This is a genomic window from Lactiplantibacillus sp. 30.2.29 (genome assembly GCF_018991255.1).
In the GTDB taxonomy this organism is placed as follows: Bacteria; Bacillota; Bacilli; order Lactobacillales; family Lactobacillaceae; genus Lactiplantibacillus; species Lactiplantibacillus pentosus.
In genome coordinates, this window is sequence record NZ_JAGYGU010000007.1 from 1 (window position 1) to 57,671 (window position 57,671).

62 protein-coding genes, 7 tRNA genes and 1 riboswitch (1 of these 70 running past the window's edge) are annotated in these 57,671 nt (G+C 45.7%); of the genes, 8 read left to right on the forward strand and 61 right to left on the reverse strand.

Annotated features, from left to right (window positions below; genetic code table 11):
• Positions 1–1,018, reverse strand: a 1,018-nt coding sequence (locus KGF65_RS05095) for an Ldh family oxidoreductase (RefSeq protein ID WP_216748204.1), incomplete at its 3' end; no start/stop codon positions are given.
• A gap of 262 nt (positions 1,019–1,280) precedes the next feature.
• On the opposite strand from KGF65_RS05095, the gene KGF65_RS05100 reads away from it, so the two are divergent.
• The gene (locus KGF65_RS05100) at positions 1,281–2,387 is read left to right on the forward strand and encodes a hypothetical protein (protein WP_105923998.1); all 1,107 of its coding nucleotides are present in this window, start codon (positions 1,281–1,283) and stop codon (positions 2,385–2,387) included.
• 178 nt (positions 2,388–2,565) lie between these two features.
• The gene (locus KGF65_RS05105) at positions 2,566–3,435 is read left to right on the forward strand and encodes a DegV family protein (RefSeq protein ID WP_101873880.1); all 870 of its coding nucleotides are present in this window, start codon (positions 2,566–2,568) and stop codon (positions 3,433–3,435) included.
• Positions 3,436–3,645: 210 nt separating this feature from the next.
• On the opposite strand, the gene KGF65_RS05110 is transcribed toward KGF65_RS05105, so the two are convergent.
• The 3 genes from KGF65_RS05110 to KGF65_RS05120 form a co-directional block, all read right to left on the reverse strand.
• Complete coding sequence (locus KGF65_RS05110) at positions 3,646–3,804, reverse strand: hypothetical protein (protein WP_181185357.1); 159 nt, start codon at positions 3,802–3,804, stop codon at positions 3,646–3,648.
• Positions 3,797–4,468 (reverse strand): zeta toxin family protein, encoded by a 672-nt coding sequence (locus tag KGF65_RS05115; RefSeq protein ID WP_050338963.1) that lies wholly within the window; start codon positions 4,466–4,468, stop codon positions 3,797–3,799. Before KGF65_RS05115 ends, KGF65_RS05110 begins: the two co-directional genes overlap by 8 nt.
• Before the next feature lie 209 nt (positions 4,469–4,677).
• Positions 4,678–4,914, reverse strand: a complete 237-nt coding sequence (locus KGF65_RS05120) for a type II toxin-antitoxin system Phd/YefM family antitoxin (protein WP_101873881.1) — start codon at positions 4,912–4,914, stop codon at positions 4,678–4,680.
• A gap of 270 nt (positions 4,915–5,184) precedes the next feature.
• Between KGF65_RS05120 and KGF65_RS05125 the strand changes: the two genes are divergently transcribed.
• A complete protein-coding gene (locus KGF65_RS05125; protein ID WP_101873882.1) occupies positions 5,185–5,781 on the forward strand; it encodes a type IV toxin-antitoxin system AbiEi family antitoxin domain-containing protein in 597 nt (198 codons plus the stop codon).
• A gap of 307 nt (positions 5,782–6,088) precedes the next feature.
• On the opposite strand, the gene rpsI is transcribed toward KGF65_RS05125, so the two are convergent.
• The 8 genes from rpsI to pplA all read right to left on the reverse strand — a co-directional run bounded on the left by rpsI (position 6,089) and on the right by pplA (position 12,748).
• Entirely contained in the window at positions 6,089–6,481 is a 393-nt protein-coding gene (gene rpsI, locus KGF65_RS05130; protein ID WP_003638099.1) for a 30S ribosomal protein S9, read from the reverse strand.
• 13 nt (positions 6,482–6,494) lie between these two features.
• A complete protein-coding gene (gene rplM, locus KGF65_RS05135) occupies positions 6,495–6,938 on the reverse strand; it encodes a 50S ribosomal protein L13 (protein WP_003638098.1) in 444 nt (147 codons plus the stop codon).
• Between the two features lie 108 nt (positions 6,939–7,046).
• On the reverse strand, positions 7,047–7,835 hold the full coding sequence (gene truA, locus KGF65_RS05140) for a tRNA pseudouridine(38-40) synthase TruA (protein ID WP_101873884.1): 789 nt from the start codon (positions 7,833–7,835) through the stop codon (positions 7,047–7,049).
• A gap of 66 nt (positions 7,836–7,901) precedes the next feature.
• Positions 7,902–8,702, reverse strand: coding sequence for an energy-coupling factor transporter transmembrane protein EcfT (locus KGF65_RS05145; protein WP_050338967.1), 801 nt, complete (start codon positions 8,700–8,702; stop codon positions 7,902–7,904).
• Positions 8,692–9,582 (reverse strand): energy-coupling factor ABC transporter ATP-binding protein, encoded by an 891-nt coding sequence (locus KGF65_RS05150; protein ID WP_101873885.1) that lies wholly within the window; start codon positions 9,580–9,582, stop codon positions 8,692–8,694. Before KGF65_RS05150 ends, KGF65_RS05145 begins: the two co-directional genes overlap by 11 nt.
• On the reverse strand, positions 9,558–10,400 hold the full coding sequence (locus KGF65_RS05155; RefSeq protein ID WP_162985067.1) for an energy-coupling factor ABC transporter ATP-binding protein: 843 nt from the start codon (positions 10,398–10,400) through the stop codon (positions 9,558–9,560). Before KGF65_RS05155 ends, KGF65_RS05150 begins: the two co-directional genes overlap by 25 nt.
• An 83-nt stretch (positions 10,401–10,483) precedes the next feature.
• Entirely contained in the window at positions 10,484–11,596 is a 1,113-nt protein-coding gene (locus KGF65_RS05160; protein ID WP_216748203.1) for an FAD:protein FMN transferase, read from the reverse strand.
• Between the two features lie 228 nt (positions 11,597–11,824).
• On the reverse strand, positions 11,825–12,748 hold the full coding sequence (gene pplA / locus KGF65_RS05165; protein WP_050338971.1) for an extracellular electron transfer flavoprotein PplA: 924 nt from the start codon (positions 12,746–12,748) through the stop codon (positions 11,825–11,827).
• A 284-nt stretch (positions 12,749–13,032) separates the two neighbouring features.
• Between pplA and KGF65_RS05170 the strand changes: the two genes are divergently transcribed.
• The 4 genes from KGF65_RS05170 (at position 13,033) to KGF65_RS05185 (ending at position 17,103) form a co-directional block, all read left to right on the forward strand.
• Positions 13,033–14,943, forward strand: coding sequence for an FAD-dependent oxidoreductase (locus KGF65_RS05170; RefSeq protein ID WP_050338972.1), 1,911 nt, complete (start codon positions 13,033–13,035; stop codon positions 14,941–14,943).
• Positions 14,944–15,036: 93 nt separating this feature from the next.
• Complete coding sequence (locus tag KGF65_RS05175; protein ID WP_101873887.1) at positions 15,037–15,531, forward strand: NusG domain II-containing protein; 495 nt, start codon at positions 15,037–15,039, stop codon at positions 15,529–15,531.
• 3 nt (positions 15,532–15,534) lie between these two features.
• Entirely contained in the window at positions 15,535–16,104 is a 570-nt protein-coding gene (locus KGF65_RS05180; RefSeq protein WP_216748202.1) for a Gx transporter family protein, read from the forward strand.
• Between the two features lie 6 nt (positions 16,105–16,110).
• Positions 16,111–17,103 (forward strand): polyprenyl synthetase family protein, encoded by a 993-nt coding sequence (locus KGF65_RS05185; protein ID WP_088769880.1) that lies wholly within the window; start codon positions 16,111–16,113, stop codon positions 17,101–17,103.
• 490 nt (positions 17,104–17,593) lie between these two features.
• Here KGF65_RS05185 and rplQ read toward each other — a convergent pair whose 3' ends face one another.
• The 32 genes from rplQ to rpsL form a co-directional block, all read right to left on the reverse strand.
• Positions 17,594–17,977 (reverse strand): 50S ribosomal protein L17, encoded by a 384-nt coding sequence (rplQ, locus tag KGF65_RS05190; protein WP_003638087.1) that lies wholly within the window; start codon positions 17,975–17,977, stop codon positions 17,594–17,596.
• Between the two features lie 21 nt (positions 17,978–17,998).
• Positions 17,999–18,943: a DNA-directed RNA polymerase subunit alpha gene (locus KGF65_RS05195; protein ID WP_216788189.1), complete on the reverse strand. Its 945-nt coding sequence runs from the start codon at positions 18,941–18,943 to the stop codon at positions 17,999–18,001.
• A gap of 86 nt (positions 18,944–19,029) precedes the next feature.
• The gene (gene rpsK / locus KGF65_RS05200; RefSeq protein WP_003638085.1) at positions 19,030–19,419 is read right to left on the reverse strand and encodes a 30S ribosomal protein S11; all 390 of its coding nucleotides are present in this window, start codon (positions 19,417–19,419) and stop codon (positions 19,030–19,032) included.
• 24 nt (positions 19,420–19,443) lie between these two features.
• Positions 19,444–19,809 (reverse strand): 30S ribosomal protein S13, encoded by a 366-nt coding sequence (rpsM, locus tag KGF65_RS05205; protein WP_003638084.1) that lies wholly within the window; start codon positions 19,807–19,809, stop codon positions 19,444–19,446.
• 27 nt (positions 19,810–19,836) lie between these two features.
• A complete protein-coding gene (gene rpmJ, locus KGF65_RS05210) occupies positions 19,837–19,956 on the reverse strand; it encodes a 50S ribosomal protein L36 (RefSeq protein WP_003638083.1) in 120 nt (39 codons plus the stop codon).
• A gap of 35 nt (positions 19,957–19,991) precedes the next feature.
• A complete protein-coding gene (infA, locus tag KGF65_RS05215) occupies positions 19,992–20,210 on the reverse strand; it encodes a translation initiation factor IF-1 (protein ID WP_003638082.1) in 219 nt (72 codons plus the stop codon).
• A gap of 175 nt (positions 20,211–20,385) precedes the next feature.
• Entirely contained in the window at positions 20,386–21,036 is a 651-nt protein-coding gene (locus KGF65_RS05220) for an adenylate kinase (protein WP_278186153.1), read from the reverse strand.
• A gap of 63 nt (positions 21,037–21,099) precedes the next feature.
• Positions 21,100–22,395, reverse strand: coding sequence for a preprotein translocase subunit SecY (gene secY / locus KGF65_RS05225; RefSeq protein WP_021337916.1), 1,296 nt, complete (start codon positions 22,393–22,395; stop codon positions 21,100–21,102).
• 1 nt (position 22,396) lies between these two features.
• Positions 22,397–22,828 carry a 50S ribosomal protein L15 gene (gene rplO / locus KGF65_RS05230; RefSeq protein ID WP_003638079.1) on the reverse strand — a complete coding sequence of 144 codons (432 nt, stop codon included), beginning with the start codon at positions 22,826–22,828 and terminating at the stop codon, positions 22,397–22,399.
• Between the two features lie 31 nt (positions 22,829–22,859).
• Positions 22,860–23,042, reverse strand: a complete 183-nt coding sequence (gene rpmD, locus KGF65_RS05235) for a 50S ribosomal protein L30 (protein WP_003638078.1) — start codon at positions 23,040–23,042, stop codon at positions 22,860–22,862.
• A 14-nt stretch (positions 23,043–23,056) separates the two neighbouring features.
• Positions 23,057–23,557: a 30S ribosomal protein S5 gene (rpsE, locus tag KGF65_RS05240; RefSeq protein WP_003638077.1), complete on the reverse strand. Its 501-nt coding sequence runs from the start codon at positions 23,555–23,557 to the stop codon at positions 23,057–23,059.
• A 20-nt stretch (positions 23,558–23,577) separates the two neighbouring features.
• Positions 23,578–23,943: a 50S ribosomal protein L18 gene (rplR, locus tag KGF65_RS05245; RefSeq protein ID WP_033618852.1), complete on the reverse strand. Its 366-nt coding sequence runs from the start codon at positions 23,941–23,943 to the stop codon at positions 23,578–23,580.
• Between the two features lie 34 nt (positions 23,944–23,977).
• On the reverse strand, positions 23,978–24,514 hold the full coding sequence (gene rplF / locus KGF65_RS05250; protein ID WP_003638075.1) for a 50S ribosomal protein L6: 537 nt from the start codon (positions 24,512–24,514) through the stop codon (positions 23,978–23,980).
• A 29-nt stretch (positions 24,515–24,543) separates the two neighbouring features.
• Positions 24,544–24,939, reverse strand: coding sequence for a 30S ribosomal protein S8 (gene rpsH, locus KGF65_RS05255; RefSeq protein ID WP_003638074.1), 396 nt, complete (start codon positions 24,937–24,939; stop codon positions 24,544–24,546).
• A 33-nt stretch (positions 24,940–24,972) separates the two neighbouring features.
• The gene (locus KGF65_RS05260) at positions 24,973–25,158 is read right to left on the reverse strand and encodes a type Z 30S ribosomal protein S14 (protein ID WP_003638073.1); all 186 of its coding nucleotides are present in this window, start codon (positions 25,156–25,158) and stop codon (positions 24,973–24,975) included.
• Positions 25,159–25,178: 20 nt separating this feature from the next.
• Positions 25,179–25,721, reverse strand: a complete 543-nt coding sequence (gene rplE / locus KGF65_RS05265) for a 50S ribosomal protein L5 (protein ID WP_003638072.1) — start codon at positions 25,719–25,721, stop codon at positions 25,179–25,181.
• A gap of 28 nt (positions 25,722–25,749) precedes the next feature.
• Positions 25,750–26,061 carry a 50S ribosomal protein L24 gene (rplX, locus tag KGF65_RS05270; RefSeq protein ID WP_003638071.1) on the reverse strand — a complete coding sequence of 104 codons (312 nt, stop codon included), beginning with the start codon at positions 26,059–26,061 and terminating at the stop codon, positions 25,750–25,752.
• A gap of 33 nt (positions 26,062–26,094) precedes the next feature.
• Positions 26,095–26,463 carry a 50S ribosomal protein L14 gene (gene rplN, locus KGF65_RS05275; protein ID WP_003638070.1) on the reverse strand — a complete coding sequence of 123 codons (369 nt, stop codon included), beginning with the start codon at positions 26,461–26,463 and terminating at the stop codon, positions 26,095–26,097.
• Positions 26,464–26,505: 42 nt separating this feature from the next.
• Positions 26,506–26,775 (reverse strand): 30S ribosomal protein S17, encoded by a 270-nt coding sequence (gene rpsQ, locus KGF65_RS05280; protein WP_050338976.1) that lies wholly within the window; start codon positions 26,773–26,775, stop codon positions 26,506–26,508.
• Positions 26,776–26,797: 22 nt separating this feature from the next.
• Positions 26,798–26,992, reverse strand: coding sequence for a 50S ribosomal protein L29 (gene rpmC / locus KGF65_RS05285; protein WP_003638068.1), 195 nt, complete (start codon positions 26,990–26,992; stop codon positions 26,798–26,800).
• Entirely contained in the window at positions 26,982–27,416 is a 435-nt protein-coding gene (gene rplP, locus KGF65_RS05290; protein ID WP_003638067.1) for a 50S ribosomal protein L16, read from the reverse strand. Before rplP ends, rpmC begins: the two co-directional genes overlap by 11 nt.
• Before the next feature lie 2 nt (positions 27,417–27,418).
• Complete coding sequence (rpsC, locus tag KGF65_RS05295) at positions 27,419–28,072, reverse strand: 30S ribosomal protein S3 (RefSeq protein WP_003638066.1); 654 nt, start codon at positions 28,070–28,072, stop codon at positions 27,419–27,421.
• Between the two features lie 12 nt (positions 28,073–28,084).
• Positions 28,085–28,432, reverse strand: a complete 348-nt coding sequence (gene rplV / locus KGF65_RS05300) for a 50S ribosomal protein L22 (RefSeq protein ID WP_003638065.1) — start codon at positions 28,430–28,432, stop codon at positions 28,085–28,087.
• Between the two features lie 20 nt (positions 28,433–28,452).
• Complete coding sequence (gene rpsS, locus KGF65_RS05305; protein ID WP_003638064.1) at positions 28,453–28,728, reverse strand: 30S ribosomal protein S19; 276 nt, start codon at positions 28,726–28,728, stop codon at positions 28,453–28,455.
• A 42-nt stretch (positions 28,729–28,770) separates the two neighbouring features.
• Complete coding sequence (rplB, locus tag KGF65_RS05310; protein ID WP_003638063.1) at positions 28,771–29,610, reverse strand: 50S ribosomal protein L2; 840 nt, start codon at positions 29,608–29,610, stop codon at positions 28,771–28,773.
• 23 nt (positions 29,611–29,633) lie between these two features.
• The gene (rplW, locus tag KGF65_RS05315) at positions 29,634–29,927 is read right to left on the reverse strand and encodes a 50S ribosomal protein L23 (RefSeq protein ID WP_003638062.1); all 294 of its coding nucleotides are present in this window, start codon (positions 29,925–29,927) and stop codon (positions 29,634–29,636) included.
• Positions 29,927–30,550 (reverse strand): 50S ribosomal protein L4, encoded by a 624-nt coding sequence (gene rplD, locus KGF65_RS05320; RefSeq protein WP_050338977.1) that lies wholly within the window; start codon positions 30,548–30,550, stop codon positions 29,927–29,929. The genes rplW and rplD overlap by 1 nt, the downstream gene beginning before the upstream one ends.
• Positions 30,551–30,568: 18 nt before the next feature.
• Positions 30,569–31,198, reverse strand: a complete 630-nt coding sequence (gene rplC, locus KGF65_RS05325; RefSeq protein ID WP_003638060.1) for a 50S ribosomal protein L3 — start codon at positions 31,196–31,198, stop codon at positions 30,569–30,571.
• 37 nt (positions 31,199–31,235) lie between these two features.
• Complete coding sequence (gene rpsJ / locus KGF65_RS05330) at positions 31,236–31,544, reverse strand: 30S ribosomal protein S10 (RefSeq protein WP_003638059.1); 309 nt, start codon at positions 31,542–31,544, stop codon at positions 31,236–31,238.
• Positions 31,545–33,193: 1,649 nt separating this feature from the next.
• Positions 33,194–35,290 carry an elongation factor G gene (gene fusA / locus KGF65_RS05335; protein ID WP_003638058.1) on the reverse strand — a complete coding sequence of 699 codons (2,097 nt, stop codon included), beginning with the start codon at positions 35,288–35,290 and terminating at the stop codon, positions 33,194–33,196.
• A gap of 142 nt (positions 35,291–35,432) precedes the next feature.
• Complete coding sequence (rpsG, locus tag KGF65_RS05340; protein WP_003638057.1) at positions 35,433–35,903, reverse strand: 30S ribosomal protein S7; 471 nt, start codon at positions 35,901–35,903, stop codon at positions 35,433–35,435.
• 16 nt (positions 35,904–35,919) lie between these two features.
• On the reverse strand, positions 35,920–36,333 hold the full coding sequence (rpsL, locus tag KGF65_RS05345) for a 30S ribosomal protein S12 (RefSeq protein WP_003638056.1): 414 nt from the start codon (positions 36,331–36,333) through the stop codon (positions 35,920–35,922).
• A gap of 265 nt (positions 36,334–36,598) precedes the next feature.
• Between rpsL and KGF65_RS05350 the strand changes: the two genes are divergently transcribed.
• Positions 36,599–37,279: an A24 family peptidase gene (locus KGF65_RS05350; protein WP_101873892.1), complete on the forward strand. Its 681-nt coding sequence runs from the start codon at positions 36,599–36,601 to the stop codon at positions 37,277–37,279.
• A gap of 324 nt (positions 37,280–37,603) precedes the next feature.
• Here KGF65_RS05350 and rpoC read toward each other — a convergent pair whose 3' ends face one another.
• From rpoC to alsS, 17 genes are all read right to left on the reverse strand, one after another.
• The gene (gene rpoC / locus KGF65_RS05355; RefSeq protein WP_101873893.1) at positions 37,604–41,245 is read right to left on the reverse strand and encodes a DNA-directed RNA polymerase subunit beta'; all 3,642 of its coding nucleotides are present in this window, start codon (positions 41,243–41,245) and stop codon (positions 37,604–37,606) included.
• A 17-nt stretch (positions 41,246–41,262) separates the two neighbouring features.
• Positions 41,263–44,877, reverse strand: a complete 3,615-nt coding sequence (locus tag KGF65_RS05360; RefSeq protein WP_050338980.1) for a DNA-directed RNA polymerase subunit beta — start codon at positions 44,875–44,877, stop codon at positions 41,263–41,265.
• 244 nt (positions 44,878–45,121) lie between these two features.
• Entirely contained in the window at positions 45,122–45,727 is a 606-nt protein-coding gene (locus KGF65_RS05365) for a TetR/AcrR family transcriptional regulator (protein ID WP_088771257.1), read from the reverse strand.
• A 308-nt stretch (positions 45,728–46,035) separates the two neighbouring features.
• Entirely contained in the window at positions 46,036–48,540 is a 2,505-nt protein-coding gene (locus KGF65_RS05370) for an ATP-dependent Clp protease ATP-binding subunit (RefSeq protein WP_216748200.1), read from the reverse strand.
• A gap of 18 nt (positions 48,541–48,558) precedes the next feature.
• Entirely contained in the window at positions 48,559–49,026 is a 468-nt protein-coding gene (locus KGF65_RS05375; RefSeq protein ID WP_003638050.1) for a CtsR family transcriptional regulator, read from the reverse strand.
• A gap of 1,516 nt (positions 49,027–50,542) precedes the next feature.
• Positions 50,543–50,616 (reverse strand) — tRNA-Pro (locus KGF65_RS05380).
• A 49-nt stretch (positions 50,617–50,665) separates the two neighbouring features.
• A tRNA-Pro gene (locus tag KGF65_RS05385) sits at positions 50,666–50,739 on the reverse strand.
• A gap of 7 nt (positions 50,740–50,746) precedes the next feature.
• Positions 50,747–50,820, reverse strand: a tRNA-Arg gene (locus KGF65_RS05390).
• A 10-nt stretch (positions 50,821–50,830) separates the two neighbouring features.
• Positions 50,831–50,916: transfer RNA gene (locus KGF65_RS05395), tRNA-Leu, on the reverse strand.
• 8 nt (positions 50,917–50,924) lie between these two features.
• Positions 50,925–50,996 (reverse strand) — tRNA-Gly (locus KGF65_RS05400).
• A gap of 24 nt (positions 50,997–51,020) precedes the next feature.
• Positions 51,021–51,093 (reverse strand) — tRNA-Thr (locus tag KGF65_RS05405).
• A 3-nt stretch (positions 51,094–51,096) separates the two neighbouring features.
• Positions 51,097–51,178: transfer RNA gene (locus tag KGF65_RS05410), tRNA-Leu, on the reverse strand.
• Positions 51,179–51,600: 422 nt separating this feature from the next.
• Positions 51,601–52,878, reverse strand: coding sequence for a serine--tRNA ligase (serS, locus tag KGF65_RS05415; RefSeq protein ID WP_216748199.1), 1,278 nt, complete (start codon positions 52,876–52,878; stop codon positions 51,601–51,603).
• Positions 52,879–53,162: 284 nt separating this feature from the next.
• Positions 53,163–53,798 carry a deoxynucleoside kinase gene (locus tag KGF65_RS05420; protein WP_050338983.1) on the reverse strand — a complete coding sequence of 212 codons (636 nt, stop codon included), beginning with the start codon at positions 53,796–53,798 and terminating at the stop codon, positions 53,163–53,165.
• A 419-nt stretch (positions 53,799–54,217) separates the two neighbouring features.
• Complete coding sequence (locus KGF65_RS05425; RefSeq protein ID WP_101873894.1) at positions 54,218–54,991, reverse strand: D-alanyl-D-alanine carboxypeptidase family protein; 774 nt, start codon at positions 54,989–54,991, stop codon at positions 54,218–54,220.
• A 210-nt stretch (positions 54,992–55,201) separates the two neighbouring features.
• Complete coding sequence (locus tag KGF65_RS05430; RefSeq protein ID WP_101873895.1) at positions 55,202–56,653, reverse strand: amino acid permease; 1,452 nt, start codon at positions 56,651–56,653, stop codon at positions 55,202–55,204.
• Positions 56,654–56,797: 144 nt separating this feature from the next.
• Positions 56,798–56,979: riboswitch (Lysine riboswitch) on the reverse strand.
• Between the two features lie 58 nt (positions 56,980–57,037).
• Positions 57,038–57,671: the 3' end of an acetolactate synthase AlsS gene (gene alsS / locus KGF65_RS05435; RefSeq protein ID WP_056952228.1), read on the reverse strand. 1,049 nt of this gene lie beyond the right edge of the window; the window shows 634 of its 1,683 coding nt (coding positions 1,050–1,683); the start codon falls outside the window, past its right edge; the stop codon is at positions 57,038–57,040.

The window sequence follows — 57,671 nt, forward strand, 5'->3', positions numbered from 1 at the left end:
GAGGATCGATACTGACTCCTTGAACCAGGTTTTCATCATAATGCCGGTATTCGCGGTCACCTGGAATCATGATTTTCGTTCCTGGCAAGTGTTTCAAATGCCGAATCCGGTCAAACATGGTCGTCACGTTGGCCTTTAACACGTCTGGGTCGCCAAACAGTGCCGGGTCGATCGTCATGAAGAACTGACTGAAATCATGTTTCCCGGTATTGGTGTCCGCTGATAACGACCCCTGCGCCAGGATTCCGGTCAGTAACTCAATGATCAACGAATTACCGAAGCCCTTGTAGTTGGAGTTGACTTCATCTGGACCACCCAGTGTCAGGACGCCCCCACCAGGACGGTCTTCTGAAAAGGCAATCTTGGCTAAATTATCCTCGACCGTCTGTGCGTCGTGTAAGACGTTGCGATGCTCATCAACCGCCCAATCACCGGGAATTTGTGCGCCCTTTTTAGCGAGCACTTGAATCTTCCCACTAGACACGACCGCCGTGGCCCCATCGAAAACGAACGGATGCGGGTCAGCCGGGAAAGTAAACGCTAGGGCGTTTGAGCCTAAAAAGGCTTCTGTCGCGTTCGTCGGTACTACTAATGGACGCGTATTGGTCGTCGAAATCCCAATCAAACCAGCTTTGCATGCCATCCGCGAATAATATCCCGCAGTACCAAAATGGTTAGAATTGCGAATGACGGCTAAGGAGACGCCCAGCTTCTTCGTTTTTTCAATCAATTTGTTCATCGCAAAAGCAGAGGCAATCTGCCCCATGCTCTGATTGGCGTCAATCAGCAGGCTGGTCGGGGTTTCGTTCAAAATTTTCGGTTGGTGTGCCGGTTCCAACGTGTGGTCCTGAATCATCCGCGTATACCAAGCCAAGCGTTGAATCCCATGTGAGGAAATTCCCCGCAAATCCGCGTCCACTAAGGTGTCGGCTAGTAACGCCCCATCCTTAGCACTAAACTGTTGCGCTTTAAACACTGCTTCCAAAAATTGTCGTTCTGCTTCCGCACTAATTCGCATATGATGTCATCCTCCATAATTAAGGCCGCATACCAGATGAGTTGCCGGTCGTTTTTATACCGACTATTATCCGGTTGTTAATTAAGAATTTCAAGAGAATATGTAAATATAATTAAATCAAAATGTGAGTTGGTTTCATTTTAACAACTTTTTGATTTCGCCTCATCACTCATTTTGTTATTTAACTAACCTTCTGCTCGTGAACAATCTCTCCGGGGTCCCATGCTATAGTATGACTAAACAACGCTTGGGGGGCGAGGTTATGCGAAAGAATCACTATTGGGGTTTAGGCTGGTTGACACTAGTTGCAATCATCACGCTAGCAGTCACGTCCGCTGACGCTAGCCGGGTCCGACCTGTTCTACCGACCCCGTTTAATCCGAGTCGCACCACGTCAACGACCGCCGTTTTTTCACCCACGACCTTGAATCAAACGATTCAGCACTATCCGGACTTAGCACGGCTCATTTCATCCGACTCACCGCTGTCCCCGGCTACCGCCACCGTTCAGCCGGGGTTGCAAACTACCCTGTCGCGTAACCTGCACAACGGTGCGTTAGTCACGTCACCCAATATGATTCCACAAGGCATGACACTCGCCGGTCGCTATCGCCTCATCACCGCGTACGATGCCACTGGTCAAACGCAATCAGTGATTTACGTTCAAAATCGTCGCACCAACCGCTTGGAAAACACCGTCCTATTACGCGGTAAACCACACGTTGGTGGTATCGCGTACGACCCGCGTCACCGCCGGATCTGGCTATGCAGTCATCGTCGTAATCACGGTCTCATCGCCAGTCTGCCATTAGCCACCGTCCACCGCTTTAATCCAGTGACGATGCGGGCCGTACATTACCAACAACGCTGGCTACTGCCGAACTTATCCAACGCCTCGATGCTGACATATCATCACCAGGCGCTGTACGTTGGCCAATTCAAATCTGGCCAGCCCACCCTGATGGCCCGTTTTCCATTAAACGCGGCTGGTCACCCGATTGCCGCAGCACCAACCGCAAATTCAAATGCACCGCACACACACCGATTGCAACGCGCTGTCAGCGACTGGCAAGGCAATTTACCTGCCAACCTCCAAGGCATCACGTTTTATCGTCAGTACGCCTTATGCTCACAATCATACGGCCAGCACGCATCAAAATTAGTGATACTCAAAATGGCCGCCGCTTCAGCAGTGCCGGCTCCGACCGTCATGGCCACGTATCGGTTACCACCGCAGCTGGAACAAATCACCGTTCACGGTCATCGGTTGCATTTGCTGTATGAAACCGGGGCCGCAGCCTATCGCCACCAACAACCGGACGCCATCGACCGCGTTTTGACGATCAGTTTGTCGCGACTCCTCGACTAGCTTCAGCCGTCGCATAGCCTGTTTCGGCACGCATTGTCACTTTTCGTTTGCCACAACAGTTCGTGCACATCACCTGTGAGGCTTTCAGAAATAACCGATTCATTTTCATGATAAATCCCACACGCCACCGTAAATAAGCGTACAATATAACGGTAAGTACATTTAAGGGAGAACGCATATGTATCAGTTATTAACAGATTCAACCGTTGATTTACCATATCAACTGCTTCAGGACAATGACGTGCACTTTGTATCCATGAACGTCACCATTAATAACCAGGAATACGTGGATGATCTGGGACACCATTTTAATCTAGCTCAGTTCTATCAACAGATCGGTAACGGCGTCATGCCCTCGACCGCCCAAATCAACATCGGCCAGTTTGTCGAATTCTTCAAACCGTACGTCCAAGCCGGAACGCCAATCCTGTACCTCGGCTTTTCATCCGGCTTGAGTGGTACGTTTAACAACGCTGAGCAAGCCAAAACAATGCTCCTGCAAGACTACCCGGACGCGGAAATCTATCTGGTCGACTCCTTAGCGGCTTGTTGTGGTGAAGGGTTAATGTTACTCGACGCCATCGACAAACGCAACGCTGGGATGCCAATTGACGAACTCGCAACCTGGCTGACGGCCAACCGTCTGTACTACCATCAGTGGTTCACGGTCGATGATTTGAACTACCTGTATCATGGCGGGCGCGTTTCCCGGACATCGGCTACGGTCGGTTCGTTACTGCAAATCAAGCCGGTGATGGATGTCGATCCCCAAGGCCATTTGCGCCCAGTTCAAAAAGTGCGTTCACGGCGTCGTTCATTATCAGCCCTCGTGAAAAACACGCTGGCTGATTGTCGTAATCAGGACGACCCGCGCATTATTGTCGCAACTAGCGATGCCGATGATGCGGCACAAACAGTTCGTGACCAGATCCTAGCCAAACTTCCGAACGCCGAAATCATTCTCGCCAACATCGGACCGACCATTACGAGTCACACTGGCCTGGGTTGTGTCGCCGTCTTCTCATTTGGAAAAACTAAACGTCAATAAATTAAAAATCACGTTCGGCCCGATCCAACAGTTGTGTTGGTGGGTGAACGTGATTTTTTAGTTCGGATGCAAGTGCAATGCCGTGCAGTTAGGCGACTGAGCGACGGGTGATTTCAAATGATGCTGCTAGCGGCGCACTCGTTTGGAATTTTGCAGGGCATAAATTTCAGGACAACATAACGTTGCTTGTAAACCATTCAGCCATAATCGCTATTCTAGTCCGGCGACTTGACGTTGCTTCTTGTTAGCCTGTTGGGCCACGTAATGAAGTACCGTTTTATATTCCTGACGCGTCGCTTGTTGGGAAAATAACGCAAAATCATGATTATATTTTGCCATAATGGTATCGACTTCTTTTTTTTCAATCATTTAAACGGGCCTCCAATTCAGTTTTGCTAAACAAGGTGGGCAGAATCAGGTCAATATTCTCAACATCTTCCACGATATCCTCAATATCATCTTGATAATTTTTCAGGATTAAAGATAATTCAATTTTGTCGCCAAACAAGCGCTTGGCTTCCGCGACATTGGTTTGAGACTTGTCATAAGCATTGATGAACCGTTCTTTAGGGACAACCCGGCCGGCTTTAATCGCGCGAGCTTTAGTGAAATCCCAGGCAACCACTGGATCTTGACTGACAAAATAGATGGTCGTGTCATAATCATGATCTAGCGCGCGCTGAATATTCATGGTGGCACGCGAGAAAGCAAACGTCCCATCAAGGATAAACGAATAGTGTTTTTTAATCAGGCGTGTGAAACACCAGTCCACTAACCAGGCTGATCCTCGCTGAAAATCGGCAGCGTTCTGACCAGTATAACCAGGAAAATATTGCCTGAACCAATCCGCATCCAGTCGCACTAGTCCGGTGCCAAGTTTCGCAAACTCTTCAGCGACTTCCGTCTTCCCCGCTCCAGGTGTTCCCGCCATAAAAATCGCTTTTTGCCGCTGATTGACTGGACTATCTTTAACGAGCATCTCCCAAAATTCCAGTTTGTGTTGTTTGGCATAACTTAGTGATTCATCATCCATCGGTCTATCCCTCCTCCAAAATTAACGTCCTTAATTCATTTCAACAGTCCTATATCCTCAATAATCGCTTATCGTCGTCACTCACTGACAGAACGGCCGTAGAAATTTCATACTGCCACTTTCCAGCGGTACTGGTGCGTTGGGCCCTGCGACCATGTCTGTTCATTGGTCAGAATGATTAATAATGATATTTCAAGGACGAGATTATACTATCCACCACTATGATCATTGAACTGTGCGGCGCCGCGCTTAATCTCAGCGCGCGTTTTTTCACTCGATAACAGATACATCGTTTCTTGCATGGCATCGTAATCGCGTTTTCCGATAACCACTATTGCATTCTCAGGCTGTTTCGTCGTTACCAGCAGCGGATCAGAATCATGATTAACTCGTTTCATGTAGGTACTGAGATTCCGTTGAAACTGGTTGTATGGAATCGCACGCATGGCATTCACCCTTTCTCTAACTTTCATTAGACAATTTTACGGACAAGTATGCAAGCTTTTGCGAGTACAACTTGATTGTTAGTACATAACTATTGATCGCGCAGTTTTAAACATGATGATGTGGAGCATCGCACTAACTGCAGACACTATGTTTTTTGGATAAATAATTAGGTCCATCCTCAGAAAACACATTAAAAGTGGCATGTCTCCCTCCTGCCCTATATACTATAAATATCATGAAACATAGTATATAGGGAGATATTCACAATCATGGATAGTTTAAGGAGACTTGAACGTGATTTTTCAACATTTACTTTTAAAACTGCGCGAGAATACGGACTATCAAAAGAGCAAATTCGGAAGTTATCAACCGATGGGTCTATCGAAAAGGTTGACCGTGGTATTTATGTTTTTCCCGGCTATCTACTTGATGAATTTAGCTTAATCAGTCAAAAATTCTCTCGTGGTATCTTGTCATTAGTTAGTGCCTTGATTATTTATGAGTTAACTGATGAAATACCGCTGCATTATGATGTCACTTTTCCACAAGGCTATCACCCAAGCTCGTCAGCTATCACCAAATACCATCTCAATGCGCGCTACCTTTCAAAGAATCGTTATTTGCTTGGCATCACAACCCGCCAAACCGAAAATGGCGGTACGGTTAATGTCTATTCTAAAGAGCGAACATTACTCGATGTTTGGGAATCAAAGCAACTCCAACCCTACATCAAAAATGATGCCCGACAAAGATATTTGGCCAGTCCACCTGCTGCAGCACAAATCAGAGCATTAACTGAGCTCAAAAACAACTTATATCCTAACAGTACGTTACTAAGTGTAATGGCAATTGTCAGCCAAGAGTGAAGTTGATCAAGTTTTGGCCCATTAACGATAGCGGATAATGGCATTGCTGGAAGTACTCTTTTTTGAAGAGGTTATTTCATACAAAAGGGCAGAATAATTTTTCCGAATTTGGTATTTTTGAGTGATTGAATGGCTGAACACACAGGATTGACTTCAGACACAATCTGTTATTCCGACATCATGTGTGTTTTTTGTGTTTTTTTTGTGTTCACGGATTACGATTTCCGCCAAAAAAAGCACCCGTCCGCAGACAGGTGCTTTCTCATATAGCCAGAAAATGTTGTTATACCAACGTTTTTGGATAATATTAACGTTTTGAGAATTGTGAAGCTTTCCGGGCTTTCTTCAAACCTGGCTTCTTACGTTCCTTCATACGAGCATCACGAGTTAAGAGACCCGCGCGCTTCAAAGGAGTACGGAAATCTGGGTCAACTTCGAGCAAAGCACGAGCGATCCCATGACGAGTTGCGCCGGCTTGACCATGGAAGCCACCACCATTAACGTTAACTAAAACATCATATTGATCAGTTGTTTCAGTTACTTCGAATGGTTGTAACAATTCCTTGCGAATATCTGCAAATGGAATGTAATCTTCAACAGATTTGTCATTCATAACAATTTTACCAGTACCTGGTACTAAGCGTACGCGGGCTACTGAATCTTTACGACGGCCTGTGCCGCGATATTGTACTTGAGCCAATGTAGTTTCCTCCTTAGATTAAGTTAGTGATGTCCAAAACTTCAGGCTTTTGCGCTTGTTGCGTATGTTCTGCACCAGCATAAACATGCAACTTCAAGCCCATCTTGTGGCCTAAAGAGTTGTGAGGAAGCATACCCTTAACTGAAGTTTCAATCAATTTAGTAGGTTCCTTTGCTAAGAAGTCACCGGCAGTCCGTTCCTTTAAACCACCAGCATAAGCAGTATGATGATAATAAATCTTCCGTTCTGCTTTCTTCCCAGTTAAAGCGACCTTGCTTGCATTAATAACGATAACGTTATCACCAGTATCCACGTTAGGGGTAAAGGTAGGTTTGTTCTTACCACGCAAGATTGATGCGACGACAGTTGAAAGACGACCCAAAGGTACATCGGTTGCATCAACTACATACCATTTACGATCAATTTCACCTGGTTTAGCCATATATGTTGTACGCACGTTGTGTTCCTCCATTTTCTGTGTTTGTTTGACACTCAATAAGATTTCCGGGGCTTATCGTGGGGCAAACAATACCAACGATTAGTTTACCTAACTTAGCCATAGAAGTCAATACTTAATCAAATCTGCTTGTAATTCATTTTGTTCATAATACACTTTTTTCATATAAAGTCCAGCCGCTGGTGCCGTTCCGCGGGCCTGTTCACGATCCTTAGTCGCTAGCAAGGCTGGAATACAGTCGACTGCGCGGCGGCCTTGCCCGATTTCCATCAGGACGGCCACCATGATACGCACCTGGTTATATAAAAAGCCGCTGCCACAAAATTCGAATTGAATCTCATCTTCATCCGGTAGCGCCCACGCTTTGGCAGAATAAATCTCCCGTACGTGATCATGCGCTTGCGACCCAGATGCCACGAAGGTCGAAAAATCATGGCGTCCTTCTAGATCGCCAATCGCCTGTTGAATCCGCTCAATGTCGGCATGGAATTTGAAGTGTCCCGTATAGTGGCGTTTAAACGGGTCGACAAATTCATTCTGGTAGGCCCGATACCAGTAGCGCTTGCCAACGGTATCATAGCGGGCATGGAAATCTGGCGCCACGATTGACACGGCTTTGATAATCATGTCCGTGGGCAGCATACTGTTTAATCCCCGTCGGACCCCCTCCGGCTTGATTTCATATGGCAAGTCAAAATGTAACGTTTGGCCAAAGGCGTGGACGCCGGCATCCGTCCGCCCAGCACCATAGATCACAATCGGTTTGGCCGGGTCCTTCGCCATTTTATTGACCGCCTTCGTCAGAACTTGTTCGACCGTCCGTTGGTGTGGTTGGCGTTGAAATCCTGCAAAATTAGTTCCGTCATACGCTAAAACAACTTTATAACGCGTCGTCACAGTATCCCTCCATCATTTAAAAACGTGGGCCGCCATCGTCTGACGCCCACGTTGAACTGACTTATTTTAGGCTCGTAAAAAGACCAATACGACCGTTAATACCGCAAAACTCACGGTCGCCCAAGTGTCACGAGCATGCCACTTGAGAATTCGATACTTGCTGCGGCCTTCGCCACCCTGATAACCACGGGCTTCCATGGCCGTAGCTAAATCTTCAGCCCGGTTGAATGAGCTGACAAATAGTGGAATCAGTAGTGGCACGACGGCACGCATTTGTTGAAAAATATTGCCCTCACCGAAGTCGACACCACGCGCACGTTGGGCATTCATGATTTTCTCGGTTTCATCCATCAATGTCGGGACGAAGCGTAACGCGATTGAGAGCATCAGTGCCACTTCATAGACTGGAAACCGAACTGCCCGCAATGGCATTAATAGATACTCGATGGCATCCGACAATTCCAGCGGTGGTGTCGTCAACGTCAGGAGCGTTGACATGAAGATGATCAGCACGAACCGGAAGAAGATGTAGACCCCATTGACGAGTCCAAACTGGCTAATGGTAATAATGCCCCATTTGAAATAAACGTGGCCGCCACTGGCACTGAATAGGATCTGCAAAATCACCGTGAACAAAATCAGCCAAATCAATGGTTTAACCCCATTGATAAAAAACGACCATTTGACACCTGACAAATAAATCGCAAACAGCGTAAAGGCAAACAACACCGCGTACGTCAGCCAATTATTGGCGATAAAAATGATCCCGATAAAGTAAAAACTCAGTAACAATTTGGCGCGCGGGTCCATGTGGTGGACCACTGACTCGCCGGGAATGTAGCGCCCAAAAATCAATTTATTCATCATGGGTCGCCACCCCCTTCGCTAAGGCAGCCGGTGGTAATTGTTGCATCAAATCGTGCGCCAATTCATCCTCCGTCAGTGGCAGCGTATCAAACTGCCAGCCTTGTGCTTGCAACGTCCGGGCAAAGGCGGTCGTCTTCGGTAATCCTAATTGATGAGCCGTCAGCCATTCGGGGTCTTTAAAAATATCCCGTGGCGTGCCGGTCTTCACGATTTTTCCCTGGTCCATGACGATGACGTTATCCGCGTAATTAGCAACGTCGTCCATCTGATGGGTGACCAATACGACCGTCAAATCCCGCTCATGACGCAGTTTTGCGAACATTTCCATCATATCCAAGCGTCCTTGGGGGTCCAAACCGGCAGTCGGTTCATCGAGCACCAGCACTTGGGGCTGCATTGCTAAAACACCAGCAATCGCGACCCGTCGCATTTGGCCACCTGACAGGTCAAAAGGTGACCGCGACAATAGTGATTCATCTAAGCCAACCAAATCCAGCATTTCAGCGGCGGTTTTCAAGGCATCTGCCTCACTGACGCCAAAGTTCTGGGGGCCAAAGGCAATGTCTTTTTCAACCGTCTCTTCAAACAGCTGACTTTCTGGAAATTGAAAAACGATGCCCACGTGTTGCCGAAGTCGCTTCAAATCCTTGTTGCTGGTAGTTGGTGTAATCACTCGTTCACCAATCGTCACGGTCCCACTAGTGGGTTTCAGTAAGGCATTCAAATGTTGCAGCAAGGTCGACTTGCCGCTACCGGTATGCCCAATCAGCGCCGTATACGAACCGGTGGGAATCGTCACGTTGATGTCACTTAGCGCCTTAGTTTCGAACGGCGTACCCGGTTGGTAAGTAAAATCTACTTGTTTGAACGTAATTGCCATAACCAGTCCGCCATTCCTTTCTCTGTTAAATAATTGGTGGGCACTTGTAAGCCTTGACGTTTCAATGCCGCTTTTAGCCGTTCCGCGTACGGCATATCGAGTCCCATTTTGATCAATGCTTCACCGTGTTGGAAGATTTCAGCGGGCGTGCCTTCTTCCTTCAATTGGCCATCATTGATAACCAGCACGCGGTTGGCACTCGCCGCCTCGTCAATATCATGTGTGATCGATAGCACGGTCAATTCCGAATTGGCCTTCATCTCGCGAATCGTTGCCAGAACTTCTTGCCGTCCGCGGGGATCCAACATCGAAGTGGCTTCGTCCAGAATCAAAATCTGTGGTCGCGCCGCAATCATCCCAGCCAGTGCCACCCGTTGTTTTTGACCACCAGACAGCCGGGCCGGTTCCCGGGTCGCGAAGTCTTGCATGTTGACTTGAGTCAGCGCCGTTTTAACACGGGTCAGCATCTCTGGGCGTGGAATCCCTTGATTTTCCAAGCTAAAGGCAACATCGTCTTCCACCGTCGCCCCCACGAACTGGTTATCCGGGTTTTGGAAGACCATCCCGATTTCTTTACGAATATCCCAGACGGTGTCTTCAGATAACACTTGCCCGTCGATTTTAATCGTACCCGCTGCTGGTGCGAGTAAGCCGTTCAGGTTCTTAGCCAGTGTCGACTTACCTGAACCGTTATGGCCGACAATGGCGACCCACTCACCCGGCATGACTGTAAATGAAATATCATGTAACGTTAACTGGTCCGCTGCCTGTTGCGGGTAGCGATAATCTAAATGTTGAACGTCAATAATCGGATTCACCATTGTCCCTCATTTCCTTAAAATTCATGGTTATTATCATACCATATCTCACGCGCGTTGGTTTAAGCAAACCTCACACAGACCTACTTTAAATCACTCGTCGGGCCAAATTTATAGCCGTCATCGCCAAATAGCGTGAATTCCTTCTTCAGATTATCAGAAACGTAGACCTTCTTGTCCTTGGTAATAAAAATAGCGCCGATTCCTTGGTCTGCTTTACTATTGATGTACTTCATGCCGCTGCGCAAGCCTTTATCAAACGTGGCCGTCGACAGCGCATCGCCATCAACTGACTTTTTCGAAATGATCGAGACACCCATCAAGTTATTCTGATAAGGCGCACCGGTTTGCGGATCCATCAAATGGCTGTAAACTTTACCATTCTTTTTCAGGTAACGCTCGTAAATACCGGAAGTCACGATCGCCATATTCTTAGCCGGTAACGAGCCAATCGCCGTGCCCCGTGATGCTTTCGGGTCTTGAATGCCGACCGTCCAATTGCCAGACTTAGTGCCCTTTGGACTGTCACCTAAGACATAAATATTACCCCCAAGGTCAATAATAGCCGTAGAAACGCCGTGGTCCAGCAAGTAAGTCTTCACTTGATCAGTCATGTAGCCTTTCGCAATGCCGCCCAAGTCAAGCTGCATCCCCTTTTTCTTCAGGTAAACCGTCCGTTTTTTATCGTTCAATTTAACTTGGCGATAGTCGACCAGTTTGACGTTGGTCGCAATTTCTTGTTTCGTCGGCACCTTCGCATCCGAAAAACCGATGTGCCAGAGCGACGTGATTGGTCCAATGGCTAAATCAAAGGATTCATCCGAATTTTCACTGTAGTAATAGGCTGCTTTGATCATCGGATAGATGTCCTTGCTAACGGTGACCGGGTGCTTACCAGCAGCCGCGTTGATTTTGTCGATTTCGGACCCTTTTTGATTGACCGTAATCTTTTTAGCTTCAGATTTCAGCAACTTAAAAGCACCGTCCAAAACCTTGTCTTTCCCTTTATTATAAATCCGGAGCGTCACCACGGTCCCCATCATGAACTGGGTATCCTCGATCGGTGTCTTGATCACCTTGGTTGGCTTCGGCCGACTGCTAGCGTTTTTTTGTTTACTGGAAGTGATTCCACAAGCAGACAGCGGTAAAATCAGTACCGCAATTAACCCAATTTGAATCCATTTTTTTAGCTTCATGCCCAATACTTCCCCTAGTTTATAATTTCAATCGTCATTATACCAAAAATTGTCCTAACATTTATACCAAAATTGACGCCATCCGGTGATGCGGATTGAGTCGCCGCGACCCTTTTTAAGGTCAAATCGAGTTCAGCCTTCACCAGATATGTCGTCTGATTTCGGTTGAGTAAAACAAAAGGCCCTCAGCATGCGCCTCAGGCCTCAAAAATTTAATCGTTAACTTGCTTATTCAGAGAAAATCATGTTGTCAACCGTGATCGTGTTAGTGTCACCCTTTTGTGCGGCATTTTGTAATTGTTCCGCATAAAGAATGAAGGTGTTGGATGATTCAGTCGCACCCGTCACAACGTCAACCTTAGTTGGATCACTGCTCTTGACCAAGGACTTGTTCAAAGCTGGTTGATAAGTCTTAGGATTGGTCTTAGCAACCTTCTTCATCTGCTTGTTGTAAGCAGCATCGTCAACTTTGGACTTGCCGTTCTTATTAACTTGGTTATATTCAGACTTAGTAATCTTGTTGTCCTTGACCGTGATGGCAAAGGTAACTTTATAACCATGTGAGTAGTTCTTTTCGTTCAGCTTGTAAGTGCCATCCTTCATCTTGGCGCCATTGTCGATCTTGATGGTGGACTTGTTACCCGCTTGCGCAGCTTGAACGAGTTGTTGCGTGTAGTTTTGGAACGTCTTGGAAGATTCCGTAGCACCCGTAACAACGTCGATGGAACCAACGTTACCAGTTGCAGCGGAGCCGGTCAACGTCTTGTTCAACTTAGGCATGTAAGTCTTAGGGTTGGTACCGGCGATCTTCTTCATTTGCTTGTTATATGAAGTATCGTCAACCTTGGACTTGCCGTTCTTGTTCACTTGGTCATAACTGGACTTTGTGATTTTCCCCTTATTGTTGACGGTGATGCTCATCTTAGTGCGGTAGCCATGTGAATAGTTTTGTTCTTCGAGCGCGTAAGTACCCGCTTTCATTTTGCTGCCGGCGGTTAATTTAGCAACCTTCGTTGTCTTAGCTGAAGAACTTGAAGAAGATTTCTTCGATGAACTTGAGCTCGAACTAGAAGAGCTGCTACCACAACCTGCTAAAGCTAATGCGGAGATTGCCACAACCGAGGCACCCGTAATAACTGATTTGATTTTCATGATATCCCACTCCTAACCTTTTTTGTATAAAAATTCACATTAATCTTAACGTTTTACCTGCAAATAGTCAATCCTATTTCATTAAATAAATGATATTTAGTCCCAGTATTGACGCATTTGGTAACGTTTTAGGTCGTAACTATCATACCACTTTTTCTGGGTTCCATATAATGTGATTTATTATTCATTCTATCCCATAATCCATAGACAACCGCTTACATTATCGTTATAATTGTTAGTGGAATTATCTTTTTACACTATTTATTCAAGGGAGTTGTTACGCAATGGCAAAGAAAAATATTGTCGTTGTCGGTGCGGGGTTTGCTGGCGTTTACGCAACCAAAAAACTGTCCAAGCATTTTAAGAAAAATCCGGACGTTGAGATTACGTTAATTGACCGACATTCATACTTCACGTATATGACTGAATTACATGAAGTTGCCACGGAACGGGTGGAACCTGAGCATATTCAATATGATTTGCAACGGTTGTTCGCACGACGCAAAAATGTCCGTTTAGTTACGGATACGGTTACCGGCATTGATAAGGATGCCCAGACGGTCACAACTGAGCATGGGAGTTATCAATATGACCAACTGCTCATTAGTCTTGGTGGTGAATCCAATGATTTCGGCACGCCTGGGGTTAAGGAACACGGCTTTGAATTGTGGTCCTTCGAACAAGCGATGGCTTTGCGGTCACATTTATCAGCAATTATTCGGCGGGGCGCGGCAGAGCTCGACCCTGCAAAACGCAAAGCGATGTTGACGTTCACCGTCTGTGGTTCCGGATTCACAGGGTCCGAACTGATTGGTGAACTGATTGAATATCGGGACGTCTTAGCACGGGACAACAAGCTCGACCCGAGCGAGATCACCTTACAATTAGTGGAAGCCGCCCCAACCATCATCAACATGCTCAATCGGACGCAAGCTGGTAAGGCTGAAACCTACATGAAGAAGCATGGTGTGGATATCATGACCAACTCCATGATTACGGAAGTTTTCGAAGACCACGTCAACTTAAAGGGCAAAGATCCGATTCAGACTTATACGTTGATCTGGACAGCCGGTGTGCGGGCCAACAGTATTGTCAAGAAGTTCGGTATCGAAACCAATCCACGGGGTGGTCGGCTGGTCGCCAACGAATTCATGCAAGCTAAGGACAGCGATAACATCTTCTTAGCTGGTGATTCAACGAGTTACCAAGAACCTGACCAACCACGCCCAGTCCCACAAATCGTTCAAGGGGCTGAAGAAACTGCGGCTAAAGCGGTCGAAGGTATCATCAAGAACGTCGACAAGACCGATGTAACGATCAAGCCATTCAAAGGCGCTTATCAAGCATCCGTTGACTCGATTGGTTCTAAGTATGCCGTGGCTCAAGTCCTCGGCAAGTGGAACGTTTCAGGCTTTGTTGCCGTTCTATTGAAGCACGCGATCAACTGGTTGTATTATGTTCAGATTTTCTCTGGCTACTACCTATTCCAGTACTTCATGCACGAATTCTTCCGGACACGCAACAACCGGAACGTCTTCCGCGGCTGGGTCTCACGTGCCGGTAACGTCCTCTGGAGTGTGCCATTACGGTTCTTCTACGGCGCAATGTGGTTGTGGGATTGCTGGACAAAAGTTCAGGGTTCTGAATCGTGGTTCACGGACAAGTTACGTTTACCGTTTGCCTGGCTGCAAGCTGCCGCAACTAGTGGCGCTTCCGAAGCAACTAAGGCGGCTGCAACCAGTGGGGCCTCAGAAGCGGCTTCATCGACTGCCACAGCGGCTAAGGGTGTCTTCAGTCTTTCCTATATGTATGGTAAGGAACCACTGATGGTCTTTGATAAAATGCCACACTGGTTCGAATCAATCACCAAGTTCTTCGTACCAAACATGCAAATGGCGCTCTTCTTCCAGAAGTTTATGACCTGTGTTGAAATCGTCATCGCCCTTTGCATCTTCTTCGGACTATTTACTTGGTTTGCCAATGCAGTCACCATCGGCTTAGTCGTTGTCTTCTGCTTATCTGGCATGTTCTACTGGGTCAACATCTGGATGGTCTTCGTCGCACTCGCTTTGATGAACGGGTCTGGTCGGACATTTGGTTTGGACTACTGGGTCGTTCCGTGGATGCAAAAGCACCTCGGGCACTGGTGGTACGGCAATGTTCGTTCCCATTACGACGGTGTTAAAACCCGCTAGATGCGTTATAATTAATTAAATCCTTTCCCGATGGTTCGAGGGTGATTATTTTCCCTTGAACCATTTTTTACGTGACTGATTGGAGGGTTGACGATGCGTAAATTACGGGCAATGATCCGAACGTTCAAACGCTACGGGGATATGATCAAACCATTTGATATCATTATTATTGTTGCGTTGATTATCCTATCGTTCACCCCACTAGCGATTTTTTCATATCAGCAAAAACAGCAGGCCGACCGCGCAGCTTTAGTCGCCAAAAAGCAAAAAAGGGCCAAGCAGCAAACGACATATACCGCCGTCGTTTCACACGATGGTACGGTCCTCAAGCGCGTCAATATTACGAAGCTGAAACGGACGACGACCTTCACGTATCGTGACAGTCATGGTCATTACAACACCATCACTTTTGCCCCCAAGCGGGTCGCCATCACGAAGGCCAACTGTTCTGATCAAGTTTGTGTGCGCCGGGGCTGGATTCATAAACCTGGCCAGACGATCGTTTGTTTGCCACACAAACTCTTGGTCGAGATCAAGTCCAGCAATGGTCACGTCAAATCAGGTGGCAACGGGCTAGTTACGGAGTAAAGCATGCATAATTCATTTGAACAATCGAATAAAACTCATCGCAATATTTATATTGCACTGCTCGTCGCCCAGGGGGTCATTATTGGGATTCTGGAACGGATGATTCCCTTCCCGTTTGCCTTCGCGCCGGGTGCCAAACTGGGACTGGCTAACCTCATTACGATCGTCGCCATCTACACGCTTTCGTTACGAGATGTCATCACCCTGACTTGGTTACGGCTGATTTTAACGGCCCTGATTGGCGGCACCCTGTCGACCTTCCTGTATAGCTTTGGCGGTGCGTTTCTCAGCTTGTTCGCGATGCTAGCTGTGAAACAATTAGGGCCACGACGCGTGAGCATCATCGGTATTTCAGCGACCGGCGGCGTCATGCATAACGTCGGCCAACTGCTTGTCGCAAGTCTTATCGCCCAGACTTGGACGGTGATGCTATACCTGCCGATACTATCGATTATCGGCTTGGCAGCTGGTATCGCACTGGGTATCACAGCCAATTACTTGTTCACGCACGTGACGACGCTTCGTTATCTCAGATTCAATCGGGAACACCTCTCAGGTCAAAAGAAGGAGTAACATTTTATGCCATCGACAACGCAATTACATCCAATTTGGCGTGATTATCCGGCGCTGCAGCCTGAATTGCAAGACGTCATGCAACTGATGACGACGAACATCAACATCCCGGATAAGGCCATCAATGACGCCATTTTGGCAATGATTCATGGGGGTGGTAAGCTTCTCAGGCCAGCTTACTGTCTCCTATTCTCACAATTCAAGACGACCGACCGTCAACGCATGGTTGCACTCGCCGCCTCACTAGAGACATTGCATACCGCCACACTGATCCATGATGACATTGTGGATGATGCAGCGCTGCGGCGACACCATGTCACGATTCAAAAACAGTTCGGTAAGGATACGGCCGTGTACGCGGGTGATTACCTGTTCGTGGTCGTCTTTAAAATCCTAGCGCACTACTCGAGTAGCTTTAAGAGTATTCAGCTTAACTCAGAGAACATGGAAAAGATTCTGATGGGCGAGGTCCAACAAAAGGATCGCCACTATCACGTTGACATTACTATGGCGGAATACCTGCAACAGATTCAAGGTAAGACGGCGGAACTGTTCGCATTGAGCTGTTTCTTAGGCGCCTATGAATCTGGTCAAAGTCAGCGGTTCGCACAGCGGGCCCGCCAAGCAGGACTTGCAATCGGGATGGCCTTTCAGATCTTAGATGACATTTTGGATTACCAAGAAAGTCCAGCTGAGACGGGTAAGCCAATTCTCGAAGACGTCGCTGAGGGCGTGTATACATCGCCTTTAATCTATGCCCTCCAGACAGACGCCAAGGCCGATTTATTGCCGTTAATGAGCTTACAAGGGGCAATCACGCCTGCTCAACGCCAACGAGTCCAGCAACTGGTCATTGATGCTGGTGGCGTAAAACGTGCACAGGAATTAGCGACTAAGTACACGCAGGAGGCCCTCACCCTACTAGAAAAACTCCCTGATCAGCCAGCCAGAACTGACCTGATCAACTTAACGCGGCAACTGCTGAATCGCCATAATTAGCCCCCAATACGGCTGTCGTAAGCATTCAGCGCTGGCACTGATCTGAGGGCCAATTCAGCTTCAGCACTTCGACTTGCAATGCTAGTAACATAGCGTTACGTCCCAGGGCTAACTAAGCGTGACACGTTGGTAGCAGCACCGTCAATGTATCCTCGATTCATAGGCGGTTCCAATTTCATCACTGAATCGCACTGACAAAGACTGGCTCTTCACATCTTCATCTGTGCAAATCTCAAAATCGCCTTCTCAGGGTCTCATTCGAGACTGGAGAAGGCGATTTTTTTGTCATATCAAAAAGGCCGTTGACCCGGAAAACATCCAGATCAACGGCCTTGTAACTAGCACCAAAAAAAATCACTTAGAACTGCGATATGCCATCTATGTCTAACCATAAACAACTTCCGAACTAGACTTAGTTGCTATTCTGCAAGCAACCACCATCATAGCGTCCGTCAATCATCAGTCCCAGTGATCCGTAAAACAATTTTAACTAGTCAACGAGTTCCAAGACAACCATTTGTGCACCGTCGCCACGACGAGGCATAGTCTTGTAAATTCGAGTGTAACCACCATTGCGGTCAGCGTATTGAGGACCTAAGTCACTAAATAGCTTTTGCAATGCAGTTTGTACAGCCACGTTGTCGCCATCTTCTTTAACATCGGCAACGACGTCACGCATGAACGTAGCGGCCTTACGACGGGCGCTTAAATCACCCTTCTTAGCCAATGAAATCATCTTGTCAGCAGTTGAACGAACTTCCTTGGCACGGGCTTCGGTCGTTTCGATCTTGCCGTTAACGATCAATGACGTGGTCAAATCACGTAATAATGCACGACGTTGTGAACTTGTACGTTGTAATTTACGGTAACTCATGAACGGATATCCTCCCTTGTATTAGTCTTCTTTGCGTAATGATAACCCAAGGTCAGCTAATTTTGCTTTAACTTCCTCGAGTGACTTGCGTCCAAGGTTGCGAACCTTCATCATATCAGCTTCAGTTTTGTTAGTTAATTCTTGGACCGTGTTGATACCAGCACGCTTCAAGCAATTGTATGAACGGACGGAGAGATCTAACTCTTCAATCGTCATTTCTAACATCTTTTCCTTATGCGTTTCTTCCTTCTCGACCATCACATCAGTGTTTTTAGCTTCATCAGTGAGATTTACGAAGATTGAAAGGTGATCAGTCAGGATTTTGGCTGATAGACTAATGGCTTCACTTGGAGTGATTGAACCATTTGTCCAAACGTCTAAGGTTAACTTATCGAAATCATCACGTTGACCAACCCGAGTCGTTTCAACTTGGTAGTTGACACGTTCGATTGGAGAATACAATGAATCAACAGCTAAAACGCCAATTGGCATGTCATCTTCACGATGTTTGTTATCCTCAGCGGAAACATAACCACGACCAGTATTTACGGTCATACGCATATGGAAGTGTGCCCCGTCTGCTACAGTACAAATTGGCAAGTCAGGATTTAAGACTTCTACATCAGCATCGCCAATGATATCACCGGCAGTTACGTTTGCAGGTCCCTTAACGTCGATTTCCAACGTCTTGGTTTCGTCTGATTCTAACTTAAGTGCAATCTTCTTAACGTTCAAGATAATTGCCGTAACGTCTTCCGTTACGCCTTCTACCGTTGAAAATTCATGAAGAACACCATCAATTTGAATACTAGTAACAGCAGCGCCAGGTAAAGAAGAAAGAAGAATCCGACGAAGTGAATTCCCTAAAGTTGTACCATAACCGCGTCCAAGCGGTTCTACAACAAACTTACCATAGTTGTCGTTTTCATCAATTTTATGAATGTTAGGTTTTTCAAATTCAATCATTCTTATCTTTTACCCCTTTCAAAACGCGTGGTGTTTAGTAGTTGTGCGTACAAAATGAAGTTTGCCCTCAAAATGAACGTCACAGATTAAACACGACGACGCTTTGGAGGACGAGAACCATTGTGAGGCACTGGCGTCACATCGCGAATGGCGCTAACTTCCAAACCAGTAGCTTGTAAAGCACGGATAGCGGCTTCACGACCTGAACCAGGGCCCTTAACAGCGACTTCAACAGTCTTCATGCCATGTTCCATTGATGCCTTAGCAGCAGCTTCTGCGGCCATTTGAGCAGCAAAAGGTGTTGACTTACGGCTACCCTTGAAACCTAATGAACCAGCTGATGACCATGCAACGGCGTTCCCTTGCATGTCAGTGATCATAACAAGTGTGTTGTTGAACGTTGAATGGATGTGAGCCACACCAGATTCAATGTTCTTCTTTACCCGACGACGACGGGTTGTCTTTCTAGTTGCCATAAAATTCGAAAACCTCCTTTATTATTATTTTTTACGTCCAGCGATGCTGACCTTTTTACCCTTACGAGTACGAGCGTTGTTCTTCGTGTGTTGACCACGAACTGGTAAACCACGACGATGACGCATACCACGGTATGAACCGATTTCTTGCAATAACTTGATGTTCATACTTACTTCACGGCGTAAGTCACCTTCAGTTTTGTAACCATCGACAACGGCACGGATCTTATCTTCCTGGTCAGGAGTTAAGTCACGTACACGAACGTCTTCTGAAACACCGGCTTCAGCAAGGATCTTCTGTGCAGAAGTGTTACCGATACCGTAGATGTAAGTCAAACCAATGACAATACGCTTGTCACGTGGTAAGTCAATTCCTTCAATACGAGCCATTAATATTTCACCTCCAACTTAATTAAATTATTTACCTTGGCGTTGCTTATGCTTTGGGTTAGCAGAGCAAATAATCATCACGCGGCCTTTACGACGAATAACTTTGCAGTGTTCGCACATTGGCTTTACAGATGGTCTTACTTTCATGAATTTTTACCTCCTATAAGGTACGTAGACCGAGCCTACTTGAAACGGTAGGTAATCCGGCCCTTAGTTAAATCATAAGGTGACATTTCAACTGTAACCTTGTCACCAGGCAAGATCCGAATGTAATGCATCCGAATTTTACCTGAAACGTGTGCCAAGATTTCAGCGCCGTTTTCAAGTTCAACCTTAAACATCGCATTAGGCAATGTTTCTTTAATGGTGCCTTGAATTTCGATGACGTCTTCCTTTGCCAAATACTGTCCCTCCTTATTCTCAGATTCCGTGCTGCCACGTATTTGGTCCTTTTATGAACCAGTCATTGTCTAATCATAACATTAAGAAAATATTAAATCAGTCAACGGCTAAACCTGAATAAGTTTATCACAACGGCCTTTGAAAAGCAAACGCCGAAGCTTAGGAACCCTGGTTTTAGAGGTTATCAAGAATGTGCTTGATATCTTTGTAGACATCATCAATGTCGCGATCACCGTCGACATTGTAGAGTAACTTCTCTTGACCGTAATAATCGATCAATGGCGTGTTCAACTTAACGTTGACATCCAAACGATTCTTAACGGTTGCAGGCTTGTCATCATCCCGTTGATAGAAATCATGACCACCACAGACGTCACAGGTTCCTTCTACCTTAGGCTTGTTGTACAACTTATGATAAGTTGCGCCACAAGTCCGGCAGATAAACCGTCCGGAAAGCCGTTCAACTAACACATCGGGTTCAACATGAATGTTGATGACCCCGTCTAAAGGTTTGTTGAGCTTCTCGCCGATTTCTTTTAAAGCATGAGCTTGATCGATGTTACGTGGGTAACCATCTAATAGGAAACCATTTTTCGTATCCGCTTCGGCCAACCGGTCTGAGACGATGCCGTTAGTGACTTCGTCTGGAACCAGGTTACCAGCATCAATATACTTTTTGGCTTCCAAGCCCATCTTTGTTTCGTTCTTAATGGCTGCCCGGAAAATATCTCCAGTTGAGATATGTGGAATATCAAAATCTTCAAGAATTTTCTGAGCTTGGGTCCCTTTACCGGCACCAGGTAGTCCCATTAAAATCAGGTTCATTGTTGACATGTTTTTCCCTCCAGAATGCACAAATGTGCTGAGTCTCCCCAACACATTCGCTGATTAACGAATGAAACCAACATAGTCTCGTTTCATCATTAATCCTTTAATTTGACGAATTGTTTCAAGGGCAACCCCGACAACGATCAGTAAACTCGTCCCACCTAAACCAATGGATTCATCCAGACCCCAAATATCAGAAGCTAATAATGGAATCAATGAAATCAACCCAAGGTAAAGGGAACCGACCGTACTTAACCGCATTAACAATTTTGAAACCCAGTTTTGAGTATCTTTACCTGGCCAAACACCAGGAATATAGCTGCCTTGCTTTTGTAAGTTCTTAGAGAGCTTTTCAGGATTGACCTGAACAAACGCATAGAAGAACGTGAAGAGCACGATTAGAACGGTATAAAGTATCGCACCAGTCGTTGACTGCATATTGAAGATATTACTCAAAACGGTATACCAAGTTTCGTCACCATGACTGGATTGGAAACCAAGTAAAATCGTTTGGGGCGTTGCAATGAAGGAACTCGCGAAAATGACAGGAATAACCCCGGCAACGTTCACCTTTAATGGTAGGTAACTACTGTCAGGTGCACCAGCTGCACGTCGAGTATATTGAATTGGAATTCGGTCGTTCGCTTGTTCGACCCACGTTACAAACATAACGATAATCAACACAAGCAGCGCTAAACCGACAACAAACAACCCACTCTTCCACCAATCGCTCTGTGAAACGTTAACGAACTGTTCTTGATAAATTTGATAAATCGAAGTTGGCATACGGGCGATGATCCCGGCGAAGATGATAATGGAAACCCCATTACCAATCCCACGATCCGTAATCATATCACCCATCCAAGTGGTCAACATTGCCCCACCAGTGAGGATAACCCCAATGGTCAGGTAAGTTGAAATGCTTGGATTATCAACCAGCTTAAGTTGACTCAATGAGTTAAACCCAGCTGTGATCCCAATCGATTGAACAAAGGCCAAGACGATCGTTAACCAACGCGTCGCTTGATTAAGCTTACGCCGACCAACTTCACCTTGTTTGCCCCATTCAACAAACTTCGGAACAATGTCCATTTGCAACAATTGAACGATGATTTGTGCAGTAATGTAAGGGGATACCCCCATAGCAAGGATGGAATAATTTGTTAAACCGCCACCACTGAATGTATTCAACATACTTATCAGCCCTGAAGATGCCACCGACTGAAGCGCCTGGGCATTGACTCCGGGAACTGTGATATAAGAGCCAAGACGAAATACAATCAAAACGCCCAATGTGAATAGAAGTTTATTCCGAATATCCTTTACTTTGAGAGCGTTCTTCATGGTAGTCAGCAAATTAGATCACCTCAGTTTTACCGCCAGCAGCTTCAATGGCTGCAACCGCCGTTGCAGAGAACTTGCTTGCCTTAACTGTTAACTTTTTGTTGAGTTTACCATTACCAAGAACTTTAACAGCAGAACTCTTCTTAACTAAGCCAGCTTCCTTTAATGATTCTGGTGTAACTTCGGCACCATCATCAAAACGGTTGAGGCCGTCAAGATTAACAACCGCATATTCTTTACGGTTAATGTTAGTAAATCCACGTTTAGGAATCCGACGGTACAATGGCATTTGGCCACCTTCGAAACCTACACGAACCTTACCACGCGCCTTTTGACCTTTTTGGCCACGACCAGAAGTCTTACCTTGGCCACTTGAGTCACCACGACCAATCCGACGACGTGAAAAACGTGAACCTTCACTAGGTGTTAATTCATGTAACTTCATTTAGTAGGCACCTCCTCTTTGAAAATTTGAATTACTTGATGATTTCGACATCGACTAAGTGTGCGATGTGGAAGATTTGACCGCGAGTAGCCGCGTCATCAGGTTTAATAACGGAACTGTTGATCCGGCCTAAACCTAATTCCTTAACGATTTTACGTTGCTTAGGAAGACGATGAGCAGCACTGCGTACTAAAGTGATCTTTAATTGAGCCATGTTGTTTGTCCTCCCTATTCAGCTAAATGTTCGGCTGAAACGCCACGTAAAGCAGCGACTTGTTCAGCAGTCTTTAAGCTCTTCAAGCCTTCGAACGTTGCACGAACAACGTTAACTGGCGTGTTTGAGCCTAATCGTTTACTAGTAACATCATCCACACCGGCTAATTCCATGACGGCACGAACGGCGCCACCAGCGGCAACACCAGAACCTTCAACGGCTGGCTTAAGCATGATGCGGCCACCACCGTAAACACCAAGTGCTTCATGAGGAATGGTGGTACCAACCATTGGTACAGTGATCAAGTTCTTTTTAGCAGCTTCGGAAGCTTTCCGAATTGCTTCTGGAACTTCTTGAGCCTTACCAGTACCGAAACCAACGTGTCCTTTGTGGTCCCCAACGATTACTAATGCAGCAAAACGTAAGCGACGACCACCCTTAACAACTTTGGTAATCCGGTTAATGGCAACAACATTATCGTCAAGATCTAATTTTGATGGATCAATGAAAGTCATATGGTATTATTCCTCCTTTGTTAGAATTTAAGTCCGTTTTCACGAGCGGCTTCAGCCAAAGCTTGAACCCGACCATGATATAAGTAACCGCCACGGTCGAAAACTACATCAGTAATTTTCTTTTCAGCAGCCCGTTTAGCAACAACTTCACCGACAGACGCAGCTTGTTCAGTTTTGTTGTTACCCTTAACTTCGCTATCTAAAGTTGAGGCACTTGCGAGCGTTACACCCTCTACATCATCAATAACTTGAGCGTAGATGTTTTTGTTTGAACGATAAACATTTAAGCGTGGGCGCTCAGCAGTACCAGAAATCTTACCGCGAACACGTGCGTGACGACGTTGACGTGTTTTGTTTTTATCTGGTTTGGAAATCACAATAGTCACCTCTATATATTAGTATGGACAGCTTTAAGCTGCATTATTTACCAGTCTTACCTTCCTTACGACGAACATATTCATCGACGTAACGAATCCCTTTACCTTTGTAAGGTTCAGGTGAACGAACGGCCCGAACTTCGGCAGCAAAGTCACCAACAGCTTGCTTACCAATACCAGAGATATTGATGTGCGTGTTGTCAGGAACTTCAATTGTCAAGTTTTCTGGCGTTTCGAATTCAACAGGATGTGAGTAACCAACGCTTAATACTAACTTCTTGCCTTGCAATTGGGCACGGTAACCAACACCGACCAATTGAAGGTTCTTAGTAAAGCCTTTAGTAACTCCTTCAACCATGTTGTTCACATTAGCACGGGTAGTACCGTGTAATGCCTTCATCTTGTAGTCATCTGATGGACGAGTGAATTTAACTTCGTTGCCTTCAACCGTCATCGTAATATCACTGGCAATGTTGCGCGTCAAAGTACCCTTAGGACCCTTAACCGTAACGACTTCACCAGCTTGTGATACTTCTACCCCAGCAGGTAGTTCAATTACTTTATAACCAATACGACTCACTTACTTGCACCTCCCGTCTTAATTAATGATTACCAAACGTAAGCTAATACTTCGCCACCAAGCTTCTTGGCGCGAGCTTCTTTATCAGTAATAACACCTTCTGAAGTTGAGATGATAGCAATCCCTAAACCGTTTAAAACCTTAGGAACAGCATCAGCCTTGACATATGAACGTAAACCTGGCTTTGAAATACGCTTCAAGCCACTGATTACACGTTCGTTGTCCTTACCATACTTCAAGAAGACACGGATGATGCCCTGTTTGTCATCATCGATATATTCAACGTCGCGAACAAAACCTTCATTCTTTAAAATTTCAGCAATGTTCCGTTTGATTTTTGATGCAGGAACTTCTAATGAATCGTGGCGTACCATGTTAGCGTTACGGATACGAGTCAAGAAATCTGCGATTGGATCAGTCATCATGAAAGTTTAACCTCCTTTAACTTGGGTTTATTTTTACCAGCTGGCCTTTTTCATACCAGGGATTTGACCTTTGTGGGCCAGGTCGCGTAAGCAGATACGGCACAAGTGGAATTTACGGTAAACTGAATGTGGACGACCACAACGTTCACAACGGGTGTAGTTTTGTACGTTAAACTTAGCACCGCGCTTTTGTTTAGCAATTTGTGATTTTTTAGCCAACTTCGATTAACCCCCTTCGGTTATTTAGCAAATGGCATGCCAAATTGAGTTAACAACTCACGTGATTCTTCATCACTATCAGCTGTCGTAACGATTACAATGTCTAAACCGCGAACACGGTTAACATTATCATAGTTGATTTCTGGGAAGATCAATTGTTCACGGACACCCAATGTGTAGTTACCGCGACCATCGAATGAACGAGTACTTACACCATGGAAGTCACGAACACGTGGTAATGAAACATTGATCAACTTGTCCAAGAAGTCATACATACGTTCACCACGTAAGTCAACCTTGGCACCGATTGCCATACCTTCACGAAGACGGAAACCAGCGATAGATTTCTTTGCCCGGGTAACCAATGGCTTTTGACCGGAGATCAAAGTTAATTCTTCAACTGCTTCGTCTAAGTTTTTAGCGTTGGTAACTGCATCACCAACACCCATGTTCAAAACGATTTTAGCCAGCTTTGGCACTTGCATTACTGAAGTGTAGTTGAACTTGTCAACTAATGCTGGGACGATTTCTTTTTCATATTGAGCTTTTAAACGGTTTTCCATGAAACTTGCTTCCTCCTTTCAGTCAGTCTTAGTTTTCTAAGTCTTTACCAGACTTTTTAGCGTAACGGACACGCTTGCCATCTTCACGACGAACACCTAAACGTGTAGGTTCGTTGGTTGATGGGTCAAGGAACATAACGTTTGAAGCATCGATTGGTGCTTCGATGTCCACGATACCGCCTTGTGGGTTAACGTTCGTTGGTTTTTGGTGTTTCTTGATCTTGTTAACACCTTCAACAACGATCCGGTTCTTGGCAGAGATAACCTTTTTAACAGTACCTTCTTGACCACGATCCTTACCGCTGATTACTCGAACTTTATCACCAGTTTTAATCAACATTAGGTTGCGCACCTCCTTATTTACGGTGTGTGATTAGAGTACTTCTGGCGCTAATGAAACGATACGCATGAAGTCTTTATCACGTAATTCACGAGCGACAGGGCCAAAGATACGAGTACCTTGTGGCGTCTTGTCATCACGAATAATAACTGCAGCATTTTCATCAAACTTGATGTATGAACCGTCAGCACGGTGAACACCAGACTTAGTCCGGACGATTACGGCTTTAACGACATCATGAGCTTTGACAACACCACCGGGTGTTGCTTGTTTGACCGTAGCAACAATGATATCACCGATGTTAGCAGTTTTCCGACCAGAGCCACCTAATACCTTAATAGTAAGGATTTCACGGGCACCGGAGTTGTCAGCAACTTTTAAACGACTTTCTTGTTGGATCACAGTAAGTGTCCTCCCTTCATGTAATTTTATTCAGCTAATAATCTAGATAATAACAGCTTTTTGAACAACTTCAATTAAGCGGAAACGCTTAGTAGCTGATAGAGGACGAGTTTCCATGATCTTGACGATATCGCCAATTTTGGCTTCATTCTTTTCATCATGAGCCTTGAATTTCTTTGAATAACGAACACGTTTGCCGTAAACCGGATGGTTCTTGTAAGTTTCGACAATAACAACAATGGTTTTGTCCATCTTGTCAGAAACAACGCGTCCTTGGATCACCTTACGGCTGTTACGAGTATCTTCACTCATTCGTGATTGCCTCCTTTATACTCTACTTGTTTAACTCTTGTTCACGCAACGCAGTTTTAATACGCGCAATGTTCTTACGAACTTGTTTTAAACGAGCGGTGTTTTCAAGCTGACCAGTGGCCAATTGAAAACGCAAGTTGAAAAGTTCGTCTTTGTAAGACTTTTCTTTTTCGAGCATTTCAGTAGTGGACAATGCCTTAATTTCCTTAGCCTTCATCTGATTCGCCACCTACTTCCTCGCGCTTAACAATCTTAGTTTTAACAGGTAACTTAGTTCCAGCCAAGCGTAAAGCTTCGCGTGCAACTTCTTCAGGGACACCGGCAACTTCAAACATAACCTTGTTACGTTTAACTGGTGCTACCCAACCTGCAGGAGTACCTTTCCCATTACCCATCCGGACACCAACACCTTTTTCAGTGTAGGACTTGTGAGGGAAAATCTTAATCCATACTTTACCGCCACGCTTCATGTAACGGTTCATAGCAACACGAGCAGCTTCAATCTGCCGGTTGCTGATCCAGTGTGATTCAAGGGTTTGTAAACCGTAATCACCAAAAGCAACTGTTTTACCGCCTTTAGCTTCACCGCGCATTTTACCACGGTGAACACGACGATACTTAACCCGTTTAGGTACCAGCATGTTTAGTTTCCTCCTTTAGCAGATTTCTTTTCTGGCAAGATTTCGCCACGGTAGATCCAGGTCTTAACACCTAACTTACCGTATGTGGTCCGTGCTTCGACCCATGAATAGTCGATATCGGCACGTAACGTATGCAATGGAACAGTACCATCTGAGTATGCTTCAACACGAGACATGTCGGCACCGTTTAAACGGCCAGCAACTTGTGTCTTAATACCCTTGGCACCGGAACGCATTGTACGTTGCATTGCGCCACGCATAGCACGACGGAAAGCAACCCGGCCTTCCAATTGACGCGCAATACTTTCACCAACTAATTTGGCATCCAAATCAGGCTTCTTGATTTCGATGATGTTGATGTGTACTCGCTTACCAGTTAAATTGTTTAATTCCTTACGAAGTGCTTCAACTTCAGAACCACCCTTACCAATAACCATCCCTGGTTTTGCGGTATGGATTGAAATGTTGACGCGGTTAGCCGCGCGTTCGATTTCAACGGTGGAGACGGAAGCGTCGGCAAGTCGTTGTTCGATATACTTACGGATGCGTAAATCTTCGTTCAAGTAGGCAGCAAAGTCTTTTTCAGCATACCATTTTGCTTCCCAGTCGCGAATGATTCCTACACGTAATCCGGTTGGATTTACTTTTTGACCCACGCGTTATCCCTCCTATTTTTCAGTAACTGTGATCGTAATGTGGCTAGTCCGCTTGTTGATTGGTGAAGCAGAACCCTTTGCCCGTGGACGGAACCGTTTTAAGGTTGGTCCTTCGTTAACAAAAGCTTCGCTTACAACCAAATCTTCACGATCTAAGTCAAAGTTATTTTCAGCGTTAGCAACAGCAGAAAGCAAAACCTTTTCTACTACTGGAGAAGCACCCCGTGGAGTGAACTTCAGGATTGCTAAAGCTTCGGCAACACTTTTACCTCTGATAAGATCGACAACTAGGCGGACCTTACGAGCGGCAATACGAACAGTTTTTGCAGTTGCACGTGCAGATGTTACTTGTTCAGCCATTCTTTATATCCTCCTAACTATTACTTCGTTTTCTTATCGTCAGTTCCATGACCATGGAACGTCCGTGTTGGTACAAATTCACCTAACTTATGACCAACCATGTCATCTTGGATGTAAACTGGGACATGCTTGCGACCATCATAAACAGCGATTGTGTACCCAATGAAACTTGGGAAAATTGTTGAACGACGTGACCACGTCTTGATGACAGATTTCTTGTCAGAATCAGATTGTGCATCGATTTTCTTTAATAAATGCGCATCTGCGAAAGGTCCCTTCTTTAAACTACGACCCATCGTGTGACCTCCTCTCGATAACTACAGTAAATTCAAATTTTATTAATGCTTGCCTGGACGACGACCACGAACGATAAGCTTGTTTGAACGAGCCTTCTTGTTCCGAGTCTTCTTACCAAGGGTCTTCTTACCCCATGGAGACATTGGTGACGGATGACCGATTGGCGCTTTACCTTCACCACCACCATGAGGGTGATCGTTAGGGTTCATTACAGAACCACGAACCGTTGGGCGTTTGCCTTGCCAACGTGAACGACCGGCTTTACCTGAGTTGATCAATTCATGTTGTTCATTACCAACAGTACCAACAGTGGCACGGCTAGTTAAAAGAACTAAACGAACTTCACCAGAAGACAAACGAACGATTGCGTACTTGCCTTCCTTACCAAGTAATTGAGCTGAAGTACCGGCTGAGCGAGCCAATTGGCCACCCTTACCAGGCTTCAATTCGATGTTGTGAATAACAGTACCAACAGGGATGTTAGTTAATGGCAATGCGTTACCAACCTTGATGTCGGCTTCGGCACCTGATTGTACTTGCATACCAACTTCCAAACCTTTTGGTGCTAAGATATATGATTTAACACCGTCAGCGTAAACTAATAATGCGATGTTTGCTGTCCGGTTAGGATCATATTCGATTGCCTTAACGGTTGCTGGAACTTCGTCCTTAATCCGCTTAAAGTCAACCAAACGGTATTGTTGCTTATGACCGCCGCCACGATGACGAACAGTAATGTGACCATAACTGTTACGACCGGCAGTGTGACTTTGTGAGTCTAATAATGACTTTTCTGGCTTCGTCTTAGTGATTTCTGAGAAATCAGAAGCAGTCATATTACGACGGCCGTTAGTGGTTGGTTTATACTTCTTAATACCCACTAGAGTTACCTCCTAAATTAGATTTATTGTTGATCGTCGTTGAACAACTTAATTTCGTTAGAATCAGAACTTAAGGTAACAATCGCCTTACGACGCTTCTTAGTGTAGCCGGCGTAACGACCTTGACGCTTAAGCTTCCCTTTAACGTTCATAACGTTAACTTTAACGACTTTGACATCGAAGATTTCTTCGATTGCTTTTTTAACTTGCGTTTTTGTCGCCTGTACGTTGACATCGAATGTATAGCGCTTGTCGTCCAAGTCAGCCATTGATGCTTCAGTAACGACAGGGCGTAAAATTACATCGCGTGCTTCCATTATGCGAGCGCCTCCTCTAATTGATCGAGGGCTTTTTGGGTAACGACTAATTTGTCACTATTAGCGACATCTAAGACGTTAACACCTTTGGCTTTTAGGATCTTAACATTTGGTAAGTTACGACCCGCCAAAGCAGCCTTTTCATTGTCCTCTTCAACCAAAACAAGAGTCTTGGTATCGACGTTGAGGTTGTTTAACACATTTACAAATTCCTTAGTCTTTGGTGCGTCGAAAGCTAAGCTATCAACTGCAACTAAGCTGTTGTCTAAGACCTTTTGTGAAAGGACAGACTTCAAAGCTAAGCGCATAACCTTCTTAGGTAATCTGTAACTGTATGAACGAGGGGTTGGTCCGAAGACAATCCCACCTTTACGCCATTGTGGTGAACGGATTGAACCTTGACGCGCACGACCAGTACCCTTTTGACGCCATGGTTTACGACCACCACCGCGACGAGCACTACGGTTCTTAACTGCGTGAGTTCCTTGACGCATTGATGCACGTTGCATCAAGATGGCATCAAAAACCACGTTTTCGTTTGGTTCAATACCAAACACAGCGTCGTTCAAAGTAACGTCACCATTTTGCGTACCGTCTTGTTTAAATAATGCTACGCTAGTCATGTATTATGTCCTCCTTCCTTATTTACTCTTAACTGATGTTTTAACTGTAACAAATGACTTGTTAGCGCCAGGGACATTCCCTTTAATTAATAAAACGTTGTTTTCAACGTCGGCACGAACAATTTGTAAGTTTTGCATCGTCCGTTGGCGATTACCCATCCGGCCTGGTAATTTCTTACCTTTGAAGACACGGTTGATAATGGCACCCATTGAACCAGGACGACGATGGTAACGAGAACCGTGAGCCATAGGTCCACGACTTTGGCCATCCTTATGGATATTACCTTGGTAACCATGACCTTTAGTGATACCCGTAACGTCTACGGCGTCGCCAGCTGCGAAAATATCCGCTTTGACTTCGTCACCTACTGTGTAATCTCCAAGCTCAACATTACGAATTTCACGAATGAAGCGCTTAGGAGTCGTTTTTGCTTTTGCTGCATGACCTTGAGCAGGTTTGTTCGTCAAGACTTCGCGTTTGTCGTCAACACCTAATTGGATTGCTTCGTAACCGTCGTTTTCAACAGTCTTAACTTGCAACACAACGTTAGGTTGAACTTCAACAACTGTAACGGGAACTAATTCGCCGCTTTCAGTGAAGACTTGCGTCATTCCTACCTTTTTCCCTAAGATTCCTTTAGTGGTCATGAGTACACCTCCAATTAATTGATTTTAGTTTTGTAAATTAAAGCTTGATTTCAATATCTACACCGCTAGGCAAGTCTAACTTCATTAATGAGTCGACCGTCTTAGGCGTTGGGTTAACGATATCGATTAACCGCTTGTGAGTCCGCATTTCGAATTGTTCACGTGAGTCCTTAAACTTATGTGGTGAACGTAGAACGGTATAAATAGTCCGTTCAGTAGGCAATGGAATTGGACCTGAGATAGTAGCACCAGTTCTCTTTGCCGTTTCGACAATCTTGTCAGCTGACTGATCAAGAATGCGGTGTTCGTATGCCTTTAAGCGAATACGAATTTTTTGCTTTGCCATTGTTGTGACCTCCTTCGTCTATTTTGAAAATAAGACTAGCTCCGTGAAAATTACCGCCACGTCCCATGACAATGTGGCCGGGCGTGTCGCAACCTTTCACATCAAAGCTAACTACGACTACTTGATGATGGGGGTATAGTAATCCCCTTCTAAATACCAAGCACAATCTATAATAAATGAAAAGCTCTGTAATAGCAAGTGTTTTCGCACTTTTTTTATAACCATCGCTGTAAACCGTGTTACCTTTTTTGAACCAGCTCAATTAATGTAACATAAATTGCTGGCAATTAATAGCGTTTGTGCTTATTTTTTTGGTTACTAACGATGCTCACTGATTTTCTGAAGGCCCCGATCCAAATTAACGCCCTTCATGTTAAATACTAAACACGCTCTCAGCTAAACGCGCTGACCATCTTAGTTCTTATCCACTTACTTTTCTGCTGAGCCGTCACAATCTCACGACACAGTGTTATCTATAGAAGCAACTTGACCAATGTGACATTACTCAAGCCTTAATTGCCCCTACTAGCCGCAACTTAGATGGTGCGGGTGACAACGTTAAAGACTCGTCAGTAATACCCGAGTCTTTTGGGACACGCATTGTGCTAGTTAATTCGGTCTGCGTCATGATCAAAGCATGCCGTTTTTATGTTCAAAAGTGCCAGCTGAGACCCGCTGGAAATAGTGCAAGTTCGTGTAAGCATGCAGGTGTAGTGTCGTCCTACTCCGGCTTCCAGGTATTCAAAAGACGGACATGTGTGAACCCAACCTTTTATTGGATGAGTCGTTGGTTCTAAGCATAGGGCCATTTTGAAGTTCGACTGTCAGACTATTTTCTCACAATCGCTAAACTTCCTTACACATACTTTAATGCTTCGGACACACGCTTCACTGAACCTTTCAGAATTTTCTCCAGTCCCCTGAGATAGCAGAGTACTGAGTCTAAACGAAGGAAATCTTATCGACTAATGTACAGACTGGTTGCAATTAAGGCTAATGAATAATATTCAAGTAATCTTCCAAATACTCAAATGCCATCAGTCATCATCAATATCGCTCAAAAGTTTGCTCAAAGGACCTGTCTCCTAATATTCAATGTTCAAATTGTACCAAAATAGGTGGTCGTTCATCCGCCATTCGAGCGGCTTCCCGACTGGAGGGGTTGGCTGACAATGCTCAGTAGCCAAATTATTCTTAGTCGGAAGCGAACTTCTTCCCGCTTAGAATAAGACTCGTGTTTGAAATTGCGCAGTGATTTTCTGCGTGAGTTCAAATCGATGTCGGCTTACGTTACAGCAATTGTCGGCCGGCCCCGGAAGTCGGGCTAAGGCGCACACCAGCTGACGAACAGGAATCCAAACAAGTGGCACGATTTAATCATCCTTAATGCTAAATCATACCCAGCATAACGTGTTCTACTATAATATCCGCTCATGCTTAGTACGACCTCACAGCGCCCGTTTTGAGCTGTCAGTCGCATCTGGCGCTCTCTTTCCCTATATTCCTCAATCTGCCCTCAGCACGCTCACAAGTTCGATTAAGGCACACAAGTCACTCGTTTCAACCAAACGACACCCCACACATCAAAAAAGTGCAAAAAAAAAGAACGCCCAGCCGAAGCTGAACGTTCTTCATATGATTAATCAAGCTTAGTTGGCAGGAGTGCCGCCATTCTTCTTGATAATATCTTCTTGAACTGACTTTGGAACCTTTTCGTAATGATCAAAGGTCATCGTGAATGTCCCACGACCTTGAGTCGCTGAACGAAGTGTGGTTGCATAACCAAACATTTCAGCCAAAGGAACGTAAGCATGAACTTCTTGGGCATTCCCACGTTCTTCCATACCTTCGATGTTACCACGACGAGCAGTAACGTGTCCCATAACATCACCTAAGTAATCTTCTGGGGCAACGATATCAACCTTCATGATAGGTTCAAGGATAACAGGGCCAGCTGACTTAACGGCATTCCGCAATGCTAATGAAGCGGCAATCTTGAAGGCAGCTTCACTAGAATCGACATCATGGTAAGAACCATCATAGAGCTTAGCCTTAACGTCAACTAAAGGATAACCAGCTAACACACCGTTAGCCATAGCTTCCTTCAAACCTTGTTCAACTGAAGGAATATATTCACGAGGAACAACCCCACCGACGATGGCGTCTTCGAATTCGAAGCCTTTACCTTCTTCGTTAGGAGTGAATTCGATCCAAACATCACCATATTGACCTTTACCACCAGATTGGTGAACGAACTTACCTTGAACTTGAGTGCTCTTGGTGAAGGTTTCACGGTATGAAACTTGAGGCGCACCAACAGTGGCTTCAACGTTAAATTCACGCCGCATCCGGTCAACGATGATATCCAAATGCAATTCACCCATCCCGGCGATCAAAGTTTCACCAGTTTCAGGGTTAGTTTCAGCCTTGAAAGTAGGATCTTCTTCAGAAAGCTTTTGTAAGGCAACGTTCATCTTATCTTGGTCAGCCTTAGTCTTAGGTTCAACGGCAACCTGGATAACTGGGTCAGGGAATTCCATTGATTCCAAGTGGTATGGATGGTCAACAGAAGTCAATGAATCACCAGTCGTGGTGTTCTTCAAACCAATCGCAGCGGCGATATCACCAGAGAAGACTTCTGGGATTTCTTTCCGTTGGTTAGAATGCATTTGAAGTAAACGACCAACACGTTCACGCTTGTCCTTAGTGGCATTCAAGACGTATGAACCAGATTCCAAAGTACCTTGGTATACCCGGATGAAAGTCAAACGACCAACGAATGGGTCAGTAGCAACCTTAAATGCTAAGGCAGCGAATGGCTTGTCATCACCGGCGATCAAGTCAACTTCTTCATCAGTTTCAGGATCAGTGGCCTTGTATGGCTTAACATCAAGTGGTGATGGTAAGTAGTCCACAACGGCATCCATTAACATTTGAACACCCTTGTTCTTGAAGGCTGAACCAGCTAATACTGGGAAGAATTCAAGTGCTAACGTACCCTTACGGATAGCAGCTTTGATTTCTTCTTTGCTGATTTCTTCACCGCCAAGGTACTTTTCCATGATGCCGTCATCGATGTCAGCTAAGGCTTCGATTAAGTCATCACGAGCAGCTTGGGCTTCTTCTTTGTATTCATCAGGAACGTCAACCGTATCCCATTCAGTACCAAGTTGATCTTCATCATAAAGGTCAGCCTTCATTTCGATTAAGTCAATGACCCCTTCGAAATTGTCTTCGGCACCGATTGGTAATTGGATGGCGTGGGCGTTAGCTTGTAAGCGGTCATGAATCGTGCTTACAGAGTACTTGAAGTCCGCACCAATTTTGTCCATCTTATTAACGAAAACGATCCGGGGAACGTTATACGTTGATGCTTGACGCCAAACCGTTTCAGTTTGAGGTTCAACACCAGATTGGGCATCCAAAACAGCGATGGCACCATCTAAAACCCGAAGTGAACGTTCAACTTCAACAGTGAAGTCAACGTGTCCTGGGGTATCGATGATGTTGATCCGGTGGTTCTTCCACTGCGCAGTCGTGGCAGCTGAAGTAATGGTAATCCCACGTTCTTGTTCTTGGGCCATCCAGTCCATTTGTGAAGCACCATCATGGGTTTCACCAATTTTGTGAATCTTACCAGTGTAGTACAAGATACGTTCAGTAGTCGTGGTCTTACCAGCATCGATATGGGCCATAATACCAATATTACGGGTCTTATCGAGTGAGAATTCTCGTGTATTAGCCATTAGAAAATGTGTTACTCCTCTCAATTTAAATGGAATTAACAGTATAAAGCTTATTTCAAAAAATGACTACTATATGCGCACATATAATAGCCACCTTTTTTGTGATTAGTTAAAGGCGACCTTTAACCATTTCACGGATATATTACCAACGATAGTGAGCGAAGGCCCGGTTGGCTTCAGCCATCCGATGCGTATCTTCACGCTTCTTAACAGAAGCACCAGTATTGTTAGCAGCATCCATGATTTCACGAGCTAACCGGTCGGACATGGTATGTTCGCCACGTGAGCGAGCATATTGAACGATCCAACGAAGGCCAAGAGTCGTCTTACGATCTGGGCGAACTTCGATTGGAACTTGGTAGTTAGAACCACCAACACGGCGGGCCTTAACTTCAAGTACTGGCATAACGTTCTTCATCGCTTCTTCGAAGACTTCCAAAGGATCGTTACCAGTTTGTTCTTTGATTTGATCAAAAGCATCATACAAAATAGTTGATGCAGTACCGCGCTTACCATCTAACATTAAGTGGTTAATTAAACGCGTTACTAATTTAGAGTTATACATTGGATCTGCTAAAACTTCGCGTTTTGCAGGTGCACCTTTTCTTGGCATTTAACTTACCTCCTTATTATTTCTTTGGCTTCTTGGTACCGTACTTGGAACGGCTTTGGCGACGATCTTCGACACCGGCAGTATCCAAGGCACCACGGATAACATGGTAACGAACACCAGGTAAATCCTTAACACGACCACCACGAATTAAAACAACACTATGTTCTTGGAGGTTATGACCAATACCAGGAATGTAAGCTGTAACTTCGATTAAGTTTGATAAACGTACACGGGCATACTTCCGTAAAGCCGAGTTAGGCTTCTTAGGAGTCATGGTACCGACACGAGTAGCAACCCCACGCTTTTGTGGTGCTGGGTTCTTAGTTGCAACCTTCTTGTAACTGTTATACCCAAAGTTTAATGCTGGGGAATTTGATTTTGATACTTTAGACTTACGGCCTTTACGAATTAATTGGTTAATTGTTGGCATGTTCTAAAGTGTCCTCCTTCCAAAAATCTGTATTTTTAAGTCCACACATCCAGGTGGTTCTTTTTTGAGTAAAAAGAAAAACCCGAATCATGGTTATTGTGCGCTTAGCCGACCAGTCAGCATGTCTGTATTCCTGATACAGGAATCTGTCTGCAAAAAGCACCTTTACTAGACTATCATGACATCCCGAAGTTGTCAATAAATGTTGCAGAAAAATAGTTTGCGAGCGTTTTACGTAACTACTCATATGAAAGGTGGTTTTATCATGTTAACCCTGTTCCATTTCATACTCGGTCTGTGCTTAGGGTCGTTTATCGTCTGCACCGCCGAACGACTATCCAGTAATCAACCCGTCTGGGGGACGCAACGTTCGATTTGCCCTAATTGTCGACACCAGTTGCGTGCTTGGCAACTCATCCCACTACTAGGCGTTCTCTTGCAACGCGGACGTTGCCACGACTGCCAGCAGCCGATTCCACTACAATCTAGTCTAGTTGAAGGGTTGTGTGGCGTCTTGGTTGCGACGAGCACCGGCCCACTCACGACTGCACTGCCCCTTATTATCGGCTACCTAGTCTTAATTTTCAATAGCCTGACTGATTACCTGAACTACAATGTCTATCCATTGACGCTCATTACACCAGCAGTGCTGGGTCTCTGGCAACAACGCCCCAACCTCGATATCGGCTTTTATATTTTGCTCGTGCTGATCGTCACACTCTACCTGCTCGCTCGCTTAACGCCGACATTTGGATTGGGAGACGTTGATGTCTTATTGATGTTAGGTTGCCTAGCCACGGCGAACGCGATTCTCACCAGTTTGGCCTTAGCTTCAACTGCTGCCCTTGTCTTTTTTATTCTCGGTTCATCTAAGCGACGCCTGCCGTTCGTTCCGTTTATCAGCTGGGGCTTTATTCTGGTGACACAACTGGTCGGTCCAACTTAAACCTGAAACCCATCTGGTGATTACTGCGGTATGTGTGTCGCTTGAAATGCATACCAATTAGTCAAAACGCCTCACACAATTAGTGACACCAAATCACTTATGGCTCGACAGTCACTGCAGGTTCTTGTCCGATTTCCGCGATTAATCAGCTGATAACACTGAAACGTGCTCGACGGCGATCTGACCTCACGTGGAAAATTGTCGCATTCCAAAACCAGCTGTAGCCATCAATCGACACCAGCACCGCAACCCAGCACGCCCCATAATTTAGCCCAAACAAAAAGGACGACCATCACGGCCGCCCTTTTCGGGAACAGCTAGCAATTACTTGCTAGCATCCTGTTCTTGCATTTGTTTTTCAAGATCACTGATTGAGTAAACCCCATCAGCAACGTTGCCAACTTCCTTAGGTTTGATATGACGGTAAACCGGCATACCAGTACCAGCAGGAATAATCTTACCGATGATAACATTTTCTTTCAGACCGATCAGTGGATCGTTCTTACCACGAATAGCAGCATCAGTTAAGACACGCGTCGTTTCCTGGAATGAAGCAGCTGACAAGAAACTGTTCGTTTCAAGAGCGGCCTTGGTAATCCCAAGAATAACTGGCCGTGACGTTGCAGGAATACCACCGGCAATCAAGGTCTTGTAGTTCTCATCCTTGAAGTCTGCAATATCCATCAACGTACCAGGCAAGACGTCGGTATCGCCCGGATCCATGACCCGAACTTTACGTAACATTTGCCGAATCATGATTTCAACGTGCTTATCACCGATTTCAACCCCTTGCATCCGGTAAACCTTTTGAACTTCACGGAGCAAGTAGTTTTCAGTTGATAAGACATCACGCACTTGAATTAATTGCTTAGGATCAATTGACCCAATGTTCAACGGTGCACCACGGTGAATAAAGTCGCCTTCACTAACCGCCATCCGTGCAGTTAACGGCAACGTGTAAGTCCGAGTATCGGTTTCACCCTTAACTGTGACTTCCTTGGTCCGTTCCGCTGGGTTTTCTTCAATCAATTCAACTGTCCCAGTAACTTCTGAGATTTCGGCACGCCCTTTAGGATTCCGTGATTCCACAATTTCTTGCACACGAGGCAACCCTTGGGTAATATCGTCCCCGGCAACACCACCGGTATGGAAGTTCCGCATGGTCAATTGAGTACCAGGTTCACCGATAGACTGTGCGGCAACTGTCCCAACAGCTTCACCGACTTCAACTTCATCACCAGTAGCCATGTTACGGCCGTAGCAATGTTCACAAACCCCGTGCTTCGTGTTGCAAGTAAATGCAGAACGGATCGTAACTTCCGTAACACCAGCATCAACGATTTTATGAGCTAAGTCTTCATCGATCAAGACGTTGTTACCAACAATTTCATCATGTGTTTCAGGATTGAAGACCGTCTTCATCGTGTAACGACCTAAAATCCGGTCATACAATGGTTCGATGACTTCGTTACCTTCCATGATTGCGTGAATCCGCAAACCACGGTCAGTACCACAATCCTTTTCACGAACGATAACATCTTGGGCCACATCAACCAGACGCCGAGTCAGGTAACCTGAGTTGGCAGTCTTCAAGGCCGTATCGGTCATCCCTTTACGAGCACCGTGGGTTGAAATGAACATTTCCAAGACAGACAAACCTTCACGGAAGTTAGAAAGGATTGGCAATTCCATGATCTTACCGTTAGGGGCAGCCATCAAACCACGCATCCCAGCCAACTGAGTAAAGTTTGAAATGTTACCACGCGCACCGGAATCACTCATCATGAAGATTGGGTTATCCGCGTTGAAACTTTCAATCAGTTTTTGTTGGATTTGGTCCTTAGCGTCGTTCCAGACACCAATGACCCGTTCATAACGTTCGTCGTCAGTAATTAAACCACGACGGAACTGCTTGGAAATCGTATTAACTTGCTTATGGGCTTCAGCGACGATTTCTGGCTTTTCTGGTAAACCAGTAATGTCGGCAACCCCAACCGTCAAACCAGACTTAGTTGAAATGTTGTAACCTAAGTCCTTCATCCGGTCAAGCAAGAGTGACGTTGCAGTCACATGATATTGCTTGTAAACTTCGGCGATAATGTCAGCCAAGAAGCCCTTCTTGAATGGTGGAATAATTTCCTGCGCATCCAAGAATTGATGAATATCTTCACCAGGCTTCAAGAAGTACTTGTCAGGTGTACCAGCAATCAAGTTATCATTGGTTGGTTCGTTCAAGTAAGGGAACTTACCAGGCAAGATATCGTTGAAGATGGCTTTCCCAACTGTCGTCACTAAGACGGCTTGCTTCTGTTCGTCGGTAAATGGCTTGTCAGGCATTGATGAAACTTGAATTCCGACCCGGCTGTGTAAGTGCACATAACCAGATTGGTAAGCCTTTTGCGCTTCGTTCAAGTCTTTGAAAATCATGCCTTCGCCTTCACGACCGATTTCTTCAGTCGTCAAGTAGTAGTTACCGATAACCATATCTTGTGATGGCGTAACAACGGGCTTCCCGTCCTTAGGTGCCAAAATATGGTGGGCAGCTAACATTAAGAGCCGTGCTTCAGCTTGAGCTTCGTCTGAAAGCGGCACGTGAATGGCCATTTGGTCACCATCAAAATCGGCGTTGTAGGCTTCACAAGCTAATGGGTGTAACCGCATCGCTTTACCACTAACTAAGACGGGTTCAAACGCTTGAATCCCTAAACGGTGAAGCGTAGGGGCCCGGTTCAACAGTACCGGATGCTCCTTGATAACGTCTTCCAACACGCCCCAGACATCGTCGTCAGCATGTTCGATCTTACGCTTAGCGTTCTTAATGTTAGAAGCTAATTCACGTTTAACCAATTCTTTCATAATGAACGGTTTGAACAATTCCAACGCCATTTGACGTGGTAAGCCCATTTGGTTCATCTTCAAGAAAGGCCCAACATCGATAACCGAACGACCAGAGTAGTCGACACGCTTACCAAGTAAGTTTTGACGGAACCGCCCTTGCTTCCCTTTCAACATGTGTGAAAGAGACTTCAATGGCCGGTTACCAGGACCAGCAACTGGACGGCCACGACGACCGTTATCGATCAACGCATCAACGGCTTCTTGTAACATCCGCTTTTCGTTTTGCACGATAATCCCAGGTGCATTTAAGTCCAACAGGCGCTTCAACCGGTTGTTACGGTTGATGACCCGCCGGTACAAGTCGTTCAAGTCAGAAGTGGCGAAACGGCCACCTTCCAATTGAACCATTGGCCGCAAGTCCGGTGGAATGACCGGAATTGCATCCATTACCATCCAAGCAGGTTCGTTACCAGATGTCACGAACGCCTCGATGATATCAAGCCGACGAACGGCACGTGTCCGTTTTTGACCAGAAGCATCCTTCAAAGTTTCCTTCAAATCACGGGCTTCTTTTTCAAGATCCACGTCATTGAGTAACCGTTTGATAGCTTCAGCACCCATGGCAGCTTCAAATTCGTTGCCATATTGGGCCTTCTTCTCACGGTATTCACGTTCAGAAAGCAATTGCTTCTTTTCAAGTGGCGTGTTACCAGATTCGATAACGACGTATGAAGCGAAGTAAATGATTTCTTCAAGTGCACGGGGACTCATGTCCAAGACTAAGCCCATCCGGCTAGGAATTCCTTTAAAGTACCAGATGTGTGTCACTGGTGCGGCAAGTTCGATATGACCCATCCGTTCACGACGGACTTTACTACGTGTCACTTCGACACCACAACGGTCACAGACAATACCCTTATAACGGATCCGTTTGTATTTACCACAAGCACATTCCCAATCCTTAGTAGGACCGAAAATCCGTTCGTCAAACAGACCGTCTTTTTCAGGTTTCAATGTCCGGTAGTTAATGGTTTCTGGCTTTTTGACTTCGCCATATGACCAGCTGCGGATCTTGTCTGGTGATGCCAGACCGATCTGCATGCTTTCAAACTTGTTGACATCGATCAAAGGACCGACCTCCCTTTTTATTGATTATCTTGCTGAGCGTTGGTTGTTTCGGAAGGCTTTGCGGCTGCGTCAGCTTTCGCCTTTTCAGCGGCCTTCTCATCTTGTTGTTGTTTAAACTTGCTAAGGGCATCAACGTTAACGACATCATCGTCATCGTCGTCCATGTCACGTAGCTCGATTTCTTTATCGTTCGAATCTAAGACCTTCATGTCCAGACCAAGTGCTTGTAATTCCTTGACCAACACACGGAATGATTCCGGTACGCCTGGCTTAGGAATTGGTTCGCCCTTAACGATGGCTTCATAGGTCTTAACCCGACCAACCACGTCATCTGACTTGTAAGTCAAGATTTCTTGCAAGGTGTATGCAGCACCATAAGCTTCCAAGGCCCAAACTTCCATTTCACCAAACCGTTGGCCCCCAAATTGCGCTTTCCCACCAAGTGGTTGTTGCGTAACCAGAGAGTAAGGTCCGATTGAACGAGCATGGATCTTATCGTCAACCATGTGACTAAGCTTCATATAGTGCATGACCCCAACAGCGACCCGCTTATCAAACGGTTCACCAGTCCGACCATCATAAACGATCGACTTGGCGTCTGAATCAACACCGGCTTCACGAACAGCGTCCCAGATATCTTTATCTTGAGCACCATCAAAAACAGGCGTTGCCATGTGGATCCCTAATTTACGAGCAGCCATTCCCAAATGCAATTCGAGCACTTGCCCGATGTTCATACGGGAAGGCACACCCATGGGACTCAGCATGATATCGATTGGGGTACCATCTGGCATGTACGGCATGTCTTCTTCAGGAACCACGATTGAAACGGTCCCTTTGTTCCCATGCCGGCCGGCCATCTTGTCACCAACTTGGATCTTCCGCTTTTGCGCGATGTAGACCCGAACCATCATGTTAACACCAGGTGATAATTCATCCCCGTTTTCACGAGTAAAGATCTTAACATCCTGGATGATACCGCCGCCACCATGAGGAACCCGCAATGACGTATCACGAACTTCACGCGCCTTTTCACCAAAGATGGCGTGTAGGAGCCGTTCTTCAGCTGATAATTCAGTAACCCCTTTTGGCGTTACCTTACCAACTAAGATGTCGCCGTCTTTAACTTCGGCACCAATCCGGATAATCCCATCTTCGTCGAGGTTCTTCAAAGCGTCTTCCCCAACGTTAGGAATTTCACGGGTCATTTCTTCAGGTCCAAGCTTCGTGTCACGCGCTTCTGATTCATATTCTTCAATATGGATCGACGTGTAAACATCTTCACGGACCAACCGTTCGTTAATGATGATGGCATCTTCGAAGTTGTAACCGTTCCAAGTCATGAAGGCAACTAATGGGTTTTGTCCAAGGGCAAGTTCCCCGCCTTCCATTGCTGGACCATCGGCTAAGACTTCATCGTTATCCACGTGGTCTCCAACCTTAACGATTGGACGTTGGTTGTAGTTCTTACCACCGTTTGAACGACGGAACTTCATTAACTTGTAAGTGTCTAATGAACCATCGTCACGACGAACACGAACTTCACGTGCATCGACATATTCAACGGTCCCTTCATGACGACAAATCAACGCGATCCCGGAGTCATGGGCGGCCTTGTATTCAATCCCAGTCCCAATCAATGGGGCGTGTGGATCAAGCAATGGCACAGCTTGCCGTTGCATGTTGGCACCCATCAAGGCCCGGTTCGAGTCATCGTTTTCCAAGAATGGAATACATGCCGTTGCGACGGCAACCACTTGTTTAGGCGAAACGTCCATGTAATCGACATTTTCGATTGGCGTTTCCAAGTTTTCTTCCTTGTTACGAGCTAAAACAGTGTCTTCAACGAATGAACCATCATCGTTCAACGGTGAGTTGGCTTGTGCAATCACGAATTGGTCTTCTTCGTCGGCTGCTAGGTAGTCGATCTTGTCAGTAACCTTATGCGTCGTCCAATCAACCCGCCGGTATGGCGTTTCGATGAAGCCGTAACGGTTAACTTTAGCATATGAAGACAAACTGTTGATCAACCCAATGTTCGGGCCTTCAGGCGTTTCGATTGGGCACATCCGACCGTAGTGGGTATAGTGCACGTCACGAACTTCATAACCGGCACGATCACGAGTCAAACCACCAGGTCCTAAGGCTGATAAACGCCGCTTATGCGTTAATTCACCTAATGGGTTGGTTTGGTCCATGAATTGTGACAATTGTGATGACCCAAAGAATTCCTTGATTGAGGCCACAACTGGACGAATGTTGATCAATTGTTGTGGTGTTACCGTAGCAGCATCTTGAATTGACATCCGTTCACGAACAACCCGTTCCATCCGGGATAACCCGATCCGGAATTGGTTTTGTAATAATTCACCCACGGAACGAATCCGCCGGTTACCCAAGTGATCAATATCATCAGTTGAGCCAAGACCTTCTTGCAAGTTGTAGAAGTAGTTAATAGAAGCAATGATATCAGCAGGCAAAATATGCTTGAACTTCAAATCAATGTTGCCATTACCAATCACATTAACGACCTTTTCAGGATCGTTTTGTGAATAAACTTTAACCACTTGTAAGACCATTGGGTTAGTAACAACCGCTTCATCAGATGGTGTGTAAGTAACCGTCTTGAAGTCGTCACGTTCCAAGTATGGTGCTAACTTTGCCATGACGTTCTTGTCAATGACCGTATCCTTTTGCGCGATAACTTCACCAGTATCTGGGTCAGCCAACGTTTCAGCTAAGGTTTGGTCCATCAAACGCGTCTTCATGCTTAACTTCTTGTTGACCTTGTAACGACCAACAGGTGCGAAGTCATAACGCTTTGGATCAAAGAACCGCGCCGTTAACAAACTCCGTGAACTGTCAGCGGTCTTAGGTTCACCAGGACGTAGCCGTTCGTAGATGTCCTTCAAAGATTCTTCGACCCGTGAGTCGTCAGTATTCTTATGAACATCTTTTTCCAACGTTAACATCAAACTGTCAGTTTCACCTAACATGTCAATGATGTCATCATCTGAGCCATAACCTAAAGCCCGTACTAATTCAGTCAATGGAATCTTCCGTGTCCGGTCGATTCGAACGTACGAAACATTCTTAGCGTCAGTTTCAAGTTCTAACCAAGCGCCTCGGTTAGGAATAACCGTGGTCCCATAGCTAGGACGCCCATTCTTATCTAATTCTTCATTAAAGTAAACGCCGGGTGAACGAACCAATTGTGAAACAATGACCCGTTCGGCACCGTTGATAATAAACGTCCCTTGTTCAGTCATTAATGGAAAATCACCGAAGAATACGTCTTGCGACTTGATTTCACCAGTTTCGTGATTAGTCAAACGTAGGGTAACGTGCAATGGTGCCGAATAGTTGGCATCATGTTCACGAGCTTCTTCGACGGTGTACTTTGGTTCTAATAATTGATAGTCGACAAATTCAAGTGAAAGTTTTCCTGCGAAATCGTCGATCGGCATAATATCTTCAAACATTTCCCGGAGACCTTCATCCAAGAACCATTGGTAGGAATCGGTCTGGATTTCGATCAAGTTAGGCAAATCAAGAACTTCCTTGATACGTGCATAACTTCTACGGGTACGGTGTTTACCGTATTTTACTAAATGTCCGGCCAAGTTGTTCACCCCTTCTTATTATTCCGGAACCCGGCCCACCTTCAGTCAAATATTACATTTGTGTTACAAATGCGTTTTTGACCGAATTTTAGGCATAAAAAAACCAAAAATAGTCGCTTAAGTTGACTATTTTTGGATTTATATTAGCGAGCCGCGCAGACAATAGATTGCGCGATTGCTCGAGTTCACGGTTACAGACAATTTATAATATACAGCCTTTTACCCAGGTTGTCAACCCAGAAACTCGTGACACTCATTGCGCATCTGGTTCAACTGCAACCCCATATAAGATCATCTTCAACAACGTTTGGACCCGGGTCCGCTCATCGGCATGCGGATCACCGATGCGATGGAACGTATTAAACAGTGGGCTCAAACTAGTGATATAAAAACTAGCGGCCATCTGCGGGGTCACACCAGCGTGCAGTTGCATAGCTGGCTGTTCAAAGACCGCTTGAATCGGTTTTACGTAGTCGGTCGCAAAGATCCCACCTAGTTCGCGTATATGGTCCCGTTTCAGAGCCTTGAAGCTGGAATGAATCAGTGTGAAGACATCGGCGGGATGCTTGTGCGTCAGTAGTAGTGACACTTCCGTCAATTGTTCGAGTGGTGACCAATCCGTGCGGGCCTGAATTTCCTCAATCCCAGCTTTAATTTCTGCGCCAACCGTTGTAATCACCGCTAGAAAAATAACTTCCTTATCTTTGAAATGGTGATACAGTGCCGGCTGAGTAATCCCAATCGCATTGGCGATGTCCCGCGTACTCGTCGCGGCGTACCCGTTCTTCAAGAACAGTTCTCGTGCCGTATCTAAAATTGCTTGGTGCGTCTTCGCCATTTGTTCGGCTCGCGTCGTCATGTCATCATCTTCTTTCATCTTTTATTTCCTATTATAATTTACACCAATCAGTAGCGAACCACCAGCCGCAAAACTCGCTGAATGCATTCGGATTGGCGTGATCGTTAATCCCGACCCACGAAGAAGTCCGATAATCCAGCGGCCATGGATAGCCATGGCTACTTCATCAGGAATTTCATCAGTCGGTGCTTTAAGTGGCCACACTCACGCGCTACGGAAATCCGGGCTGTGAAACAATTCAGGTTCCATCGCTCAAAAAAAGACGCCTGAAGCCAACCCCGGCTCCAAACGTCCACTGTATCATTCACCTATTTTGATGAGACCGTCGAACGACCGTCTGTTTTCGGTTGATTTTTAATATTAATGGTGATGGCACCTTTGCTGGCACCAATCGTGACTTGGTCATCGACCTTGATCGCACCCGTTAATAATTCTTCACTTAACCGGTCTTCAATCTCAGTTTGCAATGCCCGGCGAATTGGCCGTGCACCGTATTCAGGGTCAAACCCAGCCTTGGCAACCACATCAATGGCGGCTGGCGTGATTTTGATCTTGATACCCTGTTGCGCAACCCGGTTCACGATTTCTTGTGACATCAACTTAACGATTTCGTGTAACTCTTCCTTATTCAATGAATGGAAGACAATCGTCTCATCGATCCGGTTCAAGAATTCTGGCCGGAACGTCTGCTTCAAGGTAGCACGAATCGTCGCCGCAACTGCATTGTAATCATTAGCCTTATCAGTAGCACCGAACCCAACGGACTTTTCATCCCGCAAGGTCGTGGCCCCTAAGTTCGACGTCATGATGAGAATCGTGTTTCGGAAGTCGACTTTGCGGCCTTTCGAATCAGTCAAGTAGCCATCATCCAAGACTTGCAACAGAATGTTGAATACGTCTGGATGAGCCTTTTCAACTTCATCAAACAGCACGACTGAGTATGGCTTCTGGCGTACCTTTTCAGTTAACTGACCACCTTCATCGTAGCCGACATAGCCGGGTGCTGACCCAATCAAACGACTGGTCGAGTACCGTTCCATGTATTCAGACATATCGATCCGAATCATGTTGTCCTCTGACCCAAACATGGCTGCAGCTAAGGCCTTCGCTAATTCGGTCTTACCAACCCCAGTCGGGCCAAGGAACATGAAGGAACCAATTGGCCGGCTTGGATCTTTCAATCCACTCCGCGCCCGGCGAATGGCCCGTGCTACTGCAGAAACGGCTTCTGGTTGACCGACGACCCGTTCATGCAAAATCTTTTCCAAGTTAACTAAGCGTTCGCTTTCGGATTTTTGCAATTGGGTTAGTGGGACACCCGTCCATTCAGCAACCACTTGGGCAATATCTTCTCCGGTCACTTGTAAGTCATAGTGCGGTGTGTCGCCTTCAGTGATTTGTGCTTCTTCATCAGCTTCAATGCGATCCAAACGTTGCTTGAGTTGCATTTCCTGCTTGCGAATATCCGCGGCTTGTTCGAAGTCCTGAGCTTCAATCGCCGTTTCCTTTTCTTCACGTAACTGCGCGAGCTTGTCCTGGTTCTTGGACAACTTAGTCGGTTGATCCATCTGGTCGATGCGGACTTTCGCCGCCGCTTCATCCATCAAATCAATCGCCTTATCTGGTAAGAACCGATCACTGATGTAGCGACTGGACAACTTCACCGCTTGATTGACGGCTTCATCAGTAATTGTCACGTGATGATGTTCTTCATACCGTGGCCGCAAGCCATCGAGAATCTCAACCGCTTCATCTTCAGTCGGTTCATTGACCATGACCGTGGCAAACCGCCGTTCAAGTGCGGCATCGGATTCAATGTACTTTTGATATTCGTTTAAGGTCGTCGCCCCAATGGTTTGGAGTTCGCCTCGTGCTAATGCTGGCTTCAAAATGTTAGAAGCATCAATGGCCCCTTCAGCACCACCGGCACCAATCAAGGTATGCAATTCATCGATGAATAAGATGACATGCCCATCGTTGTAGATTTCGTCGATCACTTTCTTTAAGCGGTCTTCAAATTCACCACGATACTTGGTTCCGGCAACTAGTGAGCCCATATCAAGCATCATCAGCCGTTTGTCAGCCATGTCATTCGGTACGTCGCCAGCAACGATCTTTTGTGCCAGCCCTTCAGCGATCGCCGTCTTACCAACGCCGGGTTCACCAATCAAGACTGGATTGTTTTTCGTCCGCCGTGACAAGATTTGAATGACCCGCTTAACTTCTTTGGAACGGCCCACAACTGGATCCATTTCCTGTTCACTCGCCAGCTGCGTCAAATCACGCGCCAAGGAGTCCAAGGTCGGTGTGCCTTCCGTCTTCTTACCACCACGGTTAGCCGCACTGCCCTTACGCTTACTCATCGCATCACTGACACCAAGTTTACGCAAAACAACTTTGCGTGTTTGACTCAAATCTAAGTTCAAATTCATCAAAATACGCGAGGAGAGGATACTTTCATCAGAGAGCATCGCTAACAAGAAGTGTTCAGTCCCAATCTTGTTGGCGCCAAGCCGTTTGGCCTCATCACCAGCAACGGATAAAATCTCCTTAGCCTTTGGTGAATATGGCAAATACGTATCTTTGCCAATATTGCTCAACGTCCCGTAGCCAGTGAACCGTTCAATTTCTTCACGGATGTCATCTTCGCTCACAGCGTACTGTTGCAAGACTTTATTAGCAATACCGTTCTTTTCGATGGCTAGTGCTAATAACAAATGTTCCGTACCGACTGCCTGATGCTTAAAATATTTGGCCTGTTCCTGTGCTAGTACTAGCACACTTTTGGCACTAGGTGTAAATAAGTTATCCATTGCGATTCCTCGCTTTCTTTAGCTTTCGTAACGCAAGTGGTTCAAAATCCCGATAATTATTCGAGCCCGGAGACTATTTTCAAGGTCTCGGTCCGTCAGTCCTAACGTGTCGTGATCGATTGCCACTAATATCAACTGCGCTTCCCTACGATTTAAAACGTCGTCCTCATACAGACTCTGAACAACTGCGTAGGCATCCCGTTGTGTGATGGAATCGCCGATCACTTGAATGAGGGCATCCAACACATCAGCATCATCGACCAAATTAACCTTTTCAATGCGAATATAACCGCCACCGCCACGCTTACTTTCAACTAAGTAACCATTTTGGATCGTAAACCGCGTTTTAATCACATAATTAATCTGTGAGGGTACCACGTTGAAAAGGTCGGCAATTTCTGAACGCCGAATTTCAACATGCTCCGAGTCCGCCAAAATACTTTTTAAATACTTTTCAATAATATCCGAGATATTTTGACTTTGCATGTGCTTCACCCTTTTCATTATCTTTGACTAATATTGACTTTTATTATACGAGGATAATGGAAAAAAGCAAAGAATTTCACCCAACTGGCGACCCAGCATGTGCTTAACGGTTGTTACAGCATAGCACGCCAAGCACTTGCTTTCAATTGATTGGACCGGATTTTCGACCCTGATTCGTTAACTTTGTTAGGCCTTCATATTCATTCAACTACCTATTTAAAATATGTCAAGTGTTGGCGTCTGAATTTGGTCAACTTTGTCTGGGACTCGTCGTTTATCCAACAGCTTGAGTTTCTATACTACAGGTTGTCCGCCTGAATTTCGACTAATACGCCACTTGTTTATTTACGACCGGCCACGCTTAACGTCATTTTGAACAGATACTTCATATATAGATTGTTCGTCATGAATTATGATTTAAACGTGCTATTCTCTAAATTCAGGAGCTGCCAGCTGAGACCCGCTGGGAACAAGTACGAGTTGGCGTAAATTTGCAGAATCGTGTGCGTCCTACACCGGCTTACAGGCATTTCTGACAATACTGGAACGTGGTGGACACAGATTTAAGCCGAAAAACCACGTCTTAAATACTGGTCTTCCACTAACCAAGCCAAGAACGCTTGCTAAGTGGAATTTCACCACTGAGCATTGTCAGAAACACCTTCCAGCCTGGATATGATTCGAAAGGCGGACGTGGGCGGGCCCAACTTTTTTGTTAGATTAGTTGTTGGTTCCTTAGTATACAGGAATGTTGAAATAAACTGTCAGACTGGTTCTAACAATAACCAAGCATCCTGACCCATGATTTAAGACTTCGAACACGCGGTTTCACTGAGATTGTCAAAACTTCCTCTAATCACCCGGGATAGCAAAGTCTTGAATTATAAGTGAAGACAATTTATTCGACTAAACGCAAGACTAGCTGACATTGAGATTCGTGAATCGCATTCAGGTAATCTTTTCAGTAACTAGATGCCATAATTCAGCATTGATCCCGTTTGAGAGCTTGCCTGAAGGACCAGAAACCTAATATTCAGTGGTCAATTGTACCTAGATAGGTGGCCGTTCATCTGCCATTCGAGCGGGTTCCCGACTGTAGGGGCTGGCTGACAATGCTCAAGGGCGAAATTCTTCTTGTCCGGGTGAATTTCCCGGGCTAGAAGAAGACTCGTATTTGAAATTGCGCAGTGGGTTTCTGCGTGAGTTCAAATCGATGTCCGCCCTGTTCCAGCGTTGTCAGCCGGCCCCGGAGGTCGGAATAGAACGCGTCTCGGCAGACGAACAGTAAACCGACCAACAGGCACGTTTAAATCATCTTTAATGCCAAATAATTAACGCAAGGCGCACTACTGGTGAATCTCATCAATTCATTGGGCGGAGCCAACTCGAAAAAGGCATTTCAAAATGATGGGGCGATCACACCTCAGCACCAGTCACAACACAGCAGTACACCACACGTCAAAAGTGGCCATAAAAAAATCCAGTCAAATGACTGGATTAGTTGGTTTAACCGTAATCGGGAAAACAGGATTTGAACCTGCGACCCCTACGTCCCGAACGTAGTGCTCTACCAAGCTGAGCTACTTCCCGAGAAAATTAAATAAAAAGCCTTAGTAATCACTAAGACTGTGTTAAACGATCGGGAAAACAGGATTCGAACCTGCGACCCCCTGGTCCCAAACCAGGTGCTCTACCAAGCTGAGCTATTTCCCGATACTAATGCACCCAGTAGGAGTCGAACCTACAACCTTCTGATTCGTAGTCAGACACTCTATCCAATTGCGCTATGGGTGCTTATTTAAAATGCCGAGGACCGGGATCGAACCGGTACGGTTATCACTAACCGCAGGATTTTAAGTCCTGTGCGTCTGCCAATTCCGCCACCCCGGCAAATTAAAAGCGGAAGACGGGATTCGAACCCGCGACCCCCACCATGGCAAGGTGATGTTCTACCACTGAACTACTTCCGCATAATAAAGCTATTCAATTGTAAATGCCGACTAGAGGATTCGAACCTCCGACCTCCTCATTACTAGTGAGATGCTCTGCCAACTGAGCTAAGTCGGCATGTGCGGGTGAAGGGATTTGAACCCCCACGTCGTAAGACACTAGAACCTAAATCTAGCGCGTCTGCCAGTTCCGCCACACCCGCATGATATTAACCATGCCCGTTGCCGGTCTAACAGTTCTTACTGGTATGCCTTGACAACTATTTAACTTTATCATCTTGTTGAATAGTTGTCAACAACTTTTTCAATTAATTGGATAAATATACTTTTTTAATGGATAAACAAGTTCTATTTTTCCGACAAGAAATATTATAGCACGGTAGCCTAAAATAGCAAACCCTATTTTCAAAAAAATTCTATTTAATTTCAAAAAAGCCACTGAAACCGCCTTTTGACGGCTGAAATTCGGCTGTAAATCTCCATTAAAAACTAACCTTTATCTTCCATAAAGCCTGCTTTCCACCAATTTCACTGCTGATACGCGTTAATTTTATACTCATAAATTATGCAAAAACGCGGAGCCGCATCACTGCGAATCCGCGTTTGACTAAATCATCAGTTCGATTTAACCTTGTTTTTCGATTTTAGTCTTGCCGTGCATGTAAGGCACTAAGACATCTGGAATCGTGACCGTGCCATCTTCATTTTGATAGTTTTCCAAAATAGCTGCAACGGTCCGACCGACTGCTAAGCCACTCCCATTCAACGTGTGGACGAATTGGAGTTTACCATCATCGTCGCGATACTGGATGTGTGCGCGCCGTGCTTGGAAATCAGTACAGTTTGAACAACTTGAAATTTCACGGTACTTGTTTTGTTCTGGGAACCATACTTCTAGGTCATGCGTCATGGCAGCGGTGAAACTCATATCACCAGTCGTCAACGTAATCACGTGATATGGCAAGCCGAGCTTCTTCAATAATGATTCGGCATTATTGGTCAGCTTTTCAAGTTCATCCCATGAATCTTCAGGCTTCGTAAACTTGACCATTTCAACCTTATTGAATTGGTGTAAACGAATCAAACCCTTGGTATCGCGACCGGCACTACCAGCTTCTTCCCGGAATGCTGGTGATAACGCCGTGAAATAGACGGGTAATTTTTCTGCCGGAATAACTTCATCGCGGTAGTAGTTTACCAATGGGACTTCAGCAGTTGGGATCAACGTTAAATCTTGCGTTGTGATCCGGAAGGCGTCTTCCTTAAACTTAGGGAATTGACCAGTCCCGTACATTGATTCATCCGTCACCATGTATGGTGGTAAGACTTCGGTATAGCCTTCTGCTTCATGTTGGTCCAAGAAGAAGTTGTAGACGGCCCGTTCAAGTTTGGCCCCATCACCAATGTAGTATAAGAACCGACTTCCTGAGACTTTGGCGCCCCGTTCGAAGTCCAAGATACCTAAATCTTCACCGATGTCCCAGTGGGCTTTTGGTGTGAAGTCGAACTTCCGTGGCGTCCCGATCCGACGTAATTCAACCGCGTCTTCTTCCTTCAAGCTGACCAGCACGTCTGGATGAGGCACGTTTGGTAAATGAGCTGCCATGTCTTGGACTTGCGCGTCGATCGTCCGGCGTTGTTCATCCAAGTCTTTAACATCCGCACTAACCTTTTGCATTTCAGCAATTTCAGCACTGGCATCTTCTTTATTGCGCTTCTTTTCTGAAATCTCACCTGAGACCTTGTTCCGAGTAGACTTGAGTTGTTCACTCTTCGCAATCAATTCACGGCGTTGTTCGTCCGCAGCTAACAAGTCATCGATATCACTAGCAGCAACGCCCCGATGACCAAGTTGTTCTTTGACAAAATCGGCATTTTGCCGAATCATTTTAACATCTAACATAACGACGTCTCCTTTGTAGAAATTAGTTGTAAATAAAAACAGTCTCTCCTCCCATATTGGGACGAAGAGACTGCGATTCGCGGTACCACCCAAGTTCAGGATTATTTGTTAATCCCACCCTTAAACGGATAACGGCCGTGCCGTGCAGTATTACCTGCCCACATTGTCGCGCCGGAGTTTCGACTGCCGGTTCACACCACCCACCGGTTCTCTGAACGTCTACTTAAAACGCGCCGTGTTTACTATTCACTGTCTACTATAAATCATTGATGTCCAAAAGGCAACTAGCCGAGACTCTTAACCTTTTCATCAATCAAGCGAATGACTTCCTGACGAGCACTCGGGTCCGCAACGAAATCTAATTGGTCGCCATCGATTTGCATCTTAGGGCTGTGGTCATAGTTAGCGTACCAGTCCGTATACCGTTCGTTCAACGTTTGATAGTATTGGTATAGGTCTGGATCTTGGTCGATTTGTTCATATGAGCGGCCCCGCTTTTGAATTCGCTTGAGCATCGTATCGAACGAAATATTGATGTGAATCAACAAGTCTGGGCTCTTCTGATGCTCAGCTTCAGGCAATTCTTGCATCATGTTATTCAATAGCGAGTCGTAAATGTCAACTTCGGTGTTGGTCGCCCGTCCCAAATCCCCGTTTAAATGGAACAATAATGAATCTTCGAAGATTGAGCGGTCCAAGACGTCCAAGTCGTTGGCAAACGCTGATTTGATACTATCCAACCGTTTATTTAAAAAGTAGATTTGTAATAAGAACGCATACTTCTTAGGGTCCTTATAAAATAACGGCAAAATGGGATTATCATCAACTGATTCGTAAAACGCTTTGGAGCCGAAATGTTGGGCTACTAATTGCGTTAAACTCGTCTTGCCGGCACCGATTGTTCCTGACATTACAAGCATGGGGCGTCTCTCCTTTTAGTCACGTCAAAATTTTGATTATCTTTAAAAGCAACACTACATATTGTACGCACCCAAGTCCTAAAATGCAATATCTGGTGAGTCAATTCCATAAAAAACTTAGTTTGGCTTAATTTGTCTTGAGTGCATGATTAAAGCGTGCTGGTTTTCAAGGTCAAAAGCGGCCGTTCCGCCACCATGCGATTGGCTTCCTGGCTGTAGCGACCGACAAGCACAAGCCAAACAGCTATCACGTTTTAATTTCATGCTAGATGATGACTAGCGTAATTCGTAACTTCATGCCCACTAAAAAAGGCATCCCCCAGATTGGAGACACCTACTCAATTTGCTGATCAAGAACATCCGCGACTTAGGGGCGTAACCCCGTTTATATCGCGTCAGTCATGTTCCTAAGCTAAGTATTACTTAGCCGCCTTTTCACGTGCCTTTAACAGGCTCACGTATTGTTCCAAGGTCAGGTTGTGCTTGGTCATGAATTGGGCACTCTTTTTGCCGACGTAGCGGAAATGCCATGATTCATAATCAATCCCCGTTGACTTGGTCCCGCTCTTCGTAAAGCGTAGTACGAAACCGTAGTCTGGGGCGTGCTTGATTAACCATTGTTGCCCTTTGTTCTTGTCTGATGAAGAGAGCAACTGATTGCCATGCGTGTTATACCAATGCGTGTTCATGATATCCGCAGCTAAGCCAGTCTCATGCTCACTACCACGTGGTACCGCCACGTATTCTTTCGTCAGCTTCAAGGCTTCTTTGGCCGACTTGCCCTCGTTCTCATAGGTTTGAATCGATTGACTCCAAACCTCTTTTTGATAGGCAACGGACCGGTAACCAGAAACGATGGTTGCCGGGTACCCGGCCTTCTTAGCGCCAGCCATGAAAGCTTCCAGTGGCTTGACGATTGACGTCCGGACATCGATTCCATTGACACTCGACTTACTGAAACTCATTTCTGAGCGCTTGTTCCACTTGTTGACGACGACCAGATCAGCATCCGTCGACTTGACGCCCTTTGGCAATTCACTGATCAGTCGTTGCCGTTTGGTCTGCGTCTTGGTCGTTTTCGCCGAACTGCTTGATGATTTTGACACACTCGACTGGCTGTTAGCGCCACAACCACTCAAGACGCCGACTAACGTTACTAATGCTAAACCTCTTACTAAATTACGCTTCCACATTTCTCTCGCTGCCTTTCTCTGTCCTAGCTTAGCATAGGGGACGGATTTAAAACTTGTTTTCCAGTCGATATTTGATAATTTTTAATGATTTTTTCATTTAACCATTCATCAGCACTCGCACAGTCATAGCTGAGTTGATTGCTAGCTGACTCCCCGTTTAAAAAAATGCACCTAACTCCAACTGCGAGTTAAGCACATTCTAAATACGAGTTAATCTTTACCATGATGATGGCGGGTTAAGTCAACCTTATCCAACGGAATCATCTTGGTATGATAACGAATCTTGTAGTAGACATATAACACAATAAATAATGGGATACTCATGTAAGTGACCCCGATGGCTTGCCAGTCCAGTGTCGCAAACGAATGCAAGTCTTGGCCAATAATGACGACCAAGCAGAGGATAAATGCGAACCATGGCCCAAATGGGAACCACTTAGCATGGTAACGCAACTCACTGAGCTGATGGCCCTGCTTGACAAACGCCCGCCGGAACCGCAAATGTGAGATGGCGATTCCTAGCCAAGCGATGAAGCCGGTCAATCCACTTGCGGACACCAAGAAGATGTAGATTCGTTGACCGAACAGGCTCGATAGGAACGTCAAGAGACCAATGACCGTGGTTCCTAATAATGCCATGATGGGAATCCCACGCCGGTTGACCCGACCAAACGTCTTTGGCGCGTAGCCTTGTAATGACAAGGAGTACAGCATCCGCGTCGACGCATACATCCCTGAATTGGCCGCTGACAAGACGGAGGTCAAAATCACCGCGTTCATGACACTGGCAGCCGCTGCCAACCCGGCCCGTTTGAAGACTAAGGTAAACGGACTGATCGCAATATCACTCGCTGATGAACCCAGCAAGTCCTTAGACGTATAAGGAATAATGGCCGCAATCACAAAGATGGCCAAAATGTAGAACAATAAGATTCGCCAGAAGACTTGTTTGATGGCCTTCGGAATACTTTTCTCCGGCGTTGCGGATTCGCCCGCGGTAATCCCAATCAATTCCGTCCCCTGGAATGAAAAACCAGCGACAACAAATACGCTGAGGATCGTCGGAATTCCACCCACGAATGGCGCCTTTTTATACGAGAAGTTGCTGAGGCCCGTTGCGTGACCACCCATGATGCCGACGATCGTCAACACCCCGATGACCAAGAAGACCAGGACCGTCACGACTTTGATCAGTGAAAGCCAGTATTCCGTCTCGCCAAACGACCGCACCGACAAAGCGTTGATCGTAAAAATCAAGACTAAGGCAATCAGACTGAAGACCCAGCCGGGCACGGTCGGCAACCAGAATTGCATGACGATTGCCGCCGTACTGATATCGACCGCCAGCGTAATCGCCCAGTTGAACCAATAATTCCAGCCCATCGCAAATCCCAGCGCTGGGTCGACAAACTTGGTTGCATACGTTGAGAACGACCCGGCGACTGGCAAGTACGTTGCCATCTCACCCAGACTCGTCATTAAAAAGTAGACCATGATACCGATGCCGACGTACGCCAGTAGCGCCCCGCCTGGCCCGGCCGTTGAAATTGCAGAACCAGATGCCACAAACAGGCCAGTCCCGATACTACCACCTAGTGCAATCATGGATAAGTGCCGGGTCTTTAAGGACCGGTGCACATCCTGATGTTGTTCTTCTGCCATTGCAGAACCTCCAAAAATCGATTTATATCTAAAAGTGTTCACACCGATTCAGGTTTAGCACAACCAAAATAAAAAGCCTTCTTGCAACGCGAAAACGTGCGCAAAAAGACTTTAATCAGATTGATTGACATAATTGCTGATTTCATCGTCGATAGCGCCCCGCAACTATTCTAGCTGCGACAGTCCTTGATTTATTCAACCAAGGCCCAACAGATGAATCGGTCATAGATTCATCTATTTCGGCGGTTGCCCCGTTCACTGACCTTCACTAGTGATGACCCACTTCTAGTCAGTTACTATTGTTAACCGCGTCCTCTTCTTTCGATATACTCAACCATTATATCCGACCAGTCCTCATTTGACAACCTGTCTTAATCGTTAATTTTAATAAAATTGATCTGGCAACATCGTCTTACCTAAAGCCTTGTTGTCAGAGTAGTCGATTGGAATGTCCACAACGACTGGACCATCCGTGGCAAAAGCTTGATCGAGCACCTTTTCTAGGTCAGCAGGTTGGTTGACCCGTAAACCGGTGGCACCAAAGCTTTCAGCATACTTGACAAAGTCGACTGGGCCAAAGTGCACGGCCGCATCTTCACCGTACTTCATCTCTTCTTGGAACTTCACCATGTCGTAGGTACCATCGTTCCAAATCAAGTGCACGATATTCTGCTTCAAGCGCACGGCCGTTTCAAGTTCCTGAGCGGAGAACAAAAAGCCCCCATCACCCGAAACGGAAACAATCTGGGTGTTTGGCCGAACTAGCGCTGCGGCAATCGCCCATGGTAGGGCGACACCCAAAGTCTGCATCCCGTTACTGAACAGTAAGTGGCGTGGTTCATAGCTCCGGAAATGCCGCGCCATCCAAATGTAGTGGCTCCCGACATCAACAGTGACCGTCATCTCATCGCTGACCCGTTGTTGCAAAGCTGCGATGACTGATAGCGGATGATTTAGCTTAGACTGCTTATCAATATTAGGTACAAAGTCCCGCGTTTGCAGGCGTTCTTGTAATTCA

What these genes read in the sequence shown, in the direction of transcription:
- KGF65_RS05100 (WP_105923998.1), top strand. Translation starts at nt 1,281, where the DNA reads ATGCGAAAGAATCACTATTGGGGTTTAGGCTGGTTGACACTAGTTGCA.
- KGF65_RS05105 (WP_101873880.1), top strand. Translation starts at nt 2,566, where the DNA reads ATGTATCAGTTATTAACAGATTCAACCGTTGATTTACCATATCAACTG.
- KGF65_RS05110 (WP_181185357.1), bottom strand. Translation starts at nt 3,804, where the DNA reads ATGATTGAAAAAAAAGAAGTCGATACCATTATGGCAAAATATAATCAT.
- KGF65_RS05115 (WP_050338963.1), bottom strand. Translation starts at nt 4,468, where the DNA reads ATGGATGATGAATCACTAAGTTATGCCAAACAACACAAACTGGAATTT.
- KGF65_RS05120 (WP_101873881.1), bottom strand. Translation starts at nt 4,914, where the DNA reads ATGCGTGCGATTCCATACAACCAGTTTCAACGGAATCTCAGTACCTAC.
- KGF65_RS05125 (WP_101873882.1), top strand. Translation starts at nt 5,185, where the DNA reads ATGGATAGTTTAAGGAGACTTGAACGTGATTTTTCAACATTTACTTTT.
- KGF65_RS05145 (WP_050338967.1), bottom strand. Translation starts at nt 8,702, where the DNA reads ATGATGAATAAATTGATTTTTGGGCGCTACATTCCCGGCGAGTCAGTG.
- KGF65_RS05150 (WP_101873885.1), bottom strand. Translation starts at nt 9,582, where the DNA reads ATGGCAATTACGTTCAAACAAGTAGATTTTACTTACCAACCGGGTACG.
- KGF65_RS05160 (WP_216748203.1), bottom strand. Translation starts at nt 11,596, where the DNA reads ATGAAGCTAAAAAAATGGATTCAAATTGGGTTAATTGCGGTACTGATT.
- pplA (WP_050338971.1), bottom strand. Translation starts at nt 12,748, where the DNA reads ATGAAAATCAAATCAGTTATTACGGGTGCCTCGGTTGTGGCAATCTCC.
- KGF65_RS05170 (WP_050338972.1), top strand. Translation starts at nt 13,033, where the DNA reads ATGGCAAAGAAAAATATTGTCGTTGTCGGTGCGGGGTTTGCTGGCGTT.
- KGF65_RS05175 (WP_101873887.1), top strand. Translation starts at nt 15,037, where the DNA reads ATGCGTAAATTACGGGCAATGATCCGAACGTTCAAACGCTACGGGGAT.
- KGF65_RS05180 (WP_216748202.1), top strand. Translation starts at nt 15,535, where the DNA reads ATGCATAATTCATTTGAACAATCGAATAAAACTCATCGCAATATTTAT.
- KGF65_RS05185 (WP_088769880.1), top strand. Translation starts at nt 16,111, where the DNA reads ATGCCATCGACAACGCAATTACATCCAATTTGGCGTGATTATCCGGCG.
- rplQ (WP_003638087.1), bottom strand. Translation starts at nt 17,977, where the DNA reads ATGAGTTACCGTAAATTACAACGTACAAGTTCACAACGTCGTGCATTA.
- KGF65_RS05195 (WP_216788189.1), bottom strand. Translation starts at nt 18,943, where the DNA reads ATGATTGAATTTGAAAAACCTAACATTCATAAAATTGATGAAAACGAC.
- rpsK (WP_003638085.1), bottom strand. Translation starts at nt 19,419, where the DNA reads ATGGCAACTAGAAAGACAACCCGTCGTCGTCGGGTAAAGAAGAACATT.
- rpsM (WP_003638084.1), bottom strand. Translation starts at nt 19,809, where the DNA reads ATGGCTCGTATTGAAGGAATTGACTTACCACGTGACAAGCGTATTGTC.
- rpmJ (WP_003638083.1), bottom strand. Translation starts at nt 19,956, where the DNA reads ATGAAAGTAAGACCATCTGTAAAGCCAATGTGCGAACACTGCAAAGTT.
- KGF65_RS05220 (WP_278186153.1), bottom strand. Translation starts at nt 21,036, where the DNA reads ATGAACCTGATTTTAATGGGACTACCTGGTGCCGGTAAAGGGACCCAA.
- rplO (WP_003638079.1), bottom strand. Translation starts at nt 22,828, where the DNA reads ATGAAGTTACATGAATTAACACCTAGTGAAGGTTCACGTTTTTCACGT.
- rpmD (WP_003638078.1), bottom strand. Translation starts at nt 23,042, where the DNA reads ATGGCTCAATTAAAGATCACTTTAGTACGCAGTGCTGCTCATCGTCTT.
- rpsE (WP_003638077.1), bottom strand. Translation starts at nt 23,557, where the DNA reads ATGACTTTCATTGATCCATCAAAATTAGATCTTGACGATAATGTTGTT.
- rpsH (WP_003638074.1), bottom strand. Translation starts at nt 24,939, where the DNA reads ATGATGACTGATCCAATCGCAGATTTCTTGACTCGTATCCGTAACGCT.
- rplE (WP_003638072.1), bottom strand. Translation starts at nt 25,721, where the DNA reads ATGGAAAACCGTTTAAAAGCTCAATATGAAAAAGAAATCGTCCCAGCA.
- rplX (WP_003638071.1), bottom strand. Translation starts at nt 26,061, where the DNA reads ATGTTGATTAAAACTGGTGATAAAGTTCGAGTAATCAGCGGTAAGGAT.
- rpsQ (WP_050338976.1), bottom strand. Translation starts at nt 26,775, where the DNA reads ATGAGTGAAGATACTCGTAACAGCCGTAAGGTGATCCAAGGACGCGTT.
- rpmC (WP_003638068.1), bottom strand. Translation starts at nt 26,992, where the DNA reads ATGAAGGCTAAGGAAATTAAGGCATTGTCCACTACTGAAATGCTCGAA.
- rplP (WP_003638067.1), bottom strand. Translation starts at nt 27,416, where the DNA reads ATGCTGGTACCTAAACGGGTTAAGTATCGTCGTGTTCACCGTGGTAAA.
- rplV (WP_003638065.1), bottom strand. Translation starts at nt 28,432, where the DNA reads ATGGCTGAACAAGTAACATCTGCACGTGCAACTGCAAAAACTGTTCGT.
- rpsS (WP_003638064.1), bottom strand. Translation starts at nt 28,728, where the DNA reads ATGGGTCGTAGTTTAAAGAAGGGACCTTTCGCAGATGCGCATTTATTA.
- rplW (WP_003638062.1), bottom strand. Translation starts at nt 29,927, where the DNA reads ATGGAAGCACGCGATGTAATTTTACGCCCTGTCGTTACTGAAGCATCA.
- rplD (WP_050338977.1), bottom strand. Translation starts at nt 30,550, where the DNA reads ATGACTAGCGTAGCATTATTTAAACAAGACGGTACGCAAAATGGTGAC.
- rplC (WP_003638060.1), bottom strand. Translation starts at nt 31,198, where the DNA reads ATGACCACTAAAGGAATCTTAGGGAAAAAGGTAGGAATGACGCAAGTC.
- rpsJ (WP_003638059.1), bottom strand. Translation starts at nt 31,544, where the DNA reads ATGGCAAAGCAAAAAATTCGTATTCGCTTAAAGGCATACGAACACCGC.
- fusA (WP_003638058.1), bottom strand. Translation starts at nt 35,290, where the DNA reads ATGGCTAATACACGAGAATTCTCACTCGATAAGACCCGTAATATTGGT.
- rpsG (WP_003638057.1), bottom strand. Translation starts at nt 35,903, where the DNA reads ATGCCAAGAAAAGGTGCACCTGCAAAACGCGAAGTTTTAGCAGATCCA.
- rpsL (WP_003638056.1), bottom strand. Translation starts at nt 36,333, where the DNA reads ATGCCAACAATTAACCAATTAATTCGTAAAGGCCGTAAGTCTAAAGTA.
- KGF65_RS05350 (WP_101873892.1), top strand. Translation starts at nt 36,599, where the DNA reads ATGTTAACCCTGTTCCATTTCATACTCGGTCTGTGCTTAGGGTCGTTT.
- KGF65_RS05365 (WP_088771257.1), bottom strand. Translation starts at nt 45,727, where the DNA reads ATGACGACGCGAGCCGAACAAATGGCGAAGACGCACCAAGCAATTTTA.
- KGF65_RS05370 (WP_216748200.1), bottom strand. Translation starts at nt 48,540, where the DNA reads ATGGATAACTTATTTACACCTAGTGCCAAAAGTGTGCTAGTACTAGCA.
- KGF65_RS05375 (WP_003638050.1), bottom strand. Translation starts at nt 49,026, where the DNA reads ATGCAAAGTCAAAATATCTCGGATATTATTGAAAAGTATTTAAAAAGT.
- serS (WP_216748199.1), bottom strand. Translation starts at nt 52,878, where the DNA reads ATGTTAGATGTTAAAATGATTCGGCAAAATGCCGATTTTGTCAAAGAA.
- KGF65_RS05420 (WP_050338983.1), bottom strand. Translation starts at nt 53,798, where the DNA reads ATGCTTGTAATGTCAGGAACAATCGGTGCCGGCAAGACGAGTTTAACG.
- KGF65_RS05425 (WP_101873894.1), bottom strand. Translation starts at nt 54,991, where the DNA reads ATGTGGAAGCGTAATTTAGTAAGAGGTTTAGCATTAGTAACGTTAGTC.
- KGF65_RS05430 (WP_101873895.1), bottom strand. Translation starts at nt 56,653, where the DNA reads ATGGCAGAAGAACAACATCAGGATGTGCACCGGTCCTTAAAGACCCGG.